Raw genomic sequence first — 56,181 nt, 5'->3', positions numbered from 1 at the left:
GAGGATGCATTCAAGCCGGAATGCGAGTGTCAGCCCGGCCGATCAATCCGACATGTTCGCAATCCCGATCGCCCGGGCTTTAAGCCTCCCGCACACCTTCAGACCCAGCCGCTTTTGCAGCTTTTACGAAATTGCGGTCAAAGGTTGCAAAGCCGGTACAGTGGGTTGACTTGCCCAGATGCAGCGCATCTGCGAAATCAACGCCCGCCTCGACCAGATCGAGCGCGGAAGCGACAAGAGGGGCATCTTCGATCTCGACCGTAGGAAGCCCGCCAAACTTGCGCAGCGCCCTGACGATATTGGCCTGGTCGTAGCCGTAGGCGCTGCGCAGCACCCACTCGGTTTCCAGGATGACCGTGACGGCGGCAAAGACTTGCCGACCGTCGATTAACCGCCTGGCGCGGGTGGACTGCTCGGGGTGGTCGTTCGTCAAATAGCGAACGATGACGTTCGTATCAATCGCGAGCATGGCGCCGCCGTGCTTCGGCGAGGACGCCCGCGTCCATTTCTTCCAGTGTCTTCGGCGCGCCGCGGGATGGCAGGGTGCCAAAGACATCGTTCGGCTGCGTCGCCGCGAATACGGGCGCTAGCTTCAAAAGCACTCCCTCAGCCGTTTCCTCAACCTCGAGCCTCGTTCCCGCGCCCCACTCTCTCCGCTTCCGGATGGCGCTGGGCAGGATCACTTGCCCCTTGGTCGAGACGGTGGTCGTGAGCTTTTTAGAGGTGGCCACAGTACCTTACCTGTGTAAGACGAAGGTAAGGTAAGTGGTATCGGAGCCGAATTCAAGCCATATCGGGCCAGGCCTCAAACCCTGGTGCCGCCCACCGTCATCTGGTTCATCCGCAGATGCGGCTGGCCGACGCCGACAGGCACGCCCTGTCCGGCCTTGCCGCATATGCCGATGCCGGTGTCCAGCTGCATGTCGTTGCCGATCATGCTGACGCGGTGCATGGCGTCAGGGCCGTTGCCGATCAGCATCGCGCCCTTAATCGGCTGCGTCACCTTGCCGTTCTCGATCAGGTAGGCTTCGGTGCAGCCGAACACGAATTTGCCGGAGGTGATGTCGACCTGGCCACCCCCGAAGGAAACGGCGTAGATGCCGTTCTTGACCGAGGCGATGATCTCTTCCGGCTGCATGTCGCCGGAGGTCATGTAGGTGTTGGTCATGCGCGGCATCGGCTGGTGCGCATAGCCCTCGCGGCGGCCGTTGCCGGTCGCCTTCATACCCATCAGCCGGGCGTTCTGGCGGTCCTGCATATAGCCGACCAGTATGCCGTCGTCGATCAGCACATTGCGCGCCGAAGGCGTTCCTTCGTCGTCGACGGTGAGCGAGCCGCGCCGCTCGGGGATGGTGCCGTCATCGATCACGGTGACGCCCTTCGCTGCGACCTGCTGGCCCATCAGGCCGGCGAAGGCGGATGTCTTCTTGCGGTTGAAATCGCCTTCGAGCCCATGGCCGACCGCCTCGTGCAGCATCACGCCCGGCCAGCCGCTGGAGAGCACGATGTCGAACGTGCCCGCCGGCGCAGGAACGGCCTCGAGATTGACTAGCGCCTGCCGCAGCGCCTCGCTGGCTGCATGCTTCCAACTTTCCTCGCTGACGAATTCGCCAAAACTCTTGCGGCCGCCCATGCCATAGGAGCCGCTCTCTTGCCGATCGCCGCTGCCAACCACCACCGAGACGTTGATCCGGACCAGCGGGCGGATGTCGCGCACGATCTGCCCGTCGCCGCGCACGATCTCGACATGCTGCCACGAGGCGGCGAGCGAGGCCGTTACCTGGCGCACGCGCGGATCCTTGGCCCGCAGCCAGCCGTCGATCTCCTGCAGCAGCTTTGCCTTGGCTTCGAAGGATGGCGAGGGGATAGGGTTCTCGTCGCTATAGAGATGGCGGTTGGTGCGGGCGGGCGCTCCGGCCAATGTGCCGGAATAGCCGCCCTTGACCGTCGAGACGGCATCGGCCGCTCGCAGCAGCGAGGCCTCGGAGAGATCGCTGGAATGCGCGTAGCCGCTGGCCTCGCCGGCCACGGCGCGCAGGCCAAAACCCTGGTCGGTGTTGAAATTGGCCGTCTTCAGCCGGCCATTGTCGAACATCAGCGCTTCGTTCTCGCTGTACTCGAGGAACAGCTCGCCGTCGTCGGCGCCCTTGATGGTGTCGGTGACGATCTCCTTGACGCGATCGTCGGAAATATCGAATTGGCCGATCAGGCTGTTCATGGCAAGTCCATTCGTGGAAACAAAATCGTTGCACCGGATGTAGGCGCGAAGCCGCCGTTGCACAATCGCCAACAGGAAGCCGACGATTGCGCCGCCGTCACTCGCCGCTCAGGAAGTTCTTGATGTTGGTGGCCATCGCGTTCCAGTTGGAAAACTGTTCCTCGAGATTGGCCTTCGTGATGCCACCGGCGAAAGAGACATCCATCTTGAAATTCGAGCCGTCGCCCGAATAGGCCTTCACCCAGCGGTATTTTGCATTCCAGGCGTTGGCTTGGTCGGCGGTCAGCGGATCGGTGTAGCCGGTCGAGAACTGCAGCGACTTGCAGTTCTCGTGGTCTTCGCAGCCATAGAAATAGATCACGTATTTGACGCCCTCGACTCGCCCGGAAATCATCGGGTCGCCATTATTGTCCCTGTCGATCCTGGCCGAACCGAAACCCTTGGCGATATCGAGGACCCCCGCCGGTTCCGGCTTCTGGAGGATTTCGGCATCATCGGCCCGCGCGGCCGAAACCGCAGCGACCAGCGCCAGACCGGTGACGAAAGCGGATAAATTCGCGCGCATTGAGCCTCCTGGCCGCCAACGCGCATTCGCCACCGGACCTCAGCGTCAGGAGCGGCGCATGGGCAAGAAGATCAAGGTAGGGCGGCGAAACCTTCCGCAAAGCCCTTGAGGTCGACGGGAATGCCGATGCCTTCCTCAGGCGTCTGGAAGACGATGAAGGTGGCCGCGGTGCCGCTCTTCAACGTGTCGAGCAGCGGCTTTTCGAGGATCACCTCGGCGTAGCAGCCGTCCTGGAAGCAGCGCACGAAATAGGCGCGGCCGATATCCTTGCCGTCGACATTGAGGCCGAGGCCGTTGGGGAGCAGCACGCCGAGCGGAGCCAGCACGCGCAGGATCTCGGCCTTGTTGTCGGCGGTGCGCAGCACCACGACCGAAAGGCCCATTTCAGGACGGTCCTCGGCGACGACGTTCTGCATCATCACGCATTGTTCGGAAGTCGCGCCTGCCGGCGTGTCGCAGATGATCGACCACGCGCCATGCGTCGACTTCACCGTGCCGCTCGGCGGCGTGGCATTGTTCGGCGAGGCGGCGGCGCCAACGGCTATGCCGACGCCGAGCAAGGCAAGGGCAAGAACGACCTTCGCCAAGGTTCTCGAAAGCCAGGAAGTCATGACGGCTCCATTGCGAATCACGGCACTTTAAGCCGCGCCGGGGCCAAGTAAAGGACGAGACCGTCGCCGGCCCGCCCCGATACCGGCAATTCCATGCTTTTCCAAAGCAAATTCGCCCGAATTGCGACCGTTGCGCATATAGCGCGACGGGCCCTGAAGATGTGCCTCGGCCTACGCGCAAAAATGCCGCACGGTTTCCTCCGCTCCTTTCTTGCGGAGGGAAATAGAGTATGGTTTGAACCACCCTAGGGACAGACCGGGATTCCCGATCCTGGCAGCGTCCGTTATTGGTGCGAGCAGATCGCGGGAAGTGGGAGACGAGAGGGCGATGAGGAAATTCCTGGCGAGCGCTGAATTCTTGGCAGGTGCGGCCGCTTCGGCCGTGCTCTTCTCCAGTGCGGCGGCTCATGCCGACCAGCCGCGGCAATGGGAAGTGACCTTCCAGGCTCCGGCGACCGACATGATGCGGCAGATCGAGCGGTTCGGGAACTACACCATGTGGTTCATCGTCCCGATCACCATCCTCGTGCTGGTGCTTCTGCTGGTCTGCATCGTCAGATTCCGCGCCAGCGCCAATCCGGTGCCGTCCAGGACCAGCCACAACACGCTGATCGAGGTGATCTGGACCGTCGGACCGGTGATCGTGCTTCTGCTCATCGCCATTCCCTCCTTCCAGCTGCTCACCGCGCAATACACCCCGCCGGAAGAAGCCAAGCTCACCGTCAAGGCGACCGGCAACCAGTGGAACTGGGATTACGAATACCAGGTCGACAAGACCTTCTCCTTCAACTCGGCGGTTCTCCAGGATGCTGACCGCGCCAAGGCCGGCAAGGAAGATCGCGCCCTCTATCCGCGCCTGCTCGCGGTCGACAACGAACTGGTCGTGCCGGTCAACACCATGACTCGCGTGCTGATCACCGCGACCGACGTCATCCACTCCTTCGCCGTGCCGTCCTTCGGCATCAAGATGGACGCCGTCCCCGGCCGCACCAACGAGACCTGGTTCAAGGCGGAGAAGGAAGGCCTCTACTACGGCCAGTGCTCGCAGCTCTGCGGCAAGGACCATGCCTTCATGCCGATCGCGGTGCGCGTCGTGTCCGATGCGCAGTTCAAGACCTGGCTGGACACGGCCAAGACCGACGTGCCTGCTGCCAACAAGGCGCTGATGGCCGAGATCGATGGTACCAACAAGGTAGCGGCCGCCGGCAACTGATGCCGCGGGTTAGCAAGATTTAGGGAACGGAGCGGAACATGTCAGAGGCTGCAGCTCACGATCACGGCGACCACAGGCCGCATGGCTGGGTCCGCTGGGTCTACTCGACCAACCACAAGGACATCGGCACGCTCTACCTGATCTTCGCGATCATGGCAGGCGTCATCGGCGCCGCGCTCTCGGTCGCCATCCGCATGGAGCTGCAGGAGCCGGGCATCCAGATCTTCAGCGGCCTGGCGCAGATGGTCTACGGCATGCAGGGCGACGCCGCCATCGACGGCGGCAAGAGCATGTACAATGCCTTCGGCGCCGCGCATGGCCTGATCATGATCTTCTTCATGGTCATGCCGGCGCTGATCGGCGGCTTCGCCAACTGGATGGTGCCGATCATGATCGGCGCGCCGGACATGGCCTTCCCGCGCATGAACAACATCTCCTTCTGGCTGCTGCCGCCGGCGTTCATCCTGCTGCTCTCCTCGATGTTCGTGCCGAGCGCGCCGGGCGCCTTCGGCGTCGGCGGCGGCTGGACGATCTATCCGCCGCTCTCGACGTCCGGCCAGCCAGGCCCGGCGATGGACCTGGCGATCCTGTCGATCCACATCGCCGGCGCCTCGTCGATCCTCGGCGCCATCAACTTCATCACCACCATCTTCAACATGCGCGCTCCCGGCATGACGCTGCACAAGATGCCGCTGTTTGCCTGGGCGGTGCTGATCACCGCCTTCCTGCTTCTGCTCTCGCTGCCGGTTCTGGCGGGCGCCATCACCATGCTGCTCACCGACCGCAATTTCGGCACCGCTTTCTTCGTGCCGGACCAGGGCGGTGACCCGATCCTCTTCCAGCACCTGTTCTGGTTCTTCGGCCATCCCGAAGTGTACATCCTGATCCTGCCGGGCTTCGGCATCGTCAGCCATATCGTCTCGACCTTCTCGAAGAAGCCGGTGTTTGGCTATCTCGGCATGGCCTACGCCATGGTCGCGATCGGCGCCGTCGGCTTCATCGTCTGGGCGCACCACATGTACACGACCGGCCTGTCGCTCGACACGCAGCGTTACTTCGTGTTCGCCACCATGGTCATCGCGGTGCCGACCGGAGTGAAAATCTTCTCCTGGATCGCCACCATGTGGGGCGGCTCGATCTCCTTCAAGCCGCCGATGCTGTGGGCGCTGGGCTTCATCTTCCTGTTCACCATCGGTGGCGTGACCGGCGTCCAGCTGGCCAATGCCGGCCTCGACCGCTCGCTGCACGACACCTATTTCGTGATCGCCCATTTCCACTACGTGCTGTCGCTGGGCGCCGTGTTCGCCATCTTCGCCGGCTGGTACTACTGGTTCCCGAAGATGACCGGCTACATGTATTCGCCGGTTATCGCCAACACCCACTTCTGGGTCACCTTCGTCGGCGTCAACCTGATCTTCTTCCCGCAGCACTTCCTCGGCCTGGCCGGCATGCCGCGCCGCACCGTCGACTATCCGGACGCGTTCGCCGGCTGGAACATGATCTCGTCCTACGGCTCCTACATCGCGGCCGTCGGCGTTGCGATCTTCCTCTATGGCGTGTTCGAGGCCTTCCAGAAGAAGCGCGTCGCCGGCGCGAACCCGTGGGGCGAGGGTGCCACCACGCTCGAATGGCAGCTGCCTTCGCCGCCGCCATTCCACCAGTGGGAACAGCTGCCGAAGATCAAGTAGGCGCCCCTACGCACACGAGGCCGCCGGCTTGCCCGGCGGTCTTGGCCAACGGAATGATGGACTTAAAGTACGCATGGCCCTTGCCGAAGACAGATTGATGGAGGAAGCGGGGTTTCGCATGTCGGAAGCGACCGCGGGCGATTTCTTCGCCCTCCTGAAACCGCGCGTCATGTCGCTGGTCGTCTTCACGGCGTTTGTCGGCCTGGTCGCGGCACCCGTTGCCATCAATCCGCTCATGGCAGTGATCGCCATCCTCGCAATCGCCATTGGCGCCGGTGCCTCGGGCGCGCTCAACATGTGGTACGACGCCGACATCGACGCCGTGATGACCAGGACCGCCGGCCGCCCGGTTCCGTCCGGCCGCGTCACCCCAGGCGAGGCGCTGAGCTTCGGCCTTGTGCTCTCGGTGCTGTCGGTGATGACGCTCGGCGTGCTGGTCAACTGGCTGTCGGCATCGCTTCTCGCCTTCACCATCTTCTTCTACGCCGTCATCTACACCATGTGGCTGAAGCGCTGGACGCCGCAGAACATTGTCATTGGCGGCGCCGCCGGCGCCATCCCGCCGGTGATCGGCTGGGCCGCCGCGGCCGGCGCGGTCAGCCTCGAAAGCGTGATCCTGTTCCTGATCATCTTCCTGTGGACGCCGCCGCATTTCTGGGCGCTGGCTCTCTTCAAATCCGACGACTACGCCCGCGCCGGCATCCCGATGATGCCGAATGTCGCTGGCCAGGCCTCGACCCGTCGGCAGATCTTTGCCTACGCGCTGATCCTGGCACCGGTCGGCGTGCTGCCCTGGGCGCTCGGTTACACCACGGCCGGCTATGGCATCGTCTCGGCGGTCCTCGGCGCGGGCTTCGTCTGGTATGCATGGAAAGTGCTTGCCATGGCCGACGACGACCGCGCGATGAAGCCGGCCAAGGCCCTGTTCGGCTATTCGCTGCTCTATCTCTTCGCGATCTTCGCCGCCTATCTCGTCGATTGCGTCGTCGGGCGCGCGCTCATGATGGGGGGAGTATGACCGTGGCCGATAAGGACCTCGAACTGGTTACGCTGACCGAGCGTCAGCGCAAGGCGCGCCGCAACCGCTCCATCGCCATCGGCGTCGCGCTGGCGGCGCTCGTCATCATCTTCTATGCCGCCACCATCGTGCGCTTCGGTCACCATGGCGCGAGCCTCACCGGCTCGGGTCTGTTTGGGGGCGGCTGATGAGCGGCGACTTGAGCAAGCCCCGCAAGGTCAACAACGGCATCGTCGCCGCTGTCTGCCTGGCCTTCTTTACCGGCATGATCGGCATGGCCTATGCGGCGGTGCCGCTCTACAAGATGTTCTGCCAGGTCACGGGCTATGGCGGCACCACGCAGCGCGCCGAGAAGCAATATGCCGGCCGTGTGCTCGATCGCGACATCACCATCCGCTTCGATGCCAACACCAACGGCATTCCCTGGCAGTTCGAGCCGGTCGCCCGTTCGGTGACGATCAAGATCGGCGAGACGGCCCAGGCGCATTACAGCGCAACCAACAAGTTCGACCGCCCCATCACCGGCCGCGCTTCGTTCAACGTGCAGCCTGAAATGGCTGGTGCCTATTTCAACAAGGTGGAGTGCTTCTGCTTCACCGACACGACGCTGAAGCCCGGCGAGACGCTGGACATGCCGGTCGTGTTCTATGTCGATCCAGACATCGTCAACGTGCCGGAACTCAAGGACCTGAAGACGATCACCCTGTCCTACACGATGTTCCCGGTCGAAAAGAAACAGCCGGTCGCCTCGTCGGCACCGGCCGCTGGCAGCAGCAACAAAGTTCCAGATTCCGAAGCAAGCCTCGGGGGTTGATATGGCAGACGCGCACGCAAAACCACACCACGACTACCATCTCGTCAACCCGAGCCCCTGGCCTTTCCTGGGCTCGATCGGCGCGCTGGTCACCGCCGTCGGCGGCGTCTGCCTAATGCAGTATCTCAAGGGCGGCAACTTCCCGGTCTTCGGCCACAACATCGCCAATCCGTGGCTGTTCTTCATCGGTATGATCATCGTGCTCTACACGATGTTCGCCTGGTGGTCGGATACCATCAAGGAAGCGCATGAGGGCTACCATACGCGCGTCGTGTCGCTGCATCTGCGCTACGGCATGATCATGTTCATCGCCTCCGAGGTGATGTTCTTCGTCGCCTGGTTCTGGGCCTTCTTCGACGCAAGTCTCTTCCCCGGCGAGGCGAACCAGTATGCCCGCACCGCTTTCACCGGCGGGGTGTGGCCGCCGAAGGGGCTTGAAGTCCTCGATCCCTTCCACCTGCCGCTCTACAACACCATCATCCTGCTTCTGTCGGGTACGACGGTGACCTGGGCGCACCACGCGCTTCTGCATGGCGACCGCAAGGGCCTGATCAACGGCCTGGTGCTGACCGTCGGCCTCGGCATGCTGTTCACCATGGTGCAAGCCTACGAGTACATGCACGCTCCGTTCGGCTTCAGGGATTCGATCTACGGCGCCACCTTCTTCATGGCCACCGGCTTCCACGGCTTCCATGTCATCATCGGCACCATCTTCCTGCTGGTCTGCCTCGTGCGTGCTATGCGCGGCGACTTCACCCCGAAGCAGCATTTCGGCTTCGAGGCGGCCGCCTGGTACTGGCACTTCGTCGACGTGGTTTGGCTCTTCCTGTTCAGCGCCATCTATGTCTGGGCCTCGAACGGCGCACTGATCGAAGGCCATTAAACCGACCGGTTTCGGAATCCCAAAGGGCGGCTGCGGCGACGTGGCCGCCTTATTCTTTGGGGCGAAAAGGTCTACGGTGAGACATGAGCGAAGACAAGGCGATCTGGCCACCCATCGATCCGATCTCGGCCGGCCTGCACGGCCGCTGCCCGCGCTGCGGCGAAGGCAAGCTGTTCTCGGGTTTCCTCACCGTCGGCAAGCGCTGCTACAATTGCGGGCTCGATTATTCCTTCGCCGATGCCGGCGACGGACCGGCGGTGTTCGTCATCCTGATCATCGGCTTCATCGTGGTCGGCCTGGCGCTGTGGATGGAGGTGACGCTCAGCCCGCCGCTCTGGCTGCACTTCATTTTGTGGATACCGCTGGCGCTGGTGCTCTGCCTGACGGCACTGCGCCTCATCAAGGGCGTGCTGATCACCTTGCAATATTCCAATAATGCCGCTGAAGGCAGGCTGGAATCCCAAGAATGAATGAGACTACAGGCTCGGTTGCCGACCGTTCGCGGCCGCGCTTAGCGTTGCTCATCGGTCTCGGCCTCATCCTGTTCGCCGTCCTGATCGGGCTCGGCACCTGGCAGGTCCAGCGCTTGCACTGGAAGGAGGACCTGCTCGCGACGATCGATGAGCGCACGCATTCCGCGCCGTTGCCGCTGACCGACGTCGAGAAGCAATTCGCCGCTTCCCACGATGTCGACTACACCCCGGTGACGGTGACCGGCACGTTCCTGCACCAGGGCGAGCGGCACTTCTTTTCCACCTGGCAAGGCGATAGCGGCTTCAACGTCTACACGCCCTTGCAGTTGGAGGATGGCCGCTTCGTGCTCGTCAACCGCGGCTTCGTTCCCTACGATCTCAAGGATCCGGCCAAGCGCCAACAGGGCGAAATTGCCGGCAAAGTGACGGTGACCGGACTTGCCCGCAATCCGCTGCCCGCAAAGCCGTCGATGATGCTTCCCGATAACGACGTCGCCAAGAATATCTTCTATTGGAAGGACCGCGACGTCATGGCGGCGACCGCCGGCTTGCCTGCCGGTTTCGTGCTGGTGCCGTTTTTCATCGATGCCGACAAGACGCCGAATCCCGGCGGCCTGCCGGTCGGTGGCGTGACCATCATCGACCTGCCGAACAACCACCTGCAATATGCCGTCACCTGGTACGGGCTGGCCGCCGCCCTTGCAGCCGTGCTGATCCTGAGGCTGCGCCGCTCGGCAAAGGAGCAATGAGCGCCGCCGCTCTTGACAGGGCAGGGGTGCGCACCTCATTTCGCCTACAAACAGATAGAGCATGATGTGGTCCGAAACCGCTTCACACTTTTCGGCATCATGCTCTTGATTCGGACTGAACCGGCTCCGCATTCATGACCGAGAAAAAACCACCGCTGACGATCAGGCTTTGCCAGCCACGCGGCTTTTGTGCCGGCGTCGACCGCGCCATCCAGATCGTCGTGCTGGCGCTGAAGAAATACGGCGCTCCGGTCTATGTCCGCCACGAGATCGTACACAACCGCTACGTCGTAGAAGGGCTGCAGAGCCTCGGCGCCGTCTTCATCGAGGAACTGTCCGAGATTCCGCCGGAGCATCGCCAGTCGCCCGTGGTCTTTTCCGCGCATGGCGTGCCGAAATCGGTGCCGGCGGATGCCGAGGCGCGCAATCTCTTCTATCTCGACGCCACATGCCCGCTCGTCTCCAAGGTGCACAAGCAGGCGATGCGCCACCAGCGGCTCGGCCGTCATGTGCTCCTGATCGGCCACGCCGGGCACCCGGAGGTGATCGGCACGATGGGCCAATTGCCGGAAGGCGCCGTGACGCTGATCGAGACCGAGGCCGACGCCGCGCGCTTCGTGCCCGTCGACGCTTCGGCATTGGGCTTCGTCACCCAGACGACCTTATCGGTCGAGGACACCGCCGGCATTATTCGGGCGCTCCAGGAGAGGTTTCCCGAACTGCACGCGGCCGCGGCCGAATCGATCTGCTACGCCACCACCAACCGCCAGGAAGCGGTGAAAGAAACGGCGGCGGGGGCCGATCTTTTCCTTATCGTCGGCGCTCCCAATTCGTCCAATTCGCGCCGCCTTGTCGAAGTGGCGGAGCGCGCCGGCGCCACGATGTCGCTTCTCGTGCAGCGCGCCGCCGAAATTCCGTGGGATGAGATCGCCGGGATCAGGACGCTCGGCCTGTCGGCCGGGGCCTCGGCGCCGGAGATCATCGTCGACGAGATCATCGACGCGTTCCGGCAGCGCTTCGACGTCACCATCGATCTGGCCATCACGGCCACGGAAACGGAGGATTTTCCGGTGATGCGGGTTTTGCGTGATGTCGAACTGACGGCGGCCGACATGGCCTTCGTCAATGGAGCGGCGTGAAACCGGATGGCCGTCTACACCGACGTCAACGAAGGCGAGCTGACCGCGTTCCTCAAAGCCTATCCAGTGGGCGAGTTGCTCTCCTACAAGGGCATCGCCGAAGGTACCGAGAATTCCAATTTCCTGGTTCACGCCTCGACCGGCTCCTACATCCTGACGCTCTACGAGAAGCGTGTCGACAAAGACGACCTGCCGTTCTTTCTCGGCCTGATGGGCCATCTCGCCAGGAAGGGCATTTCCTGCCCGCTGCCGGTCACCGCGCATGACGGCACCGTCATCGGCACGCTCGCCGGCCGGCCCGCCGTCATCATCACCTTCCTCGAAGGCCTGTCGCTCAGGCGGCCAACCGCCGCGCATTGTGGCGAGGTCGGCAAGGCGCTCGCCGGCCTGCATCTTGCCGGCCAGGATTTTCAGATGCGAAGGCCGAACGCGCTGGCGATCGACGGCTGGCGCAAGCTCTGGGCGGCCTCGCGCGAGCGCGCCGACGAGGTCGAGCCCGGCTTGGCGGCCGAGGTCGATGCCGATTTCGTCGATTTCGAGCGCAACTGGCCCACCGGCCTGCCGAAGGGCATCATTCATGCCGATCTGTTCCCGGACAATGTCTTCTTCCTCGGCGAGAAACTGTCGGGGCTGATCGACTTCTATTTCGCCTGCGACGACCTCTATGCCTATGATGTCGCCACCTGCCTCAACGCCTGGTGCTTCGAGAAGGATTTTTCCTTCAACTTGACCAAGGGCACGGCGCTGCTGGCTGGCTATCAGTCGGTGCGGCCGCTCTCGGGCGACGAGAAGGCGGCGCTGCCGATGCTGGCGCGCGGCTCGGCGCTGCGCTTCATGCTGACCCGCCTCTATGACTGGCTGACCATTCCGGATGGCGGGCTGGTGATGAAGCGCGATCCGACCGAATATATCCGCCGCATGCGCTTCCATCGCGCCATCAGGTCGCCATCCGAATATGGGCTGACATGAACAAAAAGATCGAGATATTCACTGACGGCGCCTGCTCGGGCAATCCCGGGCCTGGCGGCTGGGGCGCGGTCCTGCGCTACAACGGCGTCACCAAAGAACTGTCTGGCGGCGAGGCGGAGACCACCAACAACCGCATGGAGCTGCTCGCCGCCATCACCGCGCTCAATGCGCTGAAGGAGCCTTGTGCGGTCGATCTCTACACCGACAGCAAATACGTCATGGACGGCATCTCCAAATGGATCCATGGCTGGAAGAAGAACGGCTGGAAGACCGGCGACAGGAAGCCGGTCAAGAATGGCGAGCTCTGGCTGGCGCTCGACGAAGCCAACAGGCGCCACAAGGTCATCTGGCATTGGGTGAGAGGTCATGCCGGCCACCCGGAGAACGAGCGCGCCGACGAACTGGCCCGGCAAGGCATGGCGCCGTTCAAGAGAGGCCCGGTGAAACCTGGCGTGGCGGCGCAGCCCGCAGCGCAGCCGAAGCGGCCAGCGGTTGCGAAGGCGCGACGCTCGACCCAGAGCTACTAGGCCTGCAGCCAGGCCGGCCGAAGGCGGGAGGACGTCAACCGTGCCCTTAGCCTATTACATCACCCATCCCCAGGTCCGCATCGATGCCAACGTGCCGGTGCCGGAATGGGGCCTGTCGGACGTCGGCCGGGCAAGGGCCGTTGCGCTGCTCGATCAGCCTTGGGTTGGCTCGATCCGGCGCGTGGTTTCGTCGGGCGAACGCAAGGCCGTTGAAACCGCGAAAATTCTGGCGGACCATCTTCATCTTCCGGTCGAGATAAGGGAGCGGATGCATGAGAACGACCGCTCGGCGACCGGCTTCCTGCCGCCGCCGGAATTCGAAGCCGTCGCTGACCAATTCTTCGCCAACCCAGACGTCAGCATTCGGGGCTGGGAGCGCGCGATCGACGCTCAGCGTCGTATTGCGAGCGAAGTCGATGCAGTGCTCGCCACCAATGATGCTGGAAACGTCGCTTTCGTTGGCCATGGCGGCGTGGGCACGCTTTTGCTGCTTCTGCTCGATGGCCGCGAGATCAGTCGTGTCGCGGATCAGCCGGCGGGCGGCGGCAACTACTTCCCCTATGACATTGAGGCTCGCCGCATCCGGCACGGCTGGCGCCCCATCGACGAACTGGCGCCGCATGACGGCATTTGATCGTCAGCGGATCAGCAGCGCCGTCGAGAACATGCCGAGCGCGAACACTGTGTGCGCTATGAGGTTTAGCGCGCGAACCTTGGTCGGGTTGGGGAGCTTGGATGCCGCCCATCCGGCGCCCATGCCAGGCGCCAGCAGGAACCAGCCCGCCCCGACCGTGACGATGCCGAGGATGAAGGCCGGCAGGAATGTCGGCGCCGCCAGCCAGCCCGCGCCGGCGAGCACGACAAGGATCACGCCGTAGAGAATGCCGACGAGGTAGTGGAATGCCCAGCCGAGCGCCTTTTCATGCGCATAGGGCGCCGCCTTGCCGATATCGTCGTGAAAGACCCTTTCAGGCAGATGCCGCACCCAGCGTCCAACCATGCCCCAGTTGGGCAATGGCTGGCCGATCGTCTTGTTGAGGAAGATCGCCCAGATATCCATGAACACCGTGGCGCCGATGCCGATCGCCACTGCGCGCCAGACGGTGTCGAGCATCAGAGCACGATCCTGAAAAGTGGGAACCGGTTTTCAGACAAGATCATGCTCCAACAAAAAGCACGATCCCGAACCGAAGGTCAGCGAACGCAAAAGTGGAACCGGTTTTCGGACAAGATCATGCGGGTCAACGAAACCTCATTCTGATCTAGAGCTGCTCGAGGATTTTCGCCGCGCCGCTCTCGTCGACGCCCGGCTTGGTCTCGACATTGAGCGCCACGACCTTGCCGTCGTCGACGATCATCGAAAAGCGCTTCGAACGCAGTCCCATACCTGCTGCGGAAAGATCGTTGTCGAGCCCCACCGATTTGGCAAAATCGCCGCTGCCGTCGGCGAGATAGAGGATCTTGCCTTCGCCGCCGGTGAACCGCGCCCAGGCGCCCATGACATGCACGTCGTTGACCGAGACGACGGCGATCGTGTCGACTCCGCGCGAAAGAACGGCGTCATGGTTCTCCAGATAGCCCGGCAGGTGGTTGTTGCTGCAGGTCGGCGTGAAGGCGCCGGGGACGCCGAACAGCACCACCTTCTTGCCGGCGAAGATCTCATCGCCGGTGATCGGCTTAGCGCCGTCGGCCGTCATCACCTTGAAGCTCGACGCGGGCAGTTTTTCGCCAACCGAAATGGTCATGAGTTCCTCGCTTGGAGATGGGAAGGATCGATGCCTTCGATATCGGACTGCGCGGGCTCCGGCAACCTCTTCACAACCCTGGATCAAGGGAAAGGCAGCAGCCCGTCGACCGAACCCTCGGCGCTGGTCAGCGTGTAATACAGCCCGCCATCGGTCGGCGTCGCCGACGGTCGGTCGAGGATCGGCACGGTGAAGACGAGTTTGCCGTCCCTCTGGCTGCGCACAGGCGCGCCGAACATGTAGTCGCGCTCGCCGGCGATGAAGAAGTCGACGGATTGCGGATCGCCGGGCGACTGCGCCTGGACGACAAGGGTTTCGTGGTCGCCGGGCAGCACGCTGACGCCGAAATCGGACCGGGCCGGGGAGGGCAGCGTCGCAAGCGCGGTTTTCACCAGTGCGGCGTCGGTCGCGTTATCCGGATCGGAGCCGGGATCGACGCTGAGCCGGGTCTGCACCGGAATGCAGATCGTCTCGCAGATGCCGAGGAAGACATGGGCGTCGATGGTCGCCGGTTGGCCGGGCGAAGACACCGTAAATGTCACCGGCAGCGACACCGGACGATCATAGCCTGCCCATTTGCCGTAGCCGTCGTCATGCCGCTGCGGCGGCGGGAATGACAATTGCGCGTCGGCGATGTTGGTGCTGCCGGATATATCGAGCTGCGGCGGCACGCCGGCATCCCCCGGATCGCGCCAATAGGTCTTCCAGCCGGGCTTCAACGCGATATCGAGCACGCCGTGGATCTTGCCGGCCTCGTCGGGCTTGCCGGTGGTCACCAGCCGAACCTTGCCGCCTTCACTGTTGTACCAGTTCGAAGAGGAGGCCTCGGCCGGGAGGCTTGCAGCCCAGCCCAAAACGACGCCGAGAACCAGTATTTTCATATATCGCATAGCGGTGATTTGACCGTCCGTTCTTGGCCGCGCAATGACTTCGTCACCTTCCCGGTATCATATTTGCGTGACATCGGGGACCGGCACCATCTTTTCGGCGCTGCCGAAACGCGTTACGCTCAAGCCATGGACTTGCTGCGCCACAAGAAGGCGGCCGCCGGCCGCGGCTTCCTCGACGATCAGTTCCTGATTGCCATGCCGGGCATGAAGGACGACCGTTTCGCGCGCTCCGTCATCTACGTCTGCGCCCATAGCGACGAGGGCGCGATGGGCCTGATCATCAACCAGACGCAGCAGATGCTGTTTCCGGACCTGCTCGTGCAGCTCGGCATCATGAACGAGCAGGAAGCGATCCGCCTGCCGGCGCATACGCGCGACTTCGTCGTGCGCAATGGCGGGCCGGTCGACCGCAGCCGCGGCTTCGTGCTGCATTCCGGCGACTATCGCGTGGAGTCCTCGCTCAACGTCTCCGACGATATCTGCCTGACCGCGACCGTCGACATATTGCGCGCCATCTCCACGGGGCGCGGCCCGCGCCATGCGCTGATGGCGCTCGGCTATTCCGGCTGGGGCGCCGGCCAGCTCGAAACCGAGATTGCCGAGAATGGCTGGCTCACCTGTCCGGCGACGCCCGAGCTTCTCTTCGACACCGACATCGAGCGCAAATACGACCGCATCCTCGCCTCGATCGGCATCGACCTCGCCCATCTGAGCGCCGCCGCCGGGCATGCCTAGCCTACCGTACCGAGCAGACGCAGAGGCCGTTTCGAAACTCGCTCACGCGAGTCATATGGTGGTGATTTCGAGAACCGGAGCGGAGCGTGCTTAACGCACGTGAGCACCGGAAGCGCAGAAAGCGCCGCCAGAATGGCCGCAGGAGTATAGTTTCCAAACGGTCTCTAAGCCTGGGTCAGCGGATACTGCTCCCTCAGCGTCTTCAGCACCTGGTCGCCGGGCATCGGCGCGCCGAACATGAAGCTCTGGACATATTCGCAGCCCATCTGGCGCAGCTCCAGCGCGTCGCTTTCATCCGAGATGCCTTCCGCCACGACCGAAAGCCCGAGCTCATGCGCCATATTGACCATGGATTTGAGCAGCACGGCGCGCTTCGGCGTCGAGTCGTCGACGAAGCTCTTGTCGATCTTGATGGTGTCAAAGGGAAAGCGCGTCAGATAGGAGAGCGAGGAATAGCCGGTGCCGAAATCGTCGAGCGACAGTCCGATGCCGAGCTGCTTCAGCTTGGTCAGCACATGCGCGGTCTGCTCGGGATTGTCCATCACCAGGGATTCGGTGAGCTCGAGCCGGAAGCAGCGAGGTTTCAGATTGGCGCGCGCGATGACGGAGCGGACGTCGCTGACCAGATCGCGGCGGATGAGCTGGCGGCTGGACAGGTTGACCGAGACCGAGAGCGGTGCGTCGCCGATCTGCTTTTGCCAGCTCGCCAGGTCCTCGGCCGCCTGCTGCATGGCGAACAGGCCGAGCTGCACGATCAGCCCGCAATTCTCGGCGACCGGGATGAAGTCCCCCGGCGGGATCATGCCGCGGCGCGGATGGTCCCATCTCAGCAGCGCCTCGAAGCCGGCGACGCTGCCATCCTCCAGCCGCACGATCGGCTGGTAGGCAAGTGTGAACTCGCGCCGCTCGATGGCGCGGCGAAGGTCGGATTCGAATTGCAGCCGGTCGGTACCGACTGTGCGGAAGGCCGGCCGGAACGGCTCGATCCGGTCGCCGCCGAAGCGCTTGGCCTGGTGCATGGCAAGCTCGGCGTCCTTGACCATATCCTCGGCCGAAGTCTGCGCCGTCGTCCAGGTGATCAGGCCGATCGAGGCGGTCAGCACGATCTCGCGCTTGGCGAAGGTGATCGGATTATTGATCGCATGCTTGATGGCATCGGCGATCGCCGCGATGCGGGCCGGGTCCTGCTCTGAAAGCAGCATCAGCGCGAACTGGTCGCCGGCAAAGCGCGACAGCGAATCCTTCGGCTTGAGCAGCCGGTGCAGCCGGCGCGCGACAGTGAGCAGAATTGTGTCGCCGGCGGAAATGCCCAGACCGTCATTGACCTGCTTGAAGCGATCGATATCGATGATGAAGACCGTCGGGCGCACCTTCTCCTCGGTGCGGGCGATCGAGATGATCGCCTCCAGCCGGTTCATGAACAATTCGCGGTTCGGCAGGCCGGTCAAATTGTCGTGCACGGCATCGTGCAGCAGTCTTTCCTCGGATTTCTTCTGTTCGGTCACGTCGACCATGGTGCCGACGCAGCGGATCACCTCGCCGTCGGAGCCGATAACCGGGCGGGCGCGCAGCGAGAACCAGTGATAGTGGCCGTCCGCGCCGCGAAGGCGGAAATTCTGCGCCACCTTGCCGCGGCGATGCTCCAGCACCACGTCGAGCGTGGTGCGGAAGGTGTCGCGGTCGTCGGCATGCAGCACCGGCAGCCAGTTGCGGGCAGCACCCCCAAGGCTGTTAGGCGCAAGGCCGAGCTGCAGGCTGATGTCCGGCTTGGTCACCACCCGGTCGCGCAGCACGTCCCAGTCCCACACGATGTCGCCGGAGCCGGCGACGGCCAGCGCCTGCCGCTCTAGGTCGGAGAACAGGCCCTGGTGCAGCGCGCCGCCGGCAAAGGCGTGCTGCATGACGGTGAAGCCGATCAAGAGGATGATCAGGATCAGCCCACCGCCCAGCGCCGGCTGGGCGATGTCGTTGTCCAGCATGCCGGTGATCGCCATCCACGACCCGCATAGCCATAGGAGCACCATTACCCAGCTGGGTACCAGCATGATGGCGCGGTCATAGCCGCGAATGCCGAGGAAGATGATGAGGCCGAGACCGGTGAGCGCGGTGGCGGCAAAGGAGAGGCGGGCGATGCCGGCGGCGACCGCCGGATCGACGATGGCGACCCCGGCGATCAAGAGCAGGCCGAGAATCCACACCAGCGCGCCGTAGCTGAAATGGCCGTGCCATCGGTTAAGGTTGAGATAGGCGAACAGGAACACCACGAAGGTTGCGGCTAGAGCCACTTCGGTGCCGGCCCGCCATATCTGCTCGTTGCCGGGCGATATCTCGATAATCTTGTTGAGGAAGCCGAAGTCGACGCAGATATAGGCCAGCACCGCCCAGGCGAGCGCCGCGGTCGCCGGGAACATCGAGGTTCCCTTGACCACGAACAGGATGGTCAGGAACAGCGCCAGAAGCCCTGAGATGCCGATGACGATGCCGCGGAACAGCGTGTAGGAATTGACCGAGTCCTTGTAGGAATCCGGCTCCCAGAGATAGACCTGCGGCAGCTTCGGCGAGGCGAGCTCGGCGATGAACGTCACCACCGTTCCGGGGTTCAGCGTCACCCGGAACACGTCGGCGTCGGGGCTTGTCTGGCGGTCGAGCGCGAAGCCTTCGCTGGGCGTGATCGCGGCGATGCGCGTCGAGCCGAGGTCGGGCCAGAAGATGCCGGAATTCACCAGGCGGAAATGCGGCGCGACGATCAGCCGGTCGAGCTGCTGGTCGGTGGAGTTGGCGAGCGCGAAGACGGCCCAGTCGCCGCTCGAGCGCGCATCATTGGCCTCCACCTCGATGCGCCGCACGATGCCGTCGGGCCCGGGCGCGGTCGAGACCTGGAAATTCTCGCCCTGGTTTTGGTAGATCTGCACCGCGCCGGAGAGGTCCAGCGCCTTGTCGTCGCGCGCAATCTTGATCGGCTCGACAGCGAAGGCCGGCATGGCCGAAAAAAGCGCGACGACGACCGTGATGATGAGGGCGAACAGCGACGCTAATCGCGGAGAATTCGTCACATTCAGCCCTTCGTTCCTTCACCCGGCGGATCGTCCGCGATCCGGGCGTAGAGGTAGTGATCCTGCCAGATGCCATTGATCCTGAGATAGGATCGCAGAAGTCCTTCGCGCCGGAATCCGGCTTTTTCAAGCACGCGGATCGACCGGGCGTTTTCGGGAATACAGGCAGCTTCGATCCGGTGCAACCTGAGCGTATCGAAGGCGAAGCGCGACACCAGCTTGACCGCCTCGGTCATCAGGCCGCGGCCGCCGAAGCGTTCGCCGATCCAGTAGCCGATATGGCCGCTCTGCGCGACGCCGTGGCGGATGTTGCCCAGCGTGATGCCGCCGGCAAGCTTGCCGCTTGATTTTTCGAAGATGAAGAAGGCGATGGCCGTGCCTTGCGCGTAATCCTCGCGGTAGCGGCTGATGCGCAGCCGCCAGGCGGTGCGGTCGAGCTCGTCCGGCTGCCAGCGCGGCTCCCAAGGTTCAAGGAAGGCGCGGCTTTCGCCGCGCACAGCCGACCATTCGCGGTAGTCGTTGGTCAAGGGCACGCGCAGCGTGACCTTGTCGCCCTTCAGTGCCGGCAGGTCGCGGCGAAAGAAAGGAAGCGCGAACACGGTTTTGGTCGAAGATCAGACGGCGAGCCGGCGGGCCGTCGTCTGCGGGCCTGCAAGCGATTCGAGGATCGCCTCGTAGGGCGCAAGCGTGCCCACAGGGCCGACCGCGGTGAGCGTCGGCTTGGTCGAAAACAGCCGCGAGGAGAGGTCGGTCAGCCGCTCGATGGTCAGCGCTGAAAGCCGCTCCATCAATTCCTCCTTGGCGATCGGCCGTCCGAACAGAAGCAACTGCCTTGCGATCTGCGAGGCGCGGCTGGCCGGACTCTCGGCCGACATGATGAGGCCGGCGCGATATTGCGCGCGCGCCCGGTCGAGCTCGTCCTGCTGGATGCTCTCGCCGGCCTTCTGCAATTCGTCGATGATCACCGGCACCAGCTTGGCGATGTCGCTCTGCCCGGTCGCGGCATGCACGCCGAAAATGCCGGTGTCGGAAAATCCCCAGTGGAAGGCATAGACCGAGTAGCAGAGGCCGCGCTTCTCGCGCACCTCCTGGAACAGCCTCGACGACATGCCGCCGCCCAGGATCATCGACAGCACCTGCGAGGCGTAGAAATCGCGCACATGATAGGCGCGGCCCTCAAAGCCGAGCACGATCTGCGCATCCATCAGGTCGCGGTCCTCGCGGAAGTCGCCGCCGACATATTGCGCATATTGCGGGATATTGCCCGCCGCCTTGGAACGAAAGCCGCCGAGCTGTTTTTCCACCTCGCGCACGAAATTGTCATGCTTGACGTCGCCGGCGGCCACGATGACCATCCGCTCTGCGTCATATTGTCGTTCGATGAAGTTGTGCAACTGCTTGGAGGTGAAGGATTTGACCGTCTCCGGCGTGCCCAGGATCGAGCGACCGATGGTCTGATGGCGGAAGGCCGTTTCGGTGAAGCGGTCGAAGACGATGTCGTCAGGCGTGTCGTGCGCGGCGCCGATCTCCTGCAGGATCACATGCTGCTCGCGTTCGAGCTCGTCGGGATCGAATTCGGACTCCTGCAGGATGTCGGCCAGGATATCGACCGCCAGCGGCACGTCGTCGGAAAGCACCCTGGCGTAGTAGGAGGTCGTCTCGACGCTGGTGGCGGCATTGATCTCGCCGCCGACATTCTCGATTTCCGAGGCGATCTCGAAGGCGCTGCGGCGCTTGGTGCCCTTGAACGCCATGTGCTCGAGCAGATGGGCCATGCCATGCTCGTCATCCCGCTCATTGCGAGCACCTGACTTGACCCAGGCCCCTAGGGCAACCGATTCGATGCTTGGAAGGGTTTCGGTGGCGACTGTCAGGCCGTTCGACAGACGGCTTACCTCAACACCCATATGGCAAGTACTCCCTAACGCACCGCCCGCGAGTGGCGGCTCACGTAATCTTCCACCATTTTCAAGTCGGATGGAAGTATCGTGTATTTTTCGTCGGCTGTCATCAAGCCGCCTAGCCATGCGGGCAGGGCAGGGGCGATGCCGCTCGCAGCCTCCACCGCCGCCGGGAATTTCGCCGGATGCGCGGTGCCGAGCACCACCATGGGCACCGGACCGGAGGCATGGGCGACCGCGACACGAACGGCCGCCGCCGTATGCGGATCGAGCAGGTAGTTGCTGTTCTCCAGCGTCGTGCGGATGGTGGCGGCGACCTCGTCCACAGTCGTGCGGCCGGCGTCGAACTCGGCGCGGATTCGCTTGAGCTCGCCTTCCTCAATGGTGAAGGCGCCCGACTGCTTCAGCCCGTTCATGTAGCGCCTGACCGTCTCGGCATCGCGACCGGCCGCCTCGAACAGCAGGCGCTCGAAATTCGACGACACCTGGATGTCCATCGACGGCGAGGTCGTGGCGAAAACGCCCTTGGTGCGGTATTCGCCGCTCGCCAGCGTACGCGCCAGGATGTCGTTGTCGTTGGTGGCGATGATCAGCCGCTCGATCGGCAGCCCCATCCGCTTGGCGGCGTAGCCGGCGAAGATATCGCCGAAATTGCCGGTCGGCACGGTGAAGGAGACCGGCCGGTCGGGTGCGCCGAGCGACAATGCTGACGAGAAATAATAGACGATCTGGGCCATGATGCGGGCCCAGTTGATCGAATTGACGCCCGAAAGCGACACCCGGTCGCGAAAGCCGTGGTCGTTGAACATGTCCTTCACCAGGCCCTGGCAGTCGTCGAAATTGCCCTCGACCGACAGCGCGTGGACGTTGGCGGCGCTCGACGTCGTCATCTGGCGCTGCTGCACCGGTGAGACCTTGCCGTGCGGGAAGAGGATGAAGATGTCGGTGCGGTCGCGGCCGGCGAAGGCGTCGATCGCGGCACCGCCGGTGTCGCCCGAGGTCGCGCCGACGATGGTGGCGCGCTGGCCGCGTTCGGCAAGCACATGGTCCATCAGCCGCGCCAGCAACTGCATGGCCACATCCTTGAAGGCCAGCGTCGGCCCGTGGAACAGCTCGAGGATGAAGGTGTTTTTCCCGGTCTGCACCAGCGGGCAGACGGCCTCATGCCGGAAAGTCGCATAGGCTTCGCGCACCAGCCGCTCGAAGACGGGAGCAGCGATCTCGCCGCCGAGGAATGGCGTCAAGACGCGGATGGCAAGGTCCGGATAGGCAAGCCCGCGCATGGCGCGGATGTCGGCGGCCGAAAACTGCGGCCATTGGCGCGGCACGTAAAGCCCGCCGTCGCGCGCGAGGCCGGCCAACACCGCGTCCGAAAATCCAAGCGCGGGCGCGTCCCCGCGGGTACTCAGATATTGCATCGTCAAAGCCCATTGCTGCCGGTCGCGTCATCCACGGCAATTGTTAATTTTCCGAGCCGGCTCAGTCGCATTTTTGCCGCGCGGTTGCTATACGTCACCGGCTTTGTGAGAGGGAAGTGCAGTTTCATGGCGTTTTATTCGGTCAACCGTCGATTTGTCGCGGGTCTGGCGCTCACCGGCTTTATGCTTGCCGCCGCCGGCTGCCAATCGAGCGACAATGGCATTCTTAACTTTGGTTTGACCAAGAAGGATCCGACCGCGCCCCCGCCGCCGCAGGATCCCAAGATACTCGCCAGCCAGTTGCGCGCCTATTGCCCGAAAGTGACGCTGCGCGACGGCACCGCCTATTTCAACACCTATGCCAAGGGCGCAACGGCCAAGCCCAAGAAAAAGAAGCTTGACCCCGCGGCGCAAGCCGAGGCCGAGGCAGCAGCCGCGGCCGCCCAGACCGGCCCCAACGGCCAGCCCATCGATCCCGCTCACGATCCGTCCAAGATCATCTACCAGGCCTCGATCACCGATGTGACGCGCGATTGCACCCATGCCAATGGTCAGATGTCGATGAAGATAGCCGTCGCCGGCAAGGTCGTGCCGGGACCGATGTTCGCGCCCGGCACCATCACCATGCCGATCCGCATCGCGGTTCAGCACGGCGACGAGGTGCTTTATTCGCAGCTGCATCCGTACCAGGTGCAGGTTACCGACCCGTCGGCCGCTACCCAGTTCGTCTTCGTCGACAACAACGTCGTGGTGCCGGAGCCGACCGCACGCGACTACCAGGCCTATGCCGGCTATGACGAGAATACGCCGGCCGCCTCGGCGGATAAGTCGAAAGGCAAGCGGAAGAAGCGCGCTCCGGCGACGAACTGAGCAAGGGCAGGAAACAACGGCGTCTCGCTGGCCAACGAAACACGCGCTGTTCGTCATCTACTCAGGTAATCCGGCTGCCCGTAATGCGCTGCCAAGAGCCTGCGCGAGCGCGGGCGCGCAATTCACGCCTGCAAACTGGCGGCTGTAGCGAAAGCCGGGCTGAAGCTCGATCACGCGGGCGGCAGCCGCCCTCGCTTCGTCCAATCGGCCAAGCTTGGCCAGCGCGGCGGCCAATTGCACATAGGGGATACTATGCGCCGGATTGGCTTGGACAGACTTGTAGGCAGCACGGCAAGCCTCTTCGTAACGGCCGCGCAGCAAATGGCTCATCGCCTGCGCATCAAATGCAGCCCATGCCCATGAATCGAACGGGCTCAGCCGCACGCCCTGCGCGCTCCACTCTATCGCGCGCTCCGCTTCACCGCTCCATCCAAGCATGACGCTGCCGAGGATGTAGGTCAGCGCCGATGACGGGCTGATGGCAAGCGCAGCTTCCAATGCCGCGAACGCACCGGCGCGATCATGCGCATCCATTCCGATGGAAAAGCCCGCCCATGTGAGGGCGAGCGCATCATCCTGCCCGTGAACGATGGCCGACCGCGCGTGGCGGATCGAAGAGGCACGGTTGATCTCCTGCAAGCCGGCGCGAAGGAACAGGCAATGATGGCACATCGCGGCATTGCCGTGCGCCAGCGCATAGCCCGGTTCGAGCGCGAGCGCACGCTCGAGCAGCACCAGCGCCCTGGTCACCTGCTCCGGCATGCCTGAATCCACGTCAGGCTGGGCCTGCAGCACGAGATCGTAGGCGTCGAGACTGTCGGGGCGCTTGCGCCTGACTCGTTCGATTTCGGCTTTCCGCACGCTTGGCGCAATTGCTCCTACTGCTGCCAGTGCGATCTCGTCTTGGAGCGCGAAGATGTCTTCGGAGCTGCGATCGTAGCGCTCGGCCCAGACATGAGCGCCGGTCGAAGCATCGATCATCTGCGCGGCGACACGCACGCTGCCGCCGGCCTTGCGCACGCTGCCTTCGAGGACATAGCGAACGCCAAGCTCGCGGCCGACCTGCTTCACGTCGACGGCGCGACCCTTGTAGCTGACGGTCGAGTTTCGCGCGATGACGAACAGCCATTTGATGCGCGCCAGACCTGTGATGATGTCGTCGACCATCCCATCGGCAAAATACTCCTGCTGCGGGTCGCCGCTCAAATTCGAGAACGGCAGGACCGCGACGGAGGGCTTCTCAGGCAAGCTCGGCGCCGACGCGGCGCGGGCGGCGGCCGAGGTATCCCGAACATTGTTGGCGACGACCGGTCCGACATAGCGATAGCCGCGGCGCGGCAGCGTCTCGATCCAGCTCGCGACATTCGCCGCGTCGGCCAGAGTCCGGCGCAAGGCTGCGATCTGAACCGTCAGATTGTTGTCGGCAACCGCCGATCCGCCCCAGCCGGCCTCGATCAGCGCGTCCTTCGATACGGGTTGGCCCGCATTCTGGATCAGCAGCCGCAGCAGCGCCACGGCGCGCCGCCCGAGCATGGTTGGCTCGGCCCCGTAAAAGAGAATGCCCACCTCAGGATCGAGGCGGAACGGGCCGAACTGGTAGGCGTCGCCCCTGGCTGTCATTCGAGTCTTTTAGCAAATTTTTGGCAACGGATTCACGACTTTCCAGTGTGAGCGGCCGATGTTGCGCGAACGCTTGCCAGAAGCAGGCGCCCTGTCAGAGGAGGATAATATGAGCGCTGATGCCGTCATCCGCATGCCCGACGAGAAGAAGGGCGTCATGTTGCGTGGACATCCAATGGCTTTCCTCGTTACCGATGAAAATACCAGGTATACGAGCATGTTCGACTGGACGATCCCGCCGGAATTCGCCACCGGGCGGCATGTTCACCGGGTGCAGGAAGAGACCTTTTACCTGCTCGAGGGCGAGTGTGAATGGCATGTCGGCGACAGGACGATTCGGGCAACGCCCGGCACTTTTCTGTTCATCCCGCCGGGGATGCCGCACAACATCACGAATGTCAGCGAGAAGCCGGCGCGCGTGCTGATGACCGTCTCTCCGCCCGGTCACGAGCATTATTTCGAAGAGCTTGCCGAACTCGCGGCGCAGGGTGCGCCGGATCCGAAAGCGCTCGCCGATCTGCGAAACCGCTACGACACCGACCAGCTGTCGACGCTGACGACGCGCTCGTAGCCGGGTCCCTTGGGTTTCTAGGCGTCTTCCGACCACTCCGACAGTGCCGCGATCGTGCCGTTGAGCTCCGCCCAGCGCCGGATGACCGTCTCGGCGCCGGCCTCGGTCAGCGCATCGGCGTGGCCCGGATAGCTGTGCCCGGCGCCGGTGAAGCCGATGACGCGCATGCCGGCCGCCCTGGCGCCGGCAATGCCATGCACGGAATCCTCGATGACGAAGGTGTTCTTCGGGTTGGCGCCGAGTTTTTCGGCAGCGTAGAGGAACACGTCCGGAGCCGGCTTGGTCTTCTTGCTGGGTATATCCAGCCCTGAAAAGATACGGCCGGCGAAGAACGGCAGCAGCCGCACCTTCTCCAGCATGAATTCGACCCGCTCGGTGCGCGAATTGGAGCAGACGGCGCGTGGCGCGGTTACGGCGGCGACCGCCTCGCGGGCGCCGTCGATGATGCGCACGTCTGCGCGCAGCTTGCGGTCGACGAGTTCTTCCTCGCGGTCGATCAGCGAGGCCTGGAGCGGAATCCGCGACTTCTCCTCGACCCGCAGCATGATGTCCTTGAAGGTCAGGCCGGCATAGGTCTCGGCAAGCTCCTCGGCCGAAATCTCGAATCCGGCCGACGTCAGAAGCTCGGCATCGACGCGCGCGGCGATGATTTCGGAATCGACGAGCACGCCGTCGCAATCGAAAATGACAAGATCTGGCTGGGGCATCGCAATCCGCAAACGCTGGGGGAGGGGCCTAACGGGCTCAAGCGGCGCGGCATACACCAATGGGCCGGCCTTCGCAAACCGCGGCTGCCGTCTGGCGGCCTTCACCGAATGTTTACGCTGATCGGTAACCATAACGGAGAGTAAAACCGTAACGCGTTCTTTTGGGTGTTTCGATGTCTGCCGTGCGTCTTCTCGACGAGCTTTCCCACGCTCCCCAGCAGTCCGAATGGCTGGACACGATCCTGAAGGGCGATTGCGTCGCCGCCCTCGACCGGCTGCCGGAAAAGTCGATCGACGTCATCTTCGCCGACCCGCCTTACAATCTGCAGCTCGACGGCGACCTGCACCGGCCCGACCAGTCCAAGGTGGACGCTGTTGACGACGAGTGGGACCAGTTCGAGAGTTTCGAGGCCTATGACGCCTTCACCCGCGCCTGGCTGCTCGCGGCGCGCCGCGTGCTGAAGCCCAGCGGCACCATCTGGGTCATCGGCTCCTATCACAACATCTTCCGCGTCGGCGCCCGCATGCAGGATCTCGGCTTCTGGATCCTCAATGACATCGTCTGGCGCAAGACCAACCCAATGCCGAATTTCCGCGGCCGCCGCTTCCAGAACGCGCATGAGACGATGATCTGGGCCTCGCGTGACCAGAAGGCCAAGGGCTACACCTTCAATTACGAGGCCTTGAAGGCGTCGAATGACGATCTGCAGATGCGCTCCGACTGGCTGTTCCCGATCTGCACCGGCGGCGAGCGGCTGAAGGACGAGAACGGCAACAAGCTGCATCCGACGCAGAAGCCGGAAGCCTTGCTTGCCCGCATCATGATGGCCTCGACCAAGCCGGGCGACGTGGTGCTCGATCCCTTCTTCGGTTCCGGCACCACCGGCGCCGTCGCCAAGCGCCTTGGTCGCCACTTTGTCGGGATCGAGCGCGAGCAGGCCTATATCGACGCCGCCAATGAGCGCATCGCCGCCGTGCGCCCGCTGGAAAGCGCCGATCTCACCGTGCTTTCGGGCAAGCGCGCCGAGCCGCGCGTCGCCTTCATCAGTCTGATCGACAACGGCCTTGTGGCCCCGGGCGCGACGCTCTACGACGCCAAGAAGCGCTGGGCGGCGAAAGTGCGCGCCGACGGCACGCTGGCCATCGGCGACAGCGCCGGCTCGATCCACAAAATCGGTGCCGAGGTGCAGGGGCTGGACGCCTGCAATGGCTGGACCTTCTGGCACTATGAACGCAGCGGCGGCCTTACCCCGATCGACGAGCTGCGCCGCATCGCCCGCCTCGGCATGGAGCGGGCAGGGGCCTGATCCGCCTGAGCCTGAATCAAAACGTCAACGGATTGCTGCAAGCGATTCAGATCAGACCGCAATCCCCAGCCATTCAAGGTCCGCTTTAAGCGCCGCGACGTCGGTGAACAGCACGGCCTGCCAGCCCGCCGCCTTGGCGCCCTCGACATTTTTCTGGCTGTCGTCGATGAACAGCGAAGCCGCCGGATCGAGCCCGAACGAAGCGACGTGATGGTCGTAGATGGCGCGGTCCGGCTTGATCAGGCCGATCTCGCCGGAGACGGTGATGCCGCGCGGTTTGTCCAGGAACGGAAAACGGGCGCGGGCCTCGCGGAACGTGTCCGAAGCCCAGTTGGTGAGTAGCGTCACGTCGCGGCCGTCATCGATCAGGCCCTCGAGCAGCGCGACGCTGTCGTCATAGGCATGCGGCACCATATCGTGCCAATGGCGGCGGAAGTTGCGGATGTTCTCGGAATGGGCGGGATGCTCGGCGATCAGCAGCGACTCGGCTTCTTCCCAGGTCCGGCCACGGTCCTGCTCGATGTTCCAGGCGCTGGTGCAGACATTGTCGAAGAACCATTTCCGCTCCGCAGCGTCCGGGATAAGCCGGCTGAACGGGATGTCCGGATCGTAGTGGACCAGCACCTTGCCGATGTCGAAGACGATGTGGCGTATCTCTGTCATTGCAGGCCTTTCAGCGGGTAGGTTGCTTTTTCGTCGCGCCCGGTATCGCCGCCTCGATCACCTTTTTCATGACGATAGGCAGCGCTTCCCCGGAAATTTCATGGGCCAGCGACCAGAAATGCCCTGCCGGCGCATCGCCCTTGATGTGGGCATGAAAGATTTCGAGTTCGAGCGCGAAATGGGTGAAGACATGGCCGATCTGCCCGGCGCGCCGCCAATCGGCTGGAAAAGGCGCGGCGTCGGCCGTCGTGGCGCCATCGGTCCGCGCCGTCCAACCTGTGGTCGGCACCTCCGTCATGCCGCCGAGCAATCCTCTCTCCGGCCGTTTGCGCAGTAGGATGGCGCCGTCGTCGCGCTCGGCGACGAAGGCAGCACCCTTGCGGAGCGGCTTGTGGTCCTTCGGCAGGCGGACCGGGAAGCGTTCCGGATCGCCGGTGAGAATGGCGCTGCAATCCCCTCGCACCGGGCAGAGCATGCAGCGCGGCCGCTTCGGCGTGCAGATCGTCGCGCCGAGATCCATCATCGCCTGGGCGAAGTCGCCGGGCCGCGTTCGCGGCACCAGCTTCTCGACCAGCGCGCGGATTTGCGGCTTGGCTTCGCTGAGCGGCGTTTCGATCGAATAAAGCCGGGTCACGACCCGCTCCACGTTGCCGTCGACGACCGCCGCCCGTCGGTCGAAGGCGATCGCCGCGATCGCCGCCGCGGTGTAGGCACCGATGCCGGGCAATTCGCGCAAGCCCGCCTCGGTGTCGGGAAAGCGGCCGCCCCGCAGCGCCACGAGGTCGGCGCAGGCCTTCAGGTTGCGCGCCCGGGAATAATAGCCGAGCCCGGCCCAGGCCTTCATCACGTCCTCGGCGGGCGCGGCCGCCAGCGCCTCGACTGTCGGCCATTTCTCGACGAAGTTGCGGAAATAGGCTTTCACCGCCTCGACCGTGGTCTGCTGCAGCATTACCTCGGACATCCAGACGCGATAGGGATCGGCCCGCACGCCCCGCGCAAACGCGCGAGGCGCGACGCGCCAGGGCAAGTCGCGATGGTGGGCGTCATACCAGGCAAGCAGGCGGGACGCGATGCCGATATCGCCGGAGGCGGCCTGCTGTGATGCCTTGCGGGTCTGGTTTAGTGGTGCCATTGATCGGATGAACTGGGGATTGGAGAACGCACATGGCAGGGAAAAGGCCCTTCGGCAATCCCGTTCCGGTCAGCGATCTCGCGACCGAGATCCTCGATCCGGTGCTGAAGAAGCGCGCCGGCATCTCGATCGGGCTGGTGCAGTCCTGGGAAGAGATCGCCGGGTCGCGGCTCGCCAGCCATTCGCGGCCGGAGAAGATCCAGTGGCCGCGCCGCCTGCATGAAGACGATCCGTTCGAGCCGGCGACACTGATCATCGCCTGCGAAGGCATGGCGGCGCTGCATCTGCAGCATGAGGCCGGCGAGGTCATCAACCGCGTCAACGCCTTCCTTGGCTTCAACGCGGTCGGCCGCATCAAAATCCTGCAAAAACCGGTGCTTTCGCAAAAGGCGCGGCCGAAGCCGGCGCCGCGGCCTTTGAGCGAGGCCGAGAAATCGAAGCTTTCGCATCTGGTCGGCAAGATCGAGGACGATGGCCTGCGCGCTTCGCTGGAGCGGCTTGGCGCCACAATTATGGGTGAAAGGAAGCCGAAAGGGTCGTAAGAAGCGTCGTGAATGCGTCGCCAATCTCGCGCATTCGTGATGCTTATGATCGAGTTTCGCGATTGGATTGGGGATCGCGATGCCTTAATTCGCGCCAACTCTCGCCTTTTCTAGCCCTTGCATTGCAAAATCCAACCGATATCAGGTGATTCGCATGAACCGTGCCCCGTTTGGCAAAAGCCCGTTTGGCAATAGCTTGTCACGCAGAAACCTTCTGACCACGCTGGCCGCTGTTCCTGCGGTGGCGCTGCTTGCCGGATGCAGCGACTCCGGCGAGGAGGCGAAGGCGGCCGATGTCAAGCCTGCCAACCCGTCGACGCCTGCCAAGCCCGCGGCCACGCCGGCGGCGGTTCAGGCACCGGAGGCGCAAGGCACCGTCGATATGGCGGAATTGCTCAAGCCCGGTGCGCTGCCCGACAAGCAGTTGGGCAAGGACGACGCCAAGGTCACCATCGTCGAATACGCTTCGATGACCTGCCCGCATTGCGCGCATTTCAACGACACGACCTTTCCTGAGTTGAAGAAGAAGTATATCGACACCGGCAAGGTCCGTTACATTCTGCGCGAATTTCCCTTCGACCCGAGCGCCGAGGCTGGCTTCATGCTGGCGCGCTGCTCCAAGGACAACTACTTCGCCATGGTCGACGTGCTGTTCAAGCAGCAACCGAGCTGGGTCGGCGTCAGCAACACCAAGGAAGCACTGCTGCAGATCTCCAAGCTGGCCGGTTTTACACAGGAGTCCTTCGAAGCCTGCTTGACGGACCAGAAGCTTCTGGACGATGTGAGAGCAGTCCAGAAACGCGGAGCGGACGAGTTCAAGGTCGACTCGACGCCGACCTTCTTCATCAACGGAAAGACCTACAAAGGGGCGATGTCGATTGAGGAAATGTCGGCCATCATCGACCCTCTGCTCTGACATCCAGGCCGCGCCGAAGCGGTCCGGCTTCGGCGCTCTGGCCTGTAGGGTAGGGCGGCGCGAATGAAGTTTTCGCGCCTTCGCCTCCTCGGTTTCAAGTCCTTCGTCGAGCCCGGCGAGTTCGTCATCGAACGCGGGTTGACCGGCATTGTCGGGCCGAATGGCTGCGGCAAGTCGAATCTCGTCGAAGCTTTGCGCTGGGTGATGGGCGAAAGCTCCTACAAGAACATGCGCGCGTCCGGCATGGACGACGTGATCTTCTCCGGCTCCGGCGCGCGGCCGGCGCGCAACACCGCCGAAGTCACGCTTTTCCTCGACAATACGGACCGCACCGCGCCAGCCGCCTTCAACGATGCCGATGAATTGCAGGTGTCGCGCCGCATCGAGCGCGAGGCGGGCTCGCTCTACCGCATCAACGGCAAGGAAGCGCGCGCCAAGGACGTGCAGCTTCTGTTCGCCGACCAGTCGACGGGCGCGCGCTCGCCTTCCATGGTCGGCCAGGGCCGCATCGGCGAGCTCATCCAGGCGAAACCCCAAGCCCGCCGCGCGTTGCTGGAAGAGGCCGCCGGCATTTCCGGCCTGCACACGCGCCGCCATGAGGCGGAACTGAGGCTGAAAGGGGCCGAACAGAACCTCGAGCGGCTGGACGACGTCGTCGGGGAGTTGGAAGGCCAGATCGACAGCCTGAAGCGCCAGGCGCGCCAGGCCTCGCGCTTCAAGAACCTGTCGGCCGACATCCGCAAGGCGGAAGCGACGCTTCTGCATCTGCGCTGGACGCTGGCCAAGACCCAGGAAGGCGAGGCGCGCTCGGCGCTCGCCGTTGCCACCACGCTGGTCGGCGACCGCGCCGCGGCCCAGATGGCGGCAGCCAGGGAGCAGGGCATCGCCGCGCACCGGCTGCCGGACCTGCGCGACGCCGAAGCCGCCGCGGCCGCCGCCTTCCAGCGCCTGTCGATCGCCAAGACGCAGATCGAGGAAGAGGCCGGCCGCATCCGCTCGCGCCAGGCCGAGCTCGAACGCCGGCTGCAGCAGCTCGATGCCGATATCGCCCGCGAGGAGCGGATGGTGCGCGACAATGCCGATATCCTCGAGCGCCTGCGCTCCGAGGAGGCTGAGCTCAACTCGGACAATGCAGGCGCCGCAGAGCGCGAGGCGACCACGCGTGCCGCCTTCGAGCAGGCCGGCGCGACGCTGTCGCAGAGCGAGGCAAAACTTGCCGCGCTGACCGCCGAACGCGCCGAGGCGGCCGCCTCGCGCCACCAGATCGAGCGCAGTTTGCGCGAGACCGCCGAGCGCCGCGACCGCTTCGCCCGCCAGCTGGCCGAGGTCGACCGCGAGCTTTCCGATATCGTTGCGCGCATTTCCGGCTTGCCCGATCCGGCCGAAAAGCGCCTTCTGGTTGAGGATGCGCTTGCCCGCCTGGAAGAGAGCGAGGCCGGCGCCATCGCCGCCGAGCAGGCCGTCGCCGAGGCGCGCGCCGCCGAAAGCGCCGCTCGCCCGCCGCTGCAGGACGCCAGGGCGGAACTGGCGCGCATCGAGACCGAGGCGCGCACGCTGGCGAAGATCCTCAACGCCACCAGCGGCGGCGATCTTTTCCCCTCTGTGCTTGAGCAGATCAGCGTCGAGCGCGGCTATGAGACAGCGCTGGGCGCGGCGTTGGGCGAGGACCTCGACGTCCCGCTCGACCGCAGCGCACCGGTGCATTGGGGCGAAAGCGCGATCCAGCCGGGCGATGCGTCACTGCCCGAAGGCGTGAAAAGCCTTGCCAGCATCGTGCGCGCGCCGGCGCAACTCGCCCGCCGTTTGGCGCAGATCGGCATCGTCGATACCGCGGACGGGCGCCGCCTCCAGGCGCAGCTTTCGCCCGGCCAGCGGCTGGTCAGCCGCGACGGCGCGCTCTGGCGCTGGGACGGCCTGACCGCGAGCGCCGATGCCCCGACCGCCGCCGCGCTGCGGCTGGCGCAGAAGAACCGTCTGGCCGAGCTCGATGCCGAAGCCGTGCAGGCGACGCGCGTCGTACGCGAGGCCGAGGAAGCGCTGGCGCGCGCCGAGCAGGCGATGCGCCAGGCAAGCGAGGCCGAACGCAATGCGCGTCAGGGTGGCCGCGACGCCCAGCATGCGCTGGATGCCGCCCGCAACGCGCTGGCCGAGGCCGAGAAGGCCGGCAGCGAGCTGGTGAGCCGGCGCGCTGCTCTGGATGAAGCCCGTGCCCGCATCGTCGACAGCCACGAGGAGACGCAGGCCGCTTTCCTCGAGGCCGAGGAGATGCTGAAGGACGCGCCTGATCTCGGCGATCTCCAACTGCAGCTCGAACAGGCTTCCGCCAACGTCTCGCGCGACCGCGCCACGCTTGCCGATGCGCGCGCCGTGCATGAAGGGCTGCGGCGCGAGGCCGAGGCGCGCATGCGCCGGCTGGATGCCATCGGCGCCGAGCGCAAGAACTGGCTGGAGCGCGCCGAAAATGCTTCGACGCAGATCGCGGCGCTTGGCGAGCGCAAGGCGGAGGCCGAAGCCGAGCGCGAGCGGCTGGCCGATGCGCCCGACGAGATCGACGCCAAGCGCCGCGCGCTGTTGACGCAGCTTTCCGAGGCCGAGGCGCTGCGCCAGGCGGCGAGCGACCGCCTGCAGGAGGCGGAGAACAAGCAGGCCGAGCTCGACAAGGCGGCGACCGCCGCCATCCAGTCGCTCGCCGAAGCGCGCGAGACCCGCGTCCGCGCCGAGGAGCGGCTGACAGCGGCCGACGAGCGCCGCGCCGAGGTCGAGGCGCGCATCCAGGAAGCGCTGAACACGCCGCCGCATCTGGTCATCAAGCACACCGGGCTCGAAGCTGACGATCAGATGCCCGACATGGCCGACATCGAACGCCAGCTCGACCGGCTGAAGATCGAGCGCGAGCGGCTCGGCGCCGTCAACCTGCGCGCCGAGGAAGAGCAGAAGGAGCTGTCCGACAGGCTGGAGACCATCGTCTCCGAGCGCGAAGACATCATCGAGGCGATCCGCAAGCTGAGGCAGGCGATCCAGAGCCTCAACCGCGAAGGGCGCGAACGGCTGCTGTCGGCCTTCGAGATCGTCAACGGCCATTTCCAGCGTCTGTTCTCGCACCTGTTCGGCGGCGGCACGGCCGAATTGCAGCTGATCGAGTCGGAAGATCCGCTGGAAGCGGGGCTGGAAATCCTCGCCCGCCCCCCCGGCAAGAAGCCGCAGACGATGACGCTGCTGTCTGGCGGCGAGCAGGCGCTGACGGCGATGTCGCTGATCTTCGCCGTCTTCCTCACCAATCCGGCGCCGATCTGCGTGCTCGACGAGGTCGACGCGCCGCTGGATGACCACAATGTCGAGCGCTTCTGCAACCTGATGGACGAGATGGCGAAGACCACCGAGACGCGCTTCGTCATCATCACCCATAACCCCATCACCATGGCGCGCATGGACCGGCTGTTCGGCGTCACCATGGCTGAGCAGGGCGTCAGCCAGTTGGTTTCGGTCGACCTGCAGGCGGCCGAGGCGATGCGTGAGGCGAGCTGAGAACTCGGACTGATTCGCTAGGGCGTTTCACCGTTTCACGGAAACGGCGAACCACCTTATCTCCTTGTTTTGACGCAAATTCCGGACGGAAAACCGCTCACACTTTCCTGGAATTGCTCTAGGGAATCGATCTACTTTTCCGGAGCGGTGGCCGGCGCGGTATAGCGGCGGCGCACGGCGTCGATCACCAGCTTGCGGCTTTCGTCGGCCGACAATGTCTTGTTCTTCTCCGCTTCTGCCGTTTCTCGGGCGAGGTCCTTGTCCCTGATCTGCTGGCGGAACCATTTGGAATAGTCGCCGGCGCGCAAATGGTATTCCCACGTCCTGTCGTCGATGCCTTCCGCCATCTGCGCGAAGATGATGAGATTATGGGCTCTGAGGTTCATCGCCTTCTTCGGCCCGGTGAAATAGAAGCTGCCCGCCTCGTCGAGCTCGCCCTCGGCATATTTGCGGCTGTGCCGCTTCAGCGACTGCTCGGGCTCGATCGCCTTGACCGTGAACGGTTTCTTGCCGTCGTGCGGCCGCCAGAACAGCACCCGGTCGCCCTCGGGCATTGGAATGTCTTTTGGCGCCTGGATACCTGTTTCCTTGCAGAAGGTCTTGATGACGCCCTTCGCCTTGGGCCCAAGCGCGATTACCGCCGTCACCAGGCCGAGCGCATCGGTCGAGATTGCTTCGGGATGGACAGTGATCAGCACGGTGCCGGGCAGTTCGATCGAAAGCACGGATCGCGTATCTCCGCGTCGCTTGGGCATCAAATGATGCGCCTCGTCAATGATCAACCAGTGCGGCCTTGCCGTGCGATAGCGGACATTGCCGAGGCCGGGCAGCAATTCGGCGAAGAAGTCGGGCCGCTCATCGACCTTCAGCGCCAGGCCGTTGACCACGACATTGGTCTGCGGCTTCTCGATCAGTTCCAGCAACTGTTCCTTGTTCGGCGCGGTCGAGCCGTTGCCGAGCGGCACCGCGCCTTTCAGTCCGTCATAATCGCCCTCAGGGTCGAAAATGCAGAATTGCAAACCTTTTTCGACCAGCCGCTCGGTGAGCGCCGTCGCCAAAGTCGATTTGCCGATGCCCGAGCTCCCGGCGATCAGCACTGTTTCCATCGGCGACAAATAGATGTCCTTGCCGTGTGAGGTCCCGAGCAGCACGCCGCGCAAACGTTTCTTAGCCAGCAGATAATCGTGCTTGATCAGCTTGCGGATCAACTCCTCGACCCCGTTGCCGCGCGCCTCCTTGGTGACGAGGTCGGCGGTGTCCTTGACGGCGGGCAGCGCGTTGGCCACCGCGACACTGCAGCCGGACGACCTGAGGAAGGCGTGGTCGTTTTCGGCGTCGCCAACGGCCACGACGTTATGCGGTGACAGCTTCAGGTCTTCGAGCGCTGCCGCCAGCCCGGTCGCCTTGTTGATGCCGGAAGGCAGGATCATCACGGCGCCCTTGTTGAAGATGATCTCCAGCTCCAGCCCAAGCTGCTTGATGACGTCGAGCACGGTGGCCTGGTGCGGCTCCCAGGTGGCGACGATCGAGCGGCCGACGGACAGCGGCTTCACGCCGCGCTTCTTGAGCCTGTCGACCAGATCCGCGGAAGGCGAGGGCGAGATCGTGCGCTCTTCCTCGCTGGCCGGCGTGTAGATCAGCGCGCCGTTTTCGGCGACCACCTTGTCGAACAGGGAAAGTTCGGGAAAGACCTCCTTGAGATCGGGCAGTTCCCGTCCGGTGACCAGGATCAGCTTGCGCCCGGACTTCTTCAGCTTCTCCAGTGCCGAGATCGTGCTGGCCGCGACCAGGCCGTCATGCGCCAGCGTGCCGTCATAGTCGGTGGCCAATGCCATGAAATACATCGGTTGAACCTCTCCGCAGGCCGTTTGCCCACCCGCCAGGAGAACCCGGCTCGGGCGGACAACAACGCCTGGACGCAGAAAAGGTTTAGGCCGGGCACTGGATTTATCGGGCCGGCGCCAGGCTGTCGTGCATCACAACTCGCCATACGAACGAAAGGATCGCGTGCCAGGAGCGCGATCCCCACTTGCCGCGCGGCAACGCCTTCGCTACTGCCATTCCATGGCAACGCACAAGCTCATCAACACCACGTGGCACAATGTCCTCGGTACGGTCGCGCCGGCGCTCACAATCGCGTCCGGCGATATCGTGGCGACGGAAACACTGGACGCTCGGGGCTTCGACAAGAACGGTGTGCAACAGGCACGAGGACCAAACCCGATGAACGGGCCGATCTTCGTGACCGGGGCGGAACCTGGCGACGCGCTCCGCGTAGACATCCTGCGCATGGACCCGATCCGCCCCTCCGGCTGGACGATCTCGTCCTTGGCTGCGAACGTTGTCGATCCAGAGGCTGCTCGCAATCTGCCGGCACGGGACAAAGTCACCTGGCGGATCGATCTCGAATCGCAAACGGTGATGCTGGAGGAGCCGCCATCAGAACTTGAGAACTTCGTGTTGCCGGTCGAACCGATGATTGGCTGCTTTGGCGTGGCGCCATCGATGGGCCAGGCTTTCTCCACTGCGACCAGCGCAGAAAATGGCGGCAACATGGATTATCGCGGGTTTCGGCCTGGTGCGACCGTCTGGTTCCCCGTTGCCGTGGAGGGTGCGCTCTTCTTCGCCGGCGATTGCCATGCCGCGCAGGGCGATGGCGAGATTGTCGGAACCGGGATCGAAACCTGTTTTCAAATCGAGCTTCGCTTAACCGTGGAAAAAAACAGGCGGCTGATATGGCCTCGCGGTGAGAACGAGACTCATATTTTCTCTGTTGGCAACGCTCGCCCGCTTGATCAGGCCCTGCAGCACGCGACCACGGATATGCTCAACTGGTTGACCACTGACTATGGCTTGTCCGCCGAGGCCGCTTCGCATCTGATGGGCCAAGTTGTCCGGTATCACGTCGGAAACGTTTTTGACCCTGCCTACACAATGGTTTGCCTTGTCGAAAAGCGATGGCTTCCGAAGCCGGCCTCCGTTGGCTGACGGGAGCAATCGCAGGAAAGATCGGTTTCCGTTCGAAATAGCGTCAAAATGGCCGGATCTGCTTGATTGCCCTTCCCGAGAGATGGGTGACAGTTCATACCGGATAGATGGGTTACACTTTCGGCCCTTTGCAAGGAGAGCAAGGTGCCTTGGAAGGAGTGTAACGTCATGGACGAGGGGTTGAAGTTCGTCGCCCGGCTGCTGGACGGCGAGAAGATGGCCGTGCTTTGCCGGGAGTTCGATATCTCGCGCAAGACCGGCTACAAGATCCTTACGCGCTACAATGACAGCGGCCTGGAGGGGCTGACGGATCGCTCGCGCCGGCCCTACCGCCACGCCAATCAGGTTCCGTTTCAAATCGAGAAGCTGATTGTGCGCCTGAAGCAAGACAAGCCGACTTGGGGTGCACCGAAGATACGCGAACGGCTGGCCCGGTTATATCCCGATGTGCACCGGCCCGCGATCTCGACGGTGCACGCGGTTCTGGACCGGCACGGCATGGTCGAGCATCGCACGCGCCGGCGCAACAAGGCGACGGGAACACCGCTTTCAAATAGCTGTCGACCCAATGATCTGTGGTGTGCCGACTACAAGGGCGAGTTCATGCTCGCTGATCGGCGCTATTGCTATCCGCTGACGATCACCGACTTCGCCAGCCGCTACCTGATCGCCTGCGAAGCGCTGTCGACCACCAAGGAAGCCTATGCCTTCACCGTGTTCGAAGGCGTTTTCAAAGAGTTCGGCCTGCCCAGTGCGATCCGCACCGATAATGGCGTCCCCTTCGCCAGCCCCAATGCGTTGTTCAATCTCAGCAAGCTGTCGGTCTGGTGGCTGCGCCTGGGCATCGACATCGAGCGCATCAAGCCGGGCTGCCCGCAGCAGAACGGACGTCATGAACGCATGCATCTGACCTTGAAGAAGGAAACCACCAAACCGGCAGGCGCCAACTTCCTTCAGCAGCAGGCCAGATTCGATGACTTCATCGACGAGTTCAACTCAGAGCGCCCGCATCAGGCGCTCGGCATGGACTGCCCGGCCGAGCGCTACACGCCCTCAAAGCGCCCCTATGCCGGCTTGCCCGATCTCGAATATCCGTTTCACGACAAGGCCGTCACCGTCACCACCTGCGGCCGCATCTGCTACAATCGCAGGAAGATCAATCTCAGCCTCGTCTTTGCCGGCCAGATCGTCGGCATCAAACAGGTCGAGGACCACATCTGGCTGGCTAGCTTCATGGACTACGATTTGGGATACTTCGATGATGAGACATGCAGGCTCGAACCACTCCAAAACCCCTTCGGGCCAAAAGTGTTACCCATGTCTCCGCTATAAACCGTAACCTATGTGTCCGGAACGGACCTGTGGCAGTTGGCTGGGGCGCCAGGATTCGAACCTGGGAATGTCGGTACCAAAAACCGATGCCTTACCGCTTGGCGACGCCCCAGCAGGCGGGGCATGCCCGCTGCGCGCGGCCTTATAGGACGAGGCGGAGCAAAGCTCAATGCCGGAAAATCAACTAAAAGCGACAGCGACGCGGGCCACGGCAGCGGTTCAGCCTACGCTCTCCGGGAAACAGGCGATGCATCCCTGCCTACGCTTGGGCCACACGCGCGCGGCAATCCTCCAGGACGGCCGCAAGCGTATCTTCGAAGGGATGATCGGGCGCCCAGCCAAGCAAGGTCCGAGCGCGGGTCGCATCGCCAACGATGCATGGCAGATCGCTCGGTCGCAACCGCAGGGGCTCCTGCTCCGTGACGATTTTGGCGCTGCTTCGCGCGAGCAGCAGATCGAGAATGTCTCCCATGCGCCAGGAAACGCCGGATGCAATGTTGAAAATGGTGTTCGGGGCAAGGTCGCGGCTGGTCAAGACCGCGCGGGCATAGGCATTGGCGATGTCGCGCACATCCAGGAAATCGCGCCTCGCATCGAGATTGCCGACACGGATGACCGGCTGAGCCAGGCCTGCTTCGATCCGAGCGATCTGCATGGCGAAGGCCGGGACCGCAAAGGCTTCCGTCTGACCCGGGCCCGTATGGTTGAAGGGACGCATCCGGACGCACTTCAATCCCTGGCGTGAAAGTGCGCCGAGCGCGAGGTCGGCCGCGGCCTTGGTCACGGCGTAGTCGTCGATCGGAGCAAGCAGCGTGTTTTCGTCGAGCGGTCGTCCGGTCTTTGCGCTTTCGCCATAGACCAGGCCAGATCCGACATGGATCAGCCAGCAGTCCGGGGCCTTGTCGAGGATGGCGTTGGCCAGGTTGAGCGCGCCGCCCACATGAATGCGCCACGTGTTTCGGGGATCGGCTTGGGCGGCACCCAATGCCGCGACCGCCGCCAGGTGAATCACGTGTGTAGGTCGGTGACGGGCAACGGCGTCCTGCACGGCAGTCGCGTCGGTCACGTCCAACACTTCGACCTGGCCGAAAGCGGGATGCGGACCACCATCCTTTGAGGTCGCGGCAACGGCAATCTCGTGGCCGCAAATCCTGCGCAGCGCGTCCAGTACATACGGACCGACAAAACCGTTGGCGCCGGTTATCAAAACCCGCATGCCGCCCTCACGAACCACGACGCATGCGGATGCGTGGCGGAAGACGGTGCATCAAGCATCGACCCGTAAATGCAAGAGCTTCCTTTCAACGCCTGGCTGCCGTGTGGCGCGCCAGATCGGCGTCCATCATTTCACGAATCATCTCTTCCAGGGAGATCGTCGCTTCCCATCCGAGTTTCGCCTTTGCCTTGGCCGGATTGCCGAGCAGGATTTCGACTTCCGCCGGCCTGAACAGGTCAGGATCGATGACGAGATGGTCGTCCATCTTCAGCCCCACATGCTCGAAGGCGATCCTGCACATGTCGCGCACCGTCGTCGTCCTGCCCGTGGCGACGACGTAGTCGTCGGGCTGATCCTGCTGCAGCATCAGCCACATGGCGCGGACATAGTCCCTGGCGTGGCCCCAGTCGCGCTTGGCGTCGATGTTGCCCAGGCGCAGTTCCCTTGCCAAGCCCCTCTTGATGCGCGCGACGGCGTCCGTGACTTTGCGTGTCACGAATTCGATGCCGCGCAGCGGCGATTCGTGATTGAACAGGATGCCGCTCGATGCGTGCAGGCCGAAGCTCTCGCGATAGTTGACGGTGATCCAGTGACCGTAGGCCTTCGCTACCGCATAGGGGGAGCGGGGATGAAAAGGTGTGGTCTCCGACTGCATCGGCTCCTGGATAAGGCCATACATTTCCGACGACGAAGCCTGATAGAAACGCGCCTCGGGAATTTCGAGACGCAGCGCCTCGAGAACATTCGTGACGCCGATGCCGGTGACGTTGCCCGTCAGGATCGGCTGCTGCCAGGAGGATTTGACGAAAGACTGTGCGGCAAGGTTGTAGACCTCGTCCGGCCTTATGTCGCGCATGGCTCGGGCCAGGCCCGACAGGTCCGTGAGGTCGCCATCCACGATCCGCACGTCGTTCTCGATCCCCAGCCATTTCAGGCGCGCGGTGTTGACCTCGGCTGTGCTCGACCGTCGCGCCAGTCCGTGGACTGTGTAACCCTTCGAAAGCAGGAGCTGGGCCAGATAGGCGCCATCCTGCCCCGTAATGCCGGTTATCAACGCTGTCTTTGCCATCGGTGCTTTCGGGGATCGAGCGGGATGCGGGGCGCGAGTGCGCGTTGTTGTTGAACGGTCCGCGCTCCCGGCCTGCGGCAACCGCCGTCGCCACTTTCGTTATACGGCCTCTCAATCATCTGCCAGCGTGGTGTCCCGCGCCCGTTCCAGCGCCATTGCCACGATTTCGCTCGCCCTGTCATGGCTGGCGGCCTCGGCGTAACAACGGAATTCGGGAGCGTTGCCGGAAGGCCGCAGATGGATGACCTCGCCGCTTGTCATCCGTGCCCTGAGGCCGTCGGTCTCATCGATATCCGCGACGGTGCCGAAGGGGGCAAGGAATTGCCGCAACGCGTCGCGGCCGGCTAGCTTGCGCATCAAGCCGCGCGATTTCTCGACAGGGAAGTTCTCGAGCCGCTCGCTGGCGCAGACCGGAAGGTTCCAGGTTTTGCGCAGGCCGGACAGCGATTTGCCCGTCGATGCCATCGTGCCCAGCACCGCCAGGATGGGCAAAAATGAATCCCGCGTCGGCAGCGCGGACAAGGTCCTGCCGTTCACCAGGCAATCCGACCCCAGAAGAACCCCGCCATTGGCCTCGAAGCCGACGACGATGCCGCCTGCCTTCTGCGCGGCGTCCATTCCTTCTATGACGAAGGGGGACCCGACCTTCGTTCTCCTGACGCTGAATCCGAAAGCCTCAGAGATGCCTGAATTGGAGGTGACCGGCGTCACCACGATTTCGGCCTTGAGGAAGAGCGCCGTAGCCAGCCCGATCAGGTCGCCGCGGAACATCTCACCCTTGTCGTCGATGACGAGAGGACGATCGGCGTCGGCATCGGCGGAGAGCACGGCGTCGAATTTGAATTCGCGCACCCAGTCCTTCACCTTCGCCATCGTTTCCCGGCTCACGGCCTCCGTGTCGACGGGCACGAATTCCGTTTTGCCGACGGCGATCACATCCGCGCCAAAGGATCCCAGGACCTCGACCAGCAACTCCCCCGCCACAGTGCTGTGCTGGTAGACACCGAGCTTCATTCCGGCAAGGGCGCCAGGGGGCAGTATGCCGTCGACACGATCTCGAAAGGCCGCGAGCGCCTGTTCATGGCCGGTTTGCCAGTCCGCATGGGCCGGCGGCCAGGGATACCGGTCCGACAGCTCCGCGACATGAGCGGTGATCGCGGCCTCGTCCTGCTTGTCGATCTCCCCCTTCGGCCCATAGAACTTGATGCCGTTGCGGTCGGCGGGAATATGCGAGCCCGTCACCATGAGCGCCGCGGCGCCATGCAGGCGCGCATAGAAGGCAAGCGCGGGTGTGGGGATGGGGCCGCAATCGACCGGCTGGAAGCCGCTTGCGGCCAGCGCCGCCATGCAGTCTTCGGCTATCGTTTGACTGCTGTCGCGCAGGTCGCGCCCGACGAAGACCTCGCCTTGCCGAAAGCCGGTCGACCGCAAGCGCCGGGCAAAACCCTCGGTATAGAGTCCGCTCGGCCGTCCGACCAATTCGGAAGCCAGACCCCGAACACCGCTTGAGCCGAATTTCATCAGTCTGCTTTTGCTGTTGGAGGTTGCCGCCGTTCATTGGAATGAGCCCGGCTGCCCTCCGGCTGTCAACAGCAAACAACCCGAAATTGCGACTCCCTAATGTCCCCAAACGGCCAGTTCGTTGCCGGCCGGATCGGTGAAGTGGAACCGCCTGCCCGCCGGGAAGGAAAAGATCGGCTTGACGATGGTGCCGCCGGCACTCTCGACCGCGTCTAGCGTTTCCTCGAGATTTTCGGAGTAGATGACCGGAAGCAGCTTGGCCGGCGCTTCGTCGGCATCTGCCTGGAAGCCGCCGTCGAGGCCTTCGGCAAAGGCGGAATAAGTCGGGCCGTAGTCGGTGAACGACCACGAAAAGGCTGCGCTGTAGAAGGATTTGACGCTGTCCAGCGTGCCGCCCGTCGCCGGGAGCTCAAGATAGTCGAGTTTTCCGTTGAGTTTCATCACGCTACTCCACTACGTTCCTGTTATGTTCTATATCGCGCCATACCCTCCGGCAAGTCTTTTTGACGCAGCTTTTGCTTAATCGATTGTAGTTGCGGCGGGCGCCCGGCCGGTGCTTGCCTTTCGCACTGCAGCATCCTATCGCTCGGATCGCGAAGGCGGGGAACCGGGCCGTGGTCCGGCTGTTTCTATCTTCCACGAACTGGAGGGCAAGCATGACTAAGTGGGTTTACACCTTCGGCGATGGCGCCGCCGAGGGCAGTGCCGGCGACCGCAACCTTCTCGGTGGCAAGGGTGCCAATCTGGCCGAGATGTGCAGCCTCGGGCTGCCGGTGCCGCCCGGTTTCACCATCACCACTGAGGTCTGCAATGCCTATTACACCAACGGCCGCACCTATCCCGAAGCGCTCGAGGCGGATGTCGTCGCTGCTCTTGACCATATCGGCCGGATCACCGGCCGCCGTTTCGGCGATCCGTCGAAGCTGCTTCTGGTCTCGGTGCGCTCCGGCGCCCGCGCCTCCATGCCCGGCATGATGGATACGGTGCTCAATCTCGGTCTCAACGACGAGACGGTCGAGGCTCTGGCCGCGGATTCCGGCGATGCGCGTTTTGCCTATGACAGCTACCGCCGCTTCATCCAGATGTATTCCGACGTCGTCATGGGCCTCGACCACGAAGTGTTCGAGGAAATCCTCGAGGACCAGAAGGCCAGCCTCGGCCATGAACTCGACACCGAGCTGACGGCCGAAGAATGGCAAGGCGTGATCTCGCTCTACAAAGCCAAGGTTAAGGAAGAGCTCGGCAAGCCCTTCCCGCAGGATCCGCACGAGCAGCTCTGGGGCGCCATCGGCGCGGTGTTCTCGAGCTGGATGAACAGCCGCGCCATCACCTATCGGCGCCTGCACGACATCCCGGAAAGCTGGGGCACGGCGGTCAATGTCCAGGCCATGGTGTTCGGCAACATGGGCGACACGTCCGCAACCGGCGTCGCCTTCACGCGCAACCCCTCGACCGGCGACAGGCAGCTCTACGGCGAGTTCCTGGTCAACGCCCAGGGCGAGGACGTGGTGGCCGGCATCCGCACGCCGCAGAACATCACCGAGGCGGCGCGCATCGCCGCCGGCTCCGACAAGCCGTCGCTGCAGAAGCTTATGCCCGACGCCTTCCGGGCCTTCGTCGACATCTCCGACCGGCTGGAAAAGCACTACCGCGACATGCAGGATCTCGAATTCACCATCGAGCGCGGCAAATTGTGGATGCTGCAAACCCGCTCCGGGAAGCGCACCGCCAAGGCGGCGCTGAAGATCGCCGTCGAGATGGCGAAGGACGCGCTGATCACCAAGGAGGAGGCGGTCGGCCGCATCGATCCGGCCTCGCTAGACCAGCTGCTCCATCCGACCATCGACCCGAAGGCGGCGCGCGACGTCATCGGCATGGGCCTGCCCGCCTCGCCGGGCGCCGCCACCGGCGAGATCGTCTTTTCGTCCGCCGATGCTGAGGACGCCAGGGCGCAAGGGCGCAAGGCGATCCTGGTGCGCATCGAGACCAGTCCGGAAGACATCCACGGCATGCATGCCGCCGAAGGCATCCTCACCACGCGCGGCGGCATGACCAGCCACGCCGCGGTGGTGGCGCGCGGCATGGGTAAGCCCTGCGTGTCCGGCGCGGGCTCGCTGCGCGTCGACTACAAGGCCGGCACGCTCCTCTCGATGGGCCAGACCTTCCGCAAGGGCGACATCATCACCATCGACGGCGGCAACGGCCAGGTGCTGAAGGGCGCGGTCGCCATGTTGCAGCCGGAGCTCTCGGGCGATTTTGCCGCCATCATGGAGTGGGCGGATGCCGCGCGCCGCATGAAGGTACGCACCAACGCCGAAACGCCGCTCGACGCGCGCATGGCGCGCTCTTTCGGGGCCGAGGGCATCGGTCTCTGCCGCACCGAGCACATGTTCTTCGAGGGCGACCGCATCGTCGCCATGCGCGAGATGATCCTGGCCGACACCGAGAAGGACAGGCGCGCAGCGCTCGACAAGCTCCTGCCTATGCAGCGCTCGGACTTCCTCGAGCTGTTCGAGATCATGGCCGGCCTGCCGGTGACGATCCGCCTGCTCGACCCGCCGCTGCACGAGTTCCTGCCGAAGACCGAGGCCGAGCTCGCCGAGGTCGCGACCGCCATGAATGTTTCAGCCGACAAGCTCAGGCAGCGCACGGAGGCGCTGCACGAATTCAACCCGATGCTCGGCCATCGCGGCTGCCGGCTCGCCGTCTCCTATCCGGAGATCGCTGAGATGCAGGCGCGCGCCATCTTCGAGGCGGCGGTCGAGGCCGGCCGCAAGGCCGGGGCGCTGGTCGTGCCGGAAATCATGGTGCCCCTGGTCGGTCTTGTGAAGGAGCTGCAATACGTCAAGGCGCGCATCGATGCGGTGGCGCAAAGCGTCATGCAGGAGACCGGCACCAAGATCGATTACCTGACCGGCACGATGATCGAATTGCCGCGCGCGGCGATCCGCGCACATGTCATTGCCGAAGCGGCCGAATTCTTCTCCTTCGGCACCAATGATCTAACGCAGACGACCTTCGGCATCTCGCGCGACGACGCGGCCTCCTTCCTCGAAACATACCGGCAGAAGGGTATCATCGAGCAAGATCCCTTCGTGTCGCTCGATGTCGACGGCGTCGGCGAGCTGGTGCGGATCGCGGCCGAAAAAGGCAAGGCGACGCGGCCCGCTATCAAGCTCGGCATCTGCGGCGAGCATGGCGGCGATCCGGCCTCGATCCGTTTCTGCGAGGAGGTCGGCCTCGATTATGTGTCGTGCTCGCCCTACCGTGTGCCGATCGCCAGGCTCGCAGCCGCGCAGGCTGCGGTGGCTGCGGCGAAGAGCGCGGCAAAACGCGCCTGACAGGCTTCGGGCAGCGGCGTCCCGATACCTTACGGTTTTGTATGCAATGTCACGCGAACGTGTGCGTGACGGCTCTGAATCTCGACATCGTTTCAGGGGAGTTTCCGACACCGAATTCATTGGTGACGGAAGCCCATGTTGCAGATTTCCTCGTCCGCTTGCCGCTCGATCCTGATCCTGCAGACCAAGTTCATCGGCGACATCGTGCTGGCCTCGGCGCTGGCGAAAAACCTGCAGCTTCAATATCCGGGCGTCAGGATCGTGTTTCTGTGCGAAGCGCATTTCGCCGACTTTCTGACGGCGCACGGCATTGCCACCGAGGTCGTCCCCTTCAGTCGTGGCAAGATGCGGGGTTCGCCGCTCCAGAGGGGACGCGAGCTCTTCCGCACAGTGCGGACTTTGCGGCAGCACCGCTTTGACATGACCATCGACATCACCGACTCCAAGACCTCGCGGATCATTTCCGGACTGGTCAACGCCCGGGTCAGGGTCGGCTATTTTCCGACGGAGCGGCCTTTGCGCTGGCACGAACGTCAACCCACCAATGTCAGGATGAAGCCCTTCGGATTCGGCAAAAAGCATTATCTCTATCGCTACTTGTCTCCGTTGGAGGCACTTGGCATCGCCCTGCGCGTCAGGGTTCCGGCGATTCGGCCGCTGCCCGTCGAGACGACACGTGCCCTGGCGCTGCTCGCCAGGCACAAAATTCAGCCAAACGCCTTCATTGCCGTTCATGCCGGGGCAAGCTTCGTGGGCCGGCGCTGGCAGCCGGAGCGCTTTGCCGAAGCAATCGACAGGATCGTGCGGCAAACCGGCCTGCGGGTGGTTCTGGTCGGCGGTCCGGACGAGAGCGAGGCGACCGACAGGATCATCGCGGCGGCGAATACGCGTGTCGTCAACTTGGCGGGCATGCTGGAGCTGGAAACTCTGCTGGCGCTGCTCAAGGAGGCGCGGCTGTCTCTCGGCAATGAAAGCGGGCCCATGCATATAGCGGCTGCGGCAGGCACACCGGTGGTGGGCCTGTTCGGCCTGACCAACCCGGTCCGTTGGGCGCCGGTCGGCGTGCCGAGCATCTCGCTCAGGCCTTCCATGCCTTGTGACTGCGTCGGCGGCGACCTGTGCCGCCGGACCGATCCGAGTAAGGCATGCTGTGTCTGGCGCCTGGAAGTCGATCCTGTCGTCGAGGCCGCGCTCGAACTCCTGGCACGGACGGAGATGTCCCTGGAGGCCGCGGTCTGACATCCGCGGGAAAGCCGCGCATCGGCTGCATAGCGCCTCCTGAAGCAATTCCAGGAAAGATTTGACGTCGGGCTCGGCGCCTTCGCCTTTCCGTGAAACGAGAGGTGCCTATGAGCGCGCGAGTTACTCTGGTCCACAACCTTGCCGTCTTGTATGAGAGCCATGTGAAACACACGCATGGCGGCTCCACATGTCTACGTCTCAGCCCAGCTTCGTGGACTCCGATCCGTCCGGCGTCCGGACACGGATGTCGCGGCTTCGCTCCGGCCCTCTGCGGTCGATCCTGATCCTGCAAACGAAGCACATTGGCGATCTCGTTCTTTCCTCCGCGCTTGCGAGGAATCTGCAGCTCGAATATCCCGGCGTCCGTATCGTCTTCCTCTGCGATGGCCGCTTCGCCAGCTTCCTCACGGCCAACGACGTCGCCTCGGAGGTCGTGACATTTCGCCGTTCCCATATGCGTGGCACGCCGCTGCGGCGCGCGCAGGAGCTTATTCTCACGCTTCTTAAGTTGCGCCGGAGCCATTTCGATATGGTCGTCGACATCACCGATACGAAGACGTCGCGGTTCATCTCGGGGCTGATTGGTGCACCGGTTCGCGTCGGATATCATCCGTCCGAAAGGCCGCCGAGTTGGGTAGAGTGCCAACCTGCCAACGTCAAGGCAAAGCCGTTCGGCTATGGCGGGCAGCACTTTCTCTGTCGTTATCTTTCGCCGCTGGAGGCGCTTGGCATAGAGTTGCGCGTGCGGGATCCCGACATCCGGCCGCTGCCGTTGGAGACGACGAAAGCCTTGGCGCTGCTGGACAAGTTCCACCTTCGGCCGAACGCCTTCGTCGCGGTGCATGCCGGGGCAAGCTTCCCCGGGCGCCGCTGGCAGCCCGAGCGCTTTGCCGCCGCAATCGATCGGATATCGGCCGAAACCGGCCTCGACGTCGCTCTGATCGGCAGCCCGGACGAGAACGAGGTGGTCGAAAAGGTCTTGGCGGCTGCGAAGGCTCGGATCGTCAACCTTGTCGGAGCGCTCCCGCTTGAGACCTTGCCGGCGTTGTTCAAACAGGCGCGGCTGTTTCTCGGCAACGACAGCGGCCCCATGCACATGGCTGCCGCGGTCGGGACTCCCGTCGTCGGCCTGTTCGGCCTGCAGAGCCCGGTCCACTGGGGACCAGTCGGCGTGCCGAGCATCGCGGTGCGCCCCGCCATGCCTTGCGACTGCGTCGGCGGTGACCTGTGTGAACGGCCAGACCCCAACAAGGCGTGTTGCGTCTGGCGCCTGGAGGCCGACACGGTCGTCAATGCCGTGCTCCAACTGCTGGCGCGAACGGAGATGGCCCCGGAGGCCGTGGTGTAAGGCGAAAGCAAATTTTCGCGACCGCTGCTTTTTGCGCTGTTTGCCGTCCCGATTTTCGCCTAGATGCCGGTTTTGTAGGGACAAGTTTTTGGCGCGGCGCGGAGAATGCCCGACCGCGCCGGTTTGGAACGAATGACGGGACTGCTTCGAAACTCCCTTTGCGCGATGGCGCTGTCGCTGTTCGCGGCGTCGGCGGGCAATGCCGCGACGCTGCTCGAGCCGACGCTGCATGTGAAGCCGCAGGGCGTTGAAGGCGGTGGCGGTCGCGTTGCCCTGACGCTCGATGCCTGCGGCGGCAAGACCGACACGAGGATACTTTCGGCGCTTGTCGACAACAGGATACCGGCGACGATCTTCGTTACCGGCATCTGGCTGAAGCGCAATGCCGAAGCCGTCGAGATCATGCGGGCGCATCCTGATCTGTTTGAATTGGAGAACCATGGCGGCCGCCACATTCCGGCAGTAGATACGCCGCAGAAGATCTACGGCATCCGCAGCGCCGGCAGCCCGGACGCCGTGCAGGCCGAGGTTGAATCCGGCGCCGCTGCCCTTGCCGGGGCAGGCGGGCCGGCGCCAAGATGGTTCCGCGGCGCCACCGCCGAATACAGCCCCTCGGCGATCGCCATGATCCGCAGGCTGGGCTTCAAGATCGCAGGCTTCTCGGTTAACGGCGACGGCGGCTCGTTGCTCGGCGCAAAGGAAACGGCGCGCCGCATCGGCGCCGCCAAGGACGGCGACGTCATCATCGCCCACATCAACCAGCCGACCCATGCCGCCGGCGAGGGCGTGGTTCAAGGCCTGCTCGCCTTGAAGCAGAAGGGCATGACCTTCGTACGCCTCGACGATGCCGAGGGTATAGGCAACGACGGCACGACGGACTGAGGTGCCGTCTGGCGGGCCAACGAAGGCTCAGCCCGGTTCGGCTTCGACCGTCACCTTGTTCGTATAGAACGCGCCGTGATTGCGGATTTCGGCCATTTCGTCGAATGGCGTCTCGTAAGCCCACATCGCGTTCTTGCCTGCCTCGCCGGCCGGCTGGACGCTCCAGTAGCTGGCATCGCCCTTGTACGGGCAATGCGTCGCGTGCTCGGTGCCGGCGAGCTTGCTGAAGTCGATATCGTCGAACGGGATGTAGAAGGCGGCCGGATAGGGCGGTTCTGAAAGCACCTTGGCCCTGGTCGACCGGGCGATGACGGTGTCGCCAGCGCGGACCGTGACGCTGCCGCGATAGGGTTCGACGGTGATCACCTTGTCGGGATTGCGCTGAAAGCCGGGAGCTGGGTTGGCAGGCTTGTCCATGAATGGTCTCCTGGAGCAATTCCAGGAAAAGTGCGAAGCGGTTTTCCGTCCGGAATTGCGTTAAAACAGAGGGAGCGTTTCGTCGTTTCCATGAGACGGTGAAACGTTCTCGAGGAAGACTTACATGTGTCGGCCAGGCGCATCGCGCAAGCGCGCGTTCCGCTTGGCGTCATCACCATTCACTGAACGTCTGTTTTCCAGTCGTCAGGCGGCCGTCTTGAAGGCATCCATAAGGCCGGCATAGGCGGCGGCAATGCCCGCGACCGGATTGGTGCTCCGCGCCGCGGTTTCGACTTTGAGCGCGCCGCCGCTGGTCGGCAGCGTCAGCAGCAGGAACTGGCGGTTGCCGGCGTCGCCGATGCAGGCGGCAGCCACATGCTCGCCCTCCGCGCCGTTTTCGACCCGCATCTTGAACAGCAACGTTCCGCCGACGGCCTCCAGCGCGCCGCCGACGACTTCGGCAAATTCATCTTCGGAAACGGTTTTGATGTCCGGCGTCAGATCGTCCAGACTTTCGGCAAGCGTGCTTTCGAGGGCTTTTTCGTCGAGCTGCGCGTCCATGCGAATCTCTCCATTCGCCAATCTCACCCAGCCCGTTAACGAAGCTTAACGGCGACGATGGCCGGATTATGGCGGTTTTCCCGGTCCTTCGATCCATCCACCGGCTTCGACTTATGGCGGCTGGACAAACCGCCGGTTCGTTTCACAATGCGTGAAACAAATGACGCGAATGCGCAAAGGGAGGAATTGATGCTTGGATTGATGCAGGAATGGCCGCTGCTTTGCCACAAGCTGCTCGACCATGCGGAACGCCAGCACGGCAGCCGGGAGGTCGTGTCGCGTTCGATCGAAGGCCCGATCGTGCGCACGACCTTTGCCGAGATCCATCACCGGTCGCTCAAGGTGGCGCAACGGCTGGAGCGCGACGGCTTCAGGCTGGGCGACCGCGTCGCGACCCTCGCCTGGAACACTGCCCGCCATATCGAGGCCTGGTACGCCATCATGGGCATTGGCGCGGTCTATCACACGCTTAACCCGAGGCTTTTTCCCGAGCAGATCGCCTGGATCATGAACAATGCCGAGGATAAGGCGATCTTCGTCGATCTGACCTTCGCGCCGATCCTGGAAAAGATTGCCGGCGCGGTCCGGTCGCTGCGACGGGTTATCGTGCTGACCGACCACGCGCATATGCCGCAAACGTCTCTGGCGAATGCCGTCGCCTACGAGGAATGGCTGGCCCAAGCCGACGGCGCCTTCACCTGGAAGACGTTCGACGAGAACACCGCCGCCGGCATGTGCTACACCTCCGGAACGACGGGCGACCCGAAGGGCGTTCTCTACAGCCACCGCTCCAATGTGCTTCATGCGATGATGGCGGCGATGCCCGACGCCATGGGACTGTCGACGCGCGATGTCGTCCTGCCTGTCGTGCCGATGTTTCACGCCAACGCCTGGGGGCTCGGCCAGAGCGGGCCGATGATCGGCGCCAAGCTGGTGATGCCGGGCTGCAAGATGGATGGCGCCTCGATCTATGAACTGCTCGACACCGAAAAGGTGACGTTCAGCGCCGCCGTGCCCACCGTCTGGATGATGCTGCTGCAATATCTGGAGGAGACCGGAAAGAAGCTGCCTTATCTGAAGAAGGTCGTGATTGGCGGGGCGTCCTGCCCGCGTGCCATCATCGCCAAGTTCCAGGACAATTACGACGTGCAGGTGGTGCATGCCTGGGGCATGACCGAGATGTCGCCGCTGGGCACGCTGTGCACCTTGAAGCCGCAACATGAGATGCGGACCGGCGAGGCGCGGCTCGATGTCCAGGGCAAGCAGGGTTTTCCGCCCTTCGGCGTCGAAATGAAAGTGACCGACGACGACGGTAACGCGCTACCCTGGGACGGCAAGACTTTCGGACATCTCAAGGTGCGCGGGCCCGCGGTGGCCCGCGCCTATTATGGCGGCGACGGCGCCGAGCAGTTCGACGCCGACGGTTGGTTCGACACCGGCGATGTCGCCCATATCGACGCCAGCGGCTATATGCAGATCACCGACCGCGCCAAGGACGTCATCAAGTCGGGCGGCGAATGGATATCGACCATCGATCTCGAGAATCTCGCCGTCGGCCATCCGGACGTGGCGGAAGCGGCGGCCATCGGAATCCCGCATTCCAAATGGGGCGAGCGGCCGCTGCTCGTCGTCGTGCGCAAGCCCGGCAGGGAGCCGAGCAAGGGCGACATTCTGACCTTCATGAGCGGCAAGGTGGCGAAGTGGTGGATGCCCGACGACGTGGCCTTCGTCGGCGAAATCCCGCACACCGCCACCGGCAAGATCCAGAAGACCAGTTTGCGCGCCCAGTTCAAGGACTATCGCCTGCCGACGGATTGACGAAAAATGTTCGATCTTTCGGCTTCAAGCCCGCGCCAAAAACCTCTAAGTCTCGGTTCGGACTGGGGTAATGCGGCAGACAATGGCTACAGTTCCTGAACGGCAGACGTCGAGGGCGGCCGGCTGGTCGCGGCGGATCGGCGCATTTTCGCTCGTCCTTCTGCTGACCGTCGTTGCCGGCTATCGGCTCGATCTCGTCGAGACTCCGCCTTTCCTGTGGGTGCTGGCGGTGGTAGCGCTGCTGGCCGCGTGTGCCCTGTTGCTGGCAGGCCTTGCCCTGTCGCGGGTCTGGAGCTTCGGCGATCGCGGCGGCCGCGATCTCTCGGTCGGTGCGCTGCTGGCGCTTCTGGTGCTGGCACCCTACGGCGTCGCGGTCTACTGGGCAACGATCTATCCGCCGCTGCGTGATATCTCGACCGATCTCGACGATCCGCCGGCGCTAGACACCAGCGACCGCACCGCCGACATGAACCAGTTGTCGCCGCCGACGCCGGGCGAACAGAGCCTGCAGGCGGAGGCCTATCCGCTGGTCAGCGGGCGCAGCTACAATCTGCCTTTCGAAACCGTCGTCGACGCTGTCGAAACCGTGCTCGACCGCCGCGATTGGCAGTTGACGGCGCCTTATCCCGACATCAACGGCCAGAGCCAAGCGACGATCAACGCGCTGGCCAAGGGCTTCGTGCTCGGATTGCCGGCCGACGTCGCCATCCGCATCACCGACGACGGCGAGCAGATCATCGTCGACATGCGCTCGGCCTCGCGCTACGGCCGCTACGACCTCGGCGACAACGCCGCCCGCATCACGGCTTTCCTTGGCGAGCTCGACCAGGAGGTCGCCGGGCAGGTCGGCGCGGGGCCGGCCGAGTAGAGCAATCCCAGGAAAAGTGTGAAGCGGTTTTCCGTCAGGAATTTGCGTCAAAAAGGAAGAAGGGAGCGCTTCGCCGTTTCCGTGAAACGGTAAAGCGCTCCGGACCTACGCGGCGGGCGCGAAAACGCCGTCTATGGCCGGATCGCCGTCGGTGACGACCAGTCCGCGCGCGACCAGATCCTCGAGCTGGGCAAGCACCGACAGGCCGGCTGCGCCGTGCAGCCGCGGGTCCGTGTCGAAATAGATCGCCGCGACCATTTCAGTGATAGTCCGATCTCCAGCGCGGATGCGTTCCAGGATCGCCCTTTCGCGCATCTTGCGATGCGTCTTCAGCCCGCGCATAAGGCTTTGGGGCGCGGCCACAGCTCCACCATGGCCAGGCAAAAGCAAGCGATCGTCGCGCGCCAAAAGCTTGTCGATGGAGCTCATATAGTCGGCCATGGCGCCGTCCGGCGGCGCAACGATCGAGGTTGACCAGGCCATGACATGGTCGGCTGAAAACAGGGTTCCGGTTCCATCGAGCGCAAACGCGGCGTGGTTGGCGGTGTGGCCGGGCGTCAGCACGGTGCGGATCGCCCAGCCGTCGCCCTCGGTCAGCGCATTGTCGGCCAGCACGACATCGGGAACGAAGGCAAGATCGGCGCTGGCGTCGAGCGGATTGACCTCGCCGATGCGCAAGGCGCGGGCCGGCCGATGCGGGCCTTCGGCAAGCGTCGGGGCGCCGGTCAGCTCCTTCAATCGCGCCGCGAGCGGCGAATGGTCGCGATGGGTGTGGCTGACGAAGATGTGGCTGACAGGACGGCCAGCGATCGCCGCAAGCAGCGTTTCCAGATGGGCGTCGTCTTCCGGCCCCGGGTCGATCACCGCCAGCGTGTCGCGGCCGACGAGATAGCTGTTGGTGCCGTGGAAAGTGAACGGGCTTGGATTTCTGGCGGTGACGCGCAGCACACCCGGCGCAACCGCAATCGCCCGGCCATAGGCGGGATCGAAGCTGGTGTCGAATTCAAGGGCCATGCCGGCGTGCTCCGTTGCGATGCGGCAAAATGATTGCCGTCCGATACGGAAGCCAATATAGGACAATCAATGCATGTCGCCCAAAACTGCGCCGCGGTTTTGGAGAACGAAATACACCAAGACGAATTTTAAAGCGCGTCGCCTGAATCCGTTTCTGCGCGATGCGCTTTAAAGCCAGCAACTCAGCCACCCGGCAAATCAGCCAGAACAGGGAAGACCATGGCAACTGCAACCACGATGCGCCCGCTTGTTTCTCTCACCCTGCCGGATCGCGGCGCTGCCCGGCTCGCGACCCAGCTCTTCCTGGCGCTTGCCGGAACCCTGCTGCTGACGCTTTCGGCGAAGACTAAAGTGGTGCTTGGCCCGGTCGACATCTCGCTGCAGACGCTGGCCGTGCTGTTGATCGCCTCGGCATTCGGCCTGCGGCTGGCCGTCGCGACGCTCCTTCTCTACCTTGCCGAGGGCGCTTTTGGCTTGCCGGTCTTCCAGGGCACGCCGGAAAAGGGCGTCGGCATCGCCTATATGCTGGGCTCGACCGGCGGCTATCTCGCCGGCTTCGTGGTCATGGCGGCCATCGCCGGCTGGGCCGCCGATCGCGGCTGGGACCGCAATCCCTTCAAGCTGTTCGGCGCCATGCTGACGGCGGAGGTCGTCATGATGGCCATGGGCTTTGCCTGGCTGGCGATGCTCATCGGACCGGAAAAGTCCTGGCAGTTCGGCGTCTTGCCCTTCATCGTCGGCGACCTGATCAAGGTGGCTTTGGCCGCCAGCCTGGTGCCGGCCGTATGGACGTTGCTCAAGCGCGGCTGAGCCAGATCGACGCAAAAAAGGGCCGGTGGGCGACAGGCGCCCGCCGGCCCTTTTTCATTATGTAGTCGGATTTCGCTCGAAACCACCGCATGCCGGATGGTAGAAAGGGGTGAAGTAACGTCGGGAAGCAGTCAAAGCCGACATTGACAAGCAAGCGTCCGAAACCTAAGCACGGGCAACTTGGCGACGAGGCGGGGGCCGCGGTAGTTCAAGGAGAGCTTGTTGAAAGGAATTATCCTTGCGGGTGGGGGCGGGACACGCCTTTATCCACTTACATTAGCGGTTTCTAAGCAGATACTGCCGATCTACGACAAGCCGATGATCTACTACCCGCTGAGCGTGCTGATGCTCGCTGGGATTCGCCAGATTCTGGTCATTTCAACTCCGCGCGACTTGCCGGTTTTCCAGGCGTTGCTGGGCGACGGTTCCGAATTCGGGCTGGAACTGTCCTATGCCGAGCAGCCGCAGCCCAACGGCCTCGCCGAGGCTTTCATCATCGGCCGCAACTTCATCGGCAAGGACAGCGTGTCGATGATTCTCGGCGACAACATCTATTTCGGCGGCGGCCTGTCGCAGCTCTGCCGCGAGGCGGCGACGCGCGATGGCGGCGCCTCGGTCTTCGCCTATTATGTCGACGATCCCGAGCGTTATGGCGTGGTCTCCTTCGACAAGGCCACCGGGAAGGCGCTGACGATCGAGGAGAAGCCGCAAAAGCCGAAGTCCAATTGGGCCGTGACGGGTCTTTATTTCTACGACAACGATGTGGTCGACATCGCCTCGACCATCCGGCCTTCGGCGCGCGGCGAGCTCGAGATCACCACGGTCAACAACGTCTATCTCGAGCGTGGCAAATTGCATGTCCACCGCCTCGGCCGCGGCTATGCCTGGCTGGATACCGGCACGCATGACAGCCTGCTCGAGGCATCGTCTTTCGTGCGCACGATCGAGCATCGCCAGGGCATCAAGATCGCGTGCCCGGAAGAGATTGCGCTGGAGCAGCACTGGATCAGCGCCGACAAGGTTCTGGATCGCGCCGCGCGGCTCGGCAAGAACGAGTATGCCGCCTATCTGCGCCGGCGGGTGGCCGATCTGATGGAGGAGCGGGGTGCTTGAGGTCAGGGCGCTCGGCCTCGACGGCGTGCTGGAGATCTTGCCGAAGCGGCATGGCGACGCGCGCGGTTTTTTCAGCGAGACCTGGAATGCCGAGCGCTTTGCCGAAGCCGGCATCGATCTCGATTTCGTGCAGGACAATCATTCCTATTCCGCCGCGGCCGGCGTGCTGCGCGGCCTGC

Annotated in this window: 54 protein-coding genes and 1 tRNA gene (1 of these 55 cut by a window edge); 30 read left to right on the top strand and 25 right to left on the bottom strand. The window is 63.7% G+C overall.

The features are described 5' to 3' along the window. Positions 1–79 precede the first annotated feature (79 nt). From O7A05_RS19060 to O7A05_RS19040, 5 genes are all read right to left on the bottom strand, one after another. Positions 80–469: a type II toxin-antitoxin system VapC family toxin gene (locus O7A05_RS19060; protein WP_337094534.1), complete on the bottom strand. Its 390-nt coding sequence runs from the start codon at positions 467–469 to the stop codon at positions 80–82. Continuing rightward, positions 456–731 (bottom strand): AbrB/MazE/SpoVT family DNA-binding domain-containing protein, encoded by a 276-nt coding sequence (locus O7A05_RS19055; protein WP_337094533.1) that lies wholly within the window; start codon positions 729–731, stop codon positions 456–458. The genes O7A05_RS19060 and O7A05_RS19055 overlap by 14 nt, the downstream gene beginning before the upstream one ends. A gap of 74 nt (positions 732–805) precedes the next feature. Continuing rightward, complete coding sequence (tldD, locus tag O7A05_RS19050; RefSeq protein WP_337094532.1) at positions 806–2,218, bottom strand: metalloprotease TldD; 1,413 nt, start codon at positions 2,216–2,218, stop codon at positions 806–808. Between the two features lie 97 nt (positions 2,219–2,315). Then, a complete protein-coding gene (locus O7A05_RS19045; protein ID WP_337094531.1) occupies positions 2,316–2,783 on the bottom strand; it encodes a YbjN domain-containing protein in 468 nt (155 codons plus the stop codon). A gap of 71 nt (positions 2,784–2,854) precedes the next feature. After that, the gene (locus O7A05_RS19040; protein ID WP_337094530.1) at positions 2,855–3,394 is read right to left on the bottom strand and encodes an invasion associated locus B family protein; all 540 of its coding nucleotides are present in this window, start codon (positions 3,392–3,394) and stop codon (positions 2,855–2,857) included. 328 nt (positions 3,395–3,722) lie between these two features. On the opposite strand from O7A05_RS19040, the gene coxB reads away from it, so the two are divergent. The 12 genes from coxB to O7A05_RS18980 all read left to right on the top strand — a co-directional run bounded on the left by coxB (position 3,723) and on the right by O7A05_RS18980 (position 13,501). Then, positions 3,723–4,607 carry a cytochrome c oxidase subunit II gene (gene coxB / locus O7A05_RS19035; protein ID WP_337094529.1) on the top strand — a complete coding sequence of 295 codons (885 nt, stop codon included), beginning with the start codon at positions 3,723–3,725 and terminating at the stop codon, positions 4,605–4,607. A gap of 38 nt (positions 4,608–4,645) precedes the next feature. Then, entirely contained in the window at positions 4,646–6,295 is a 1,650-nt protein-coding gene (gene ctaD, locus O7A05_RS19030) for a cytochrome c oxidase subunit I (RefSeq protein ID WP_337094528.1), read from the top strand. A gap of 73 nt (positions 6,296–6,368) precedes the next feature. Then, positions 6,369–7,313 carry a heme o synthase gene (locus O7A05_RS19025; RefSeq protein WP_337094527.1) on the top strand — a complete coding sequence of 315 codons (945 nt, stop codon included), beginning with the start codon at positions 6,369–6,371 and terminating at the stop codon, positions 7,311–7,313. Further along, positions 7,310–7,501 carry a hypothetical protein gene (locus tag O7A05_RS19020; RefSeq protein WP_337094526.1) on the top strand — a complete coding sequence of 64 codons (192 nt, stop codon included), beginning with the start codon at positions 7,310–7,312 and terminating at the stop codon, positions 7,499–7,501. The genes O7A05_RS19025 and O7A05_RS19020 overlap by 4 nt, the downstream gene beginning before the upstream one ends. Beyond that, the gene (locus tag O7A05_RS19015) at positions 7,501–8,127 is read left to right on the top strand and encodes a cytochrome c oxidase assembly protein (protein ID WP_337094525.1); all 627 of its coding nucleotides are present in this window, start codon (positions 7,501–7,503) and stop codon (positions 8,125–8,127) included. The genes O7A05_RS19020 and O7A05_RS19015 overlap by 1 nt, the downstream gene beginning before the upstream one ends. Position 8,128: 1 nt before the next feature. Continuing rightward, positions 8,129–9,010, top strand: coding sequence for a cytochrome c oxidase subunit 3 (locus O7A05_RS19010; protein ID WP_224585767.1), 882 nt, complete (start codon positions 8,129–8,131; stop codon positions 9,008–9,010). Between the two features lie 83 nt (positions 9,011–9,093). Then, a complete protein-coding gene (locus O7A05_RS19005; protein WP_337094523.1) occupies positions 9,094–9,480 on the top strand; it encodes a DUF983 domain-containing protein in 387 nt (128 codons plus the stop codon). Further along, positions 9,477–10,232 (top strand): SURF1 family protein, encoded by a 756-nt coding sequence (locus O7A05_RS19000; protein WP_337094522.1) that lies wholly within the window; start codon positions 9,477–9,479, stop codon positions 10,230–10,232. Before O7A05_RS19005 ends, O7A05_RS19000 begins: the two co-directional genes overlap by 4 nt. A 134-nt stretch (positions 10,233–10,366) precedes the next feature. Beyond that, complete coding sequence (ispH, locus tag O7A05_RS18995; RefSeq protein WP_041005149.1) at positions 10,367–11,371, top strand: 4-hydroxy-3-methylbut-2-enyl diphosphate reductase; 1,005 nt, start codon at positions 10,367–10,369, stop codon at positions 11,369–11,371. Positions 11,372–11,377: 6 nt separating this feature from the next. Next, positions 11,378–12,340, top strand: coding sequence for a homoserine kinase (locus tag O7A05_RS18990; protein WP_337094521.1), 963 nt, complete (start codon positions 11,378–11,380; stop codon positions 12,338–12,340). Next, the gene (gene rnhA / locus O7A05_RS18985) at positions 12,337–12,867 is read left to right on the top strand and encodes a ribonuclease HI (protein WP_337094520.1); all 531 of its coding nucleotides are present in this window, start codon (positions 12,337–12,339) and stop codon (positions 12,865–12,867) included. The genes O7A05_RS18990 and rnhA overlap by 4 nt, the downstream gene beginning before the upstream one ends. Positions 12,868–12,907: 40 nt before the next feature. Further along, positions 12,908–13,501: a histidine phosphatase family protein gene (locus tag O7A05_RS18980; RefSeq protein WP_337094518.1), complete on the top strand. Its 594-nt coding sequence runs from the start codon at positions 12,908–12,910 to the stop codon at positions 13,499–13,501. A gap of 3 nt (positions 13,502–13,504) precedes the next feature. On the opposite strand, the gene O7A05_RS18975 is transcribed toward O7A05_RS18980, so the two are convergent. The 3 genes from O7A05_RS18975 to O7A05_RS18965 all read right to left on the bottom strand — a co-directional run bounded on the left by O7A05_RS18975 (position 13,505) and on the right by O7A05_RS18965 (position 15,502). Beyond that, positions 13,505–13,981, bottom strand: coding sequence for a DUF2938 domain-containing protein (locus O7A05_RS18975; protein WP_337094517.1), 477 nt, complete (start codon positions 13,979–13,981; stop codon positions 13,505–13,507). Positions 13,982–14,129: 148 nt separating this feature from the next. Next, complete coding sequence (locus tag O7A05_RS18970; RefSeq protein WP_337094515.1) at positions 14,130–14,612, bottom strand: peroxiredoxin; 483 nt, start codon at positions 14,610–14,612, stop codon at positions 14,130–14,132. A gap of 83 nt (positions 14,613–14,695) precedes the next feature. Continuing rightward, positions 14,696–15,502 carry a protein-disulfide reductase DsbD domain-containing protein gene (locus O7A05_RS18965; RefSeq protein ID WP_337094514.1) on the bottom strand — a complete coding sequence of 269 codons (807 nt, stop codon included), beginning with the start codon at positions 15,500–15,502 and terminating at the stop codon, positions 14,696–14,698. A gap of 126 nt (positions 15,503–15,628) precedes the next feature. On the opposite strand from O7A05_RS18965, the gene O7A05_RS18960 reads away from it, so the two are divergent. Continuing rightward, positions 15,629–16,237 carry a YqgE/AlgH family protein gene (locus tag O7A05_RS18960; RefSeq protein WP_140748798.1) on the top strand — a complete coding sequence of 203 codons (609 nt, stop codon included), beginning with the start codon at positions 15,629–15,631 and terminating at the stop codon, positions 16,235–16,237. Between the two features lie 164 nt (positions 16,238–16,401). Here the strand turns inward: O7A05_RS18960 and O7A05_RS18955 are convergent, their stop codons facing one another. The 4 genes from O7A05_RS18955 to thrC are packed head-to-tail and all read right to left on the bottom strand — an operon-like array spanning position 16,402 to position 22,609. Further along, positions 16,402–19,290 carry an EAL domain-containing protein gene (locus tag O7A05_RS18955; protein ID WP_337094513.1) on the bottom strand — a complete coding sequence of 963 codons (2,889 nt, stop codon included), beginning with the start codon at positions 19,288–19,290 and terminating at the stop codon, positions 16,402–16,404. Positions 19,291–19,292: 2 nt separating this feature from the next. Further along, positions 19,293–19,889 carry a GNAT family N-acetyltransferase gene (locus tag O7A05_RS18950; RefSeq protein ID WP_224515435.1) on the bottom strand — a complete coding sequence of 199 codons (597 nt, stop codon included), beginning with the start codon at positions 19,887–19,889 and terminating at the stop codon, positions 19,293–19,295. Positions 19,890–19,904: 15 nt separating this feature from the next. Then, positions 19,905–21,197 carry a M16 family metallopeptidase gene (locus O7A05_RS18945; protein ID WP_224515438.1) on the bottom strand — a complete coding sequence of 431 codons (1,293 nt, stop codon included), beginning with the start codon at positions 21,195–21,197 and terminating at the stop codon, positions 19,905–19,907. A gap of 14 nt (positions 21,198–21,211) precedes the next feature. Then, complete coding sequence (thrC, locus tag O7A05_RS18940; protein ID WP_337094511.1) at positions 21,212–22,609, bottom strand: threonine synthase; 1,398 nt, start codon at positions 22,607–22,609, stop codon at positions 21,212–21,214. A 126-nt stretch (positions 22,610–22,735) separates the two neighbouring features. On the opposite strand from thrC, the gene O7A05_RS18935 reads away from it, so the two are divergent. Further along, positions 22,736–23,479 (top strand): hypothetical protein, encoded by a 744-nt coding sequence (locus O7A05_RS18935; protein WP_337094510.1) that lies wholly within the window; start codon positions 22,736–22,738, stop codon positions 23,477–23,479. Between the two features lie 57 nt (positions 23,480–23,536). On the opposite strand, the gene O7A05_RS18930 is transcribed toward O7A05_RS18935, so the two are convergent. Continuing rightward, the gene (locus tag O7A05_RS18930) at positions 23,537–25,099 is read right to left on the bottom strand and encodes a winged helix-turn-helix domain-containing tetratricopeptide repeat protein (RefSeq protein ID WP_337094509.1); all 1,563 of its coding nucleotides are present in this window, start codon (positions 25,097–25,099) and stop codon (positions 23,537–23,539) included. Between the two features lie 109 nt (positions 25,100–25,208). On the opposite strand from O7A05_RS18930, the gene O7A05_RS18925 reads away from it, so the two are divergent. Continuing rightward, positions 25,209–25,670, top strand: coding sequence for a cupin domain-containing protein (locus O7A05_RS18925; protein ID WP_337094601.1), 462 nt, complete (start codon positions 25,209–25,211; stop codon positions 25,668–25,670). Between the two features lie 17 nt (positions 25,671–25,687). On the opposite strand, the gene O7A05_RS18920 is transcribed toward O7A05_RS18925, so the two are convergent. Then, entirely contained in the window at positions 25,688–26,377 is a 690-nt protein-coding gene (locus O7A05_RS18920; RefSeq protein WP_337094508.1) for an HAD family hydrolase, read from the bottom strand. A gap of 173 nt (positions 26,378–26,550) precedes the next feature. Between O7A05_RS18920 and O7A05_RS18915 the strand changes: the two genes are divergently transcribed. Then, entirely contained in the window at positions 26,551–27,684 is a 1,134-nt protein-coding gene (locus O7A05_RS18915) for a site-specific DNA-methyltransferase (RefSeq protein ID WP_337094507.1), read from the top strand. 51 nt (positions 27,685–27,735) lie between these two features. Here O7A05_RS18915 and O7A05_RS18910 read toward each other — a convergent pair whose 3' ends face one another. Together O7A05_RS18910 and mutY are read right to left on the bottom strand one after the other, a co-directional pair. After that, entirely contained in the window at positions 27,736–28,347 is a 612-nt protein-coding gene (locus O7A05_RS18910; protein ID WP_337094506.1) for an HAD family hydrolase, read from the bottom strand. Positions 28,348–28,357: 10 nt separating this feature from the next. Then, on the bottom strand, positions 28,358–29,479 hold the full coding sequence (gene mutY, locus O7A05_RS18905; protein ID WP_337094505.1) for an A/G-specific adenine glycosylase: 1,122 nt from the start codon (positions 29,477–29,479) through the stop codon (positions 28,358–28,360). Between the two features lie 32 nt (positions 29,480–29,511). Between mutY and O7A05_RS18900 the strand changes: the two genes are divergently transcribed. From O7A05_RS18900 to smc, 3 genes are all read left to right on the top strand, one after another. After that, positions 29,512–30,021, top strand: a complete 510-nt coding sequence (locus O7A05_RS18900) for a DUF721 domain-containing protein (protein ID WP_337094503.1) — start codon at positions 29,512–29,514, stop codon at positions 30,019–30,021. A gap of 154 nt (positions 30,022–30,175) precedes the next feature. After that, positions 30,176–30,937: a DsbA family protein gene (locus tag O7A05_RS18895; RefSeq protein WP_337094502.1), complete on the top strand. Its 762-nt coding sequence runs from the start codon at positions 30,176–30,178 to the stop codon at positions 30,935–30,937. 63 nt (positions 30,938–31,000) lie between these two features. Continuing rightward, positions 31,001–34,462 (top strand): chromosome segregation protein SMC, encoded by a 3,462-nt coding sequence (gene smc, locus O7A05_RS18890; protein WP_337094501.1) that lies wholly within the window; start codon positions 31,001–31,003, stop codon positions 34,460–34,462. A 131-nt stretch (positions 34,463–34,593) separates the two neighbouring features. Here smc and O7A05_RS18885 read toward each other — a convergent pair whose 3' ends face one another. Then, the gene (locus O7A05_RS18885; RefSeq protein ID WP_337094500.1) at positions 34,594–36,306 is read right to left on the bottom strand and encodes an HAD family hydrolase; all 1,713 of its coding nucleotides are present in this window, start codon (positions 36,304–36,306) and stop codon (positions 34,594–34,596) included. A gap of 220 nt (positions 36,307–36,526) precedes the next feature. Here O7A05_RS18885 and O7A05_RS18880 point away from each other — a divergent pair, with 220 nt between their 5' ends. After that, positions 36,527–37,450: an acetamidase/formamidase family protein gene (locus O7A05_RS18880; RefSeq protein WP_337094499.1), complete on the top strand. Its 924-nt coding sequence runs from the start codon at positions 36,527–36,529 to the stop codon at positions 37,448–37,450. A 144-nt stretch (positions 37,451–37,594) separates the two neighbouring features. After that, complete coding sequence (locus O7A05_RS18875) at positions 37,595–38,782, top strand: integrase core domain-containing protein (protein WP_415927025.1); 1,188 nt, start codon at positions 37,595–37,597, stop codon at positions 38,780–38,782. A 37-nt stretch (positions 38,783–38,819) separates the two neighbouring features. On the opposite strand, the gene O7A05_RS18870 is transcribed toward O7A05_RS18875, so the two are convergent. The 5 genes from O7A05_RS18870 to O7A05_RS18850 all read right to left on the bottom strand — a co-directional run bounded on the left by O7A05_RS18870 (position 38,820) and on the right by O7A05_RS18850 (position 43,029). Further along, positions 38,820–38,894, bottom strand: a tRNA-Gln gene (locus O7A05_RS18870). A gap of 147 nt (positions 38,895–39,041) precedes the next feature. Continuing rightward, a complete protein-coding gene (locus O7A05_RS18865; RefSeq protein WP_337094496.1) occupies positions 39,042–39,998 on the bottom strand; it encodes an NAD-dependent epimerase/dehydratase family protein in 957 nt (318 codons plus the stop codon). 85 nt (positions 39,999–40,083) lie between these two features. Next, positions 40,084–41,067 carry a GDP-mannose 4,6-dehydratase gene (gene gmd, locus O7A05_RS18860; protein ID WP_337094495.1) on the bottom strand — a complete coding sequence of 328 codons (984 nt, stop codon included), beginning with the start codon at positions 41,065–41,067 and terminating at the stop codon, positions 40,084–40,086. Between the two features lie 111 nt (positions 41,068–41,178). Next, complete coding sequence (locus O7A05_RS18855; RefSeq protein ID WP_337094494.1) at positions 41,179–42,588, bottom strand: phosphomannomutase; 1,410 nt, start codon at positions 42,586–42,588, stop codon at positions 41,179–41,181. A 96-nt stretch (positions 42,589–42,684) separates the two neighbouring features. After that, positions 42,685–43,029, bottom strand: a complete 345-nt coding sequence (locus tag O7A05_RS18850; RefSeq protein WP_337094493.1) for a VOC family protein — start codon at positions 43,027–43,029, stop codon at positions 42,685–42,687. A 215-nt stretch (positions 43,030–43,244) separates the two neighbouring features. On the opposite strand from O7A05_RS18850, the gene ppdK reads away from it, so the two are divergent. From ppdK to O7A05_RS18830, 4 genes are all read left to right on the top strand, one after another. Further along, positions 43,245–45,929: a pyruvate, phosphate dikinase gene (gene ppdK / locus O7A05_RS18845; protein WP_337094492.1), complete on the top strand. Its 2,685-nt coding sequence runs from the start codon at positions 43,245–43,247 to the stop codon at positions 45,927–45,929. Between the two features lie 135 nt (positions 45,930–46,064). Further along, the gene (locus O7A05_RS18840; RefSeq protein WP_337094491.1) at positions 46,065–47,168 is read left to right on the top strand and encodes a glycosyltransferase family 9 protein; all 1,104 of its coding nucleotides are present in this window, start codon (positions 46,065–46,067) and stop codon (positions 47,166–47,168) included. A 247-nt stretch (positions 47,169–47,415) separates the two neighbouring features. Further along, the gene (locus O7A05_RS18835) at positions 47,416–48,519 is read left to right on the top strand and encodes a glycosyltransferase family 9 protein (protein ID WP_337094490.1); all 1,104 of its coding nucleotides are present in this window, start codon (positions 47,416–47,418) and stop codon (positions 48,517–48,519) included. Between the two features lie 132 nt (positions 48,520–48,651). Further along, positions 48,652–49,401, top strand: coding sequence for a polysaccharide deacetylase family protein (locus tag O7A05_RS18830; protein ID WP_337094489.1), 750 nt, complete (start codon positions 48,652–48,654; stop codon positions 49,399–49,401). Between the two features lie 27 nt (positions 49,402–49,428). Here the strand turns inward: O7A05_RS18830 and O7A05_RS18825 are convergent, their stop codons facing one another. Both O7A05_RS18825 and O7A05_RS18820 read right to left on the bottom strand, forming a co-directional pair. Next, positions 49,429–49,818 (bottom strand): DUF427 domain-containing protein, encoded by a 390-nt coding sequence (locus O7A05_RS18825; RefSeq protein WP_337094488.1) that lies wholly within the window; start codon positions 49,816–49,818, stop codon positions 49,429–49,431. A gap of 204 nt (positions 49,819–50,022) precedes the next feature. Next, the gene (locus O7A05_RS18820) at positions 50,023–50,379 is read right to left on the bottom strand and encodes a hypothetical protein (RefSeq protein ID WP_337094487.1); all 357 of its coding nucleotides are present in this window, start codon (positions 50,377–50,379) and stop codon (positions 50,023–50,025) included. A 189-nt stretch (positions 50,380–50,568) separates the two neighbouring features. Here O7A05_RS18820 and O7A05_RS18815 point away from each other — a divergent pair, with 189 nt between their 5' ends. After that, positions 50,569–52,197, top strand: a complete 1,629-nt coding sequence (locus tag O7A05_RS18815; protein ID WP_337094486.1) for a fatty-acid--CoA ligase — start codon at positions 50,569–50,571, stop codon at positions 52,195–52,197. Between the two features lie 82 nt (positions 52,198–52,279). Next, positions 52,280–53,065 (top strand): DUF1499 domain-containing protein, encoded by a 786-nt coding sequence (locus O7A05_RS18810; RefSeq protein WP_337094484.1) that lies wholly within the window; start codon positions 52,280–52,282, stop codon positions 53,063–53,065. A 105-nt stretch (positions 53,066–53,170) separates the two neighbouring features. On the opposite strand, the gene O7A05_RS18805 is transcribed toward O7A05_RS18810, so the two are convergent. Next, positions 53,171–54,079, bottom strand: a complete 909-nt coding sequence (locus O7A05_RS18805) for an MBL fold metallo-hydrolase (protein ID WP_337094483.1) — start codon at positions 54,077–54,079, stop codon at positions 53,171–53,173. A gap of 219 nt (positions 54,080–54,298) precedes the next feature. On the opposite strand from O7A05_RS18805, the gene O7A05_RS18800 reads away from it, so the two are divergent. The 3 genes from O7A05_RS18800 to rfbC form a co-directional block, all read left to right on the top strand. Continuing rightward, positions 54,299–54,889 carry a biotin transporter BioY gene (locus O7A05_RS18800; RefSeq protein ID WP_337094482.1) on the top strand — a complete coding sequence of 197 codons (591 nt, stop codon included), beginning with the start codon at positions 54,299–54,301 and terminating at the stop codon, positions 54,887–54,889. A gap of 222 nt (positions 54,890–55,111) precedes the next feature. After that, positions 55,112–56,002, top strand: a complete 891-nt coding sequence (gene rfbA / locus O7A05_RS18795; protein WP_337094481.1) for a glucose-1-phosphate thymidylyltransferase RfbA — start codon at positions 55,112–55,114, stop codon at positions 56,000–56,002. Further along, on the top strand, positions 55,995–56,181 hold the beginning of the coding sequence (gene rfbC, locus O7A05_RS18790; RefSeq protein ID WP_337094480.1) for a dTDP-4-dehydrorhamnose 3,5-epimerase. The gene runs 368 nt beyond the window's last position; only the first 187 of its 555 coding nucleotides appear in the window; its start codon is at positions 55,995–55,997; its stop codon lies off the right edge, out of view. The genes rfbA and rfbC overlap by 8 nt, the downstream gene beginning before the upstream one ends.

This window comes from Mesorhizobium argentiipisi (SeqCode) (assembly GCF_037179585.1).
Classification (GTDB): Bacteria; Pseudomonadota; Alphaproteobacteria; order Rhizobiales; family Rhizobiaceae; genus Mesorhizobium; species Mesorhizobium argentiipisi.
The sequence above is the reverse complement of the archived record's forward strand: the minus strand, read 5'-3'. Positions and strand labels throughout refer to the sequence as shown.

Bases quoted from the DNA above. Each gene is read 5' to 3' on its own strand.
- O7A05_RS18920 (WP_337094508.1), bottom strand. From the start codon at position 26,377: ATGCCCCAGCCAGATCTTGTCATTTTCGATTGCGACGGCGTGCTCGTC.
- rnhA (WP_337094520.1), top strand. From the start codon at position 12,337: ATGAACAAAAAGATCGAGATATTCACTGACGGCGCCTGCTCGGGCAAT.
- O7A05_RS19015 (WP_337094525.1), top strand. From the start codon at position 7,501: ATGAGCGGCGACTTGAGCAAGCCCCGCAAGGTCAACAACGGCATCGTC.
- O7A05_RS18880 (WP_337094499.1), top strand. From the start codon at position 36,527: ATGGCAACGCACAAGCTCATCAACACCACGTGGCACAATGTCCTCGGT.
- smc (WP_337094501.1), top strand. From the start codon at position 31,001: ATGAAGTTTTCGCGCCTTCGCCTCCTCGGTTTCAAGTCCTTCGTCGAG.
- ctaD (WP_337094528.1), top strand. From the start codon at position 4,646: ATGTCAGAGGCTGCAGCTCACGATCACGGCGACCACAGGCCGCATGGC.
- O7A05_RS18965 (WP_337094514.1), bottom strand. From the start codon at position 15,502: ATGCGATATATGAAAATACTGGTTCTCGGCGTCGTTTTGGGCTGGGCT.
- O7A05_RS18850 (WP_337094493.1), bottom strand. From the start codon at position 43,029: ATGAAACTCAACGGAAAACTCGACTATCTTGAGCTCCCGGCGACGGGC.
- O7A05_RS18810 (WP_337094484.1), top strand. From the start codon at position 52,280: ATGGCTACAGTTCCTGAACGGCAGACGTCGAGGGCGGCCGGCTGGTCG.
- O7A05_RS19060 (WP_337094534.1), bottom strand. From the start codon at position 469: ATGCTCGCGATTGATACGAACGTCATCGTTCGCTATTTGACGAACGAC.
- O7A05_RS18900 (WP_337094503.1), top strand. From the start codon at position 29,512: ATGGCAGGGAAAAGGCCCTTCGGCAATCCCGTTCCGGTCAGCGATCTC.
- gmd (WP_337094495.1), bottom strand. From the start codon at position 41,067: ATGGCAAAGACAGCGTTGATAACCGGCATTACGGGGCAGGATGGCGCC.
- O7A05_RS18855 (WP_337094494.1), bottom strand. From the start codon at position 42,588: ATGAAATTCGGCTCAAGCGGTGTTCGGGGTCTGGCTTCCGAATTGGTC.
- O7A05_RS19025 (WP_337094527.1), top strand. From the start codon at position 6,369: ATGGCCCTTGCCGAAGACAGATTGATGGAGGAAGCGGGGTTTCGCATG.
- O7A05_RS18935 (WP_337094510.1), top strand. From the start codon at position 22,736: ATGGCGTTTTATTCGGTCAACCGTCGATTTGTCGCGGGTCTGGCGCTC.
- O7A05_RS18840 (WP_337094491.1), top strand. From the start codon at position 46,065: ATGTTGCAGATTTCCTCGTCCGCTTGCCGCTCGATCCTGATCCTGCAG.
- O7A05_RS18805 (WP_337094483.1), bottom strand. From the start codon at position 54,079: ATGGCCCTTGAATTCGACACCAGCTTCGATCCCGCCTATGGCCGGGCG.
- thrC (WP_337094511.1), bottom strand. From the start codon at position 22,609: ATGCAATATCTGAGTACCCGCGGGGACGCGCCCGCGCTTGGATTTTCG.
- O7A05_RS18990 (WP_337094521.1), top strand. From the start codon at position 11,378: ATGGCCGTCTACACCGACGTCAACGAAGGCGAGCTGACCGCGTTCCTC.
- O7A05_RS18970 (WP_337094515.1), bottom strand. From the start codon at position 14,612: ATGACCATTTCGGTTGGCGAAAAACTGCCCGCGTCGAGCTTCAAGGTG.
- O7A05_RS19010 (WP_224585767.1), top strand. From the start codon at position 8,129: ATGGCAGACGCGCACGCAAAACCACACCACGACTACCATCTCGTCAAC.
- O7A05_RS18815 (WP_337094486.1), top strand. From the start codon at position 50,569: ATGCTTGGATTGATGCAGGAATGGCCGCTGCTTTGCCACAAGCTGCTC.
- coxB (WP_337094529.1), top strand. From the start codon at position 3,723: ATGAGGAAATTCCTGGCGAGCGCTGAATTCTTGGCAGGTGCGGCCGCT.
- O7A05_RS19045 (WP_337094531.1), bottom strand. From the start codon at position 2,783: ATGCGCGCGAATTTATCCGCTTTCGTCACCGGTCTGGCGCTGGTCGCT.
- O7A05_RS18800 (WP_337094482.1), top strand. From the start codon at position 54,299: ATGGCAACTGCAACCACGATGCGCCCGCTTGTTTCTCTCACCCTGCCG.
- O7A05_RS19005 (WP_337094523.1), top strand. From the start codon at position 9,094: ATGAGCGAAGACAAGGCGATCTGGCCACCCATCGATCCGATCTCGGCC.
- O7A05_RS18930 (WP_337094509.1), bottom strand. From the start codon at position 25,099: ATGACAGCCAGGGGCGACGCCTACCAGTTCGGCCCGTTCCGCCTCGAT.
- O7A05_RS18895 (WP_337094502.1), top strand. From the start codon at position 30,176: ATGAACCGTGCCCCGTTTGGCAAAAGCCCGTTTGGCAATAGCTTGTCA.
- O7A05_RS18960 (WP_140748798.1), top strand. From the start codon at position 15,629: ATGGACTTGCTGCGCCACAAGAAGGCGGCCGCCGGCCGCGGCTTCCTC.
- O7A05_RS18910 (WP_337094506.1), bottom strand. From the start codon at position 28,347: ATGACAGAGATACGCCACATCGTCTTCGACATCGGCAAGGTGCTGGTC.
- O7A05_RS18885 (WP_337094500.1), bottom strand. From the start codon at position 36,306: ATGTATTTCATGGCATTGGCCACCGACTATGACGGCACGCTGGCGCAT.
- O7A05_RS18865 (WP_337094496.1), bottom strand. From the start codon at position 39,998: ATGCGGGTTTTGATAACCGGCGCCAACGGTTTTGTCGGTCCGTATGTA.
- O7A05_RS18825 (WP_337094488.1), bottom strand. From the start codon at position 49,818: ATGGACAAGCCTGCCAACCCAGCTCCCGGCTTTCAGCGCAATCCCGAC.
- tldD (WP_337094532.1), bottom strand. From the start codon at position 2,218: ATGAACAGCCTGATCGGCCAATTCGATATTTCCGACGATCGCGTCAAG.
- ispH (WP_041005149.1), top strand. From the start codon at position 10,367: ATGACCGAGAAAAAACCACCGCTGACGATCAGGCTTTGCCAGCCACGC.
- O7A05_RS19040 (WP_337094530.1), bottom strand. From the start codon at position 3,394: ATGACTTCCTGGCTTTCGAGAACCTTGGCGAAGGTCGTTCTTGCCCTT.
- O7A05_RS18975 (WP_337094517.1), bottom strand. From the start codon at position 13,981: ATGCTCGACACCGTCTGGCGCGCAGTGGCGATCGGCATCGGCGCCACG.
- ppdK (WP_337094492.1), top strand. From the start codon at position 43,245: ATGACTAAGTGGGTTTACACCTTCGGCGATGGCGCCGCCGAGGGCAGT.
- O7A05_RS18945 (WP_224515438.1), bottom strand. From the start codon at position 21,197: ATGGGTGTTGAGGTAAGCCGTCTGTCGAACGGCCTGACAGTCGCCACC.
- O7A05_RS19020 (WP_337094526.1), top strand. From the start codon at position 7,310: ATGACCGTGGCCGATAAGGACCTCGAACTGGTTACGCTGACCGAGCGT.
- O7A05_RS18835 (WP_337094490.1), top strand. From the start codon at position 47,416: ATGTCGCGGCTTCGCTCCGGCCCTCTGCGGTCGATCCTGATCCTGCAA.
- O7A05_RS18915 (WP_337094507.1), top strand. From the start codon at position 26,551: ATGTCTGCCGTGCGTCTTCTCGACGAGCTTTCCCACGCTCCCCAGCAG.
- O7A05_RS18820 (WP_337094487.1), bottom strand. From the start codon at position 50,379: ATGGACGCGCAGCTCGACGAAAAAGCCCTCGAAAGCACGCTTGCCGAA.
- mutY (WP_337094505.1), bottom strand. From the start codon at position 29,479: ATGGCACCACTAAACCAGACCCGCAAGGCATCACAGCAGGCCGCCTCC.
- O7A05_RS18925 (WP_337094601.1), top strand. From the start codon at position 25,209: ATGAGCGCTGATGCCGTCATCCGCATGCCCGACGAGAAGAAGGGCGTC.
- O7A05_RS19000 (WP_337094522.1), top strand. From the start codon at position 9,477: ATGAATGAGACTACAGGCTCGGTTGCCGACCGTTCGCGGCCGCGCTTA.
- O7A05_RS18830 (WP_337094489.1), top strand. From the start codon at position 48,652: ATGACGGGACTGCTTCGAAACTCCCTTTGCGCGATGGCGCTGTCGCTG.